The sequence below is a fragment of the Streptomyces sp. NPDC057438 genome (assembly GCF_042802995.1).
Lineage (GTDB): Bacteria > Actinomycetota > Actinomycetes > Streptomycetales > Streptomycetaceae > Streptomyces.
This window is the reverse complement of sequence record NZ_JBHVDD010000049.1, coordinates 1-55,944: the sequence shown is the minus strand read 5'-3', so window position 1 is coordinate 55,944 and position 55,944 is coordinate 1. Positions and strand designations below refer to the sequence as shown.

Here is a 55,944-nt window from a genome sequence, read left to right as displayed (position 1 = left end):
CGCTGGGACCGGGTCCGCGCGGCGGACCACCCGGTGGCGTACGCCCGTGGCGTCGTCGCCAATCTGGCCCGGACCCGGATCCGCAGCGCGGTCCGTGAGCGCCGCCGGATCACGCTGTTCTGGTCGCAGCGCGAGGAGAAGTCCGACAACCCCGATGTGCCCGGTGTGGTCGACGTCCAGTCGGCGCTGCGCAGACTGCCGTTCCGCAAGCGGGCGTGCGTGGTCCTGCGGCACGCTTTCGACCTCTCGGAGAAGGACACGGCGCTGGCCCTCGGTGTCTCGGTCGGTACCGTGAAGAGCCAGACGTCCAAGGGGATGGCCGAGCTGCAGAAGCTGCTCGGCACCGAGGACGCGCCGCGGCGCATGCCCGCCGGCATCACGGGCGGGGGCGTGCGGGGCGCGAGTGTGACCGGTGCGGCCGCGCCGGGCAGTGGAGGAAGGGACCGATGAGGGACGTGCACGAGGACCTGCGCGCCCGGCTGCGTGAGTCGGCCGAGGCGCACGAGCCCGACCGCGCCCGCATCCTGGCCCGGATCGAACGCGGTATGGCGGCCCCCGCGGAGCGCCACAGCCGCAAAGCGACCCGGCCGCCGCTGTGGGGCTGGGTGCGGGTGGTCACCGCCACCGCCGGTGTCGCGAGCGTGCTCGCCGTCGGGGGCTACGCGGTCGCCTCCGCCGTGAAGGGGGAAGAAACGGCGCCCGCCGACCGGGGGACCGTCGTGGTCTCCCCGACCCCGCTCGACTCCCCGGCCGCGACCAGCCGGGCCCCGATCCCCCCGGATCGTCCGAGCCCGAGCGACGGCGGCGGCGGCGAGCAGGAGACGAAGCCCCGCTCGACCCCGTCGCAGAGCCCGTCCGCCAGGAGCACGCCCGCGCCGAAGCTGCCCTCCTCGGGGGACGAGCGGGACGGTCCGCTCTGGTCGGACGGCTCGGTCGACCCGCACAGCAACGACTTCTGGGCGCAGAGCAATCTCACACTGAGGACGAGCGAGCGGCTCACCGAGCTGACCGTGCAGTTGCGCATCGCCCGGACCGGTGGAGTCACCTCGGCGGGTGCCTGGCGCTCGCTGCCGGAGCAGGACTTCGACCTGACGGTCGCCACGGACGACGGCTTCCTGGTCTACACCTGGGTGCTCAAGGACGGCCGGACGGTCCCCGCGGGCGAGTTCGTCTTCGCCGGGCAGTACAACCACGAGCGCGGCGGCCGGGACGCGGGCGGCGACCGCTACGCGATGACCGCGAAGGCGGGCGGCGACGACCTCGCGGTGGCCGGCGACTTCGAGGCCCATGACGGCAAGGGCTCCTCGGACAAGGACGAGAACGAGAACGAGTCGTAGGAAAGGTCCGCGGCGGCGGCAACCTTCTCCTCACCGGTGGCGACCAGGAGGCACAGGAGTCACCACCAGCGAGGGAACGGGTACATGACCACACCCGCACGACGGCACGTGCGGCACCGCCGCCGGACCGCCGGACGCCGGGCCGTGCCCGGGCGCGCGGTGCGGGCGCCGCGGATCGGTTCGCCCCCGGAGCACAACCCCACGTCCGTGTACGGCGTCTTTGTCAGTGCGTGGCAGTCGAACACCAGACGGTCGAACGCCAGACGGACGCACCCCCGTGAGGGCGGGCTCACCGGTCCCGGCGTCGCGGCCGGCCGCGTGGACCTGTCGGCCCGAGCCCCCCTCGGCCGGCAGCGGTGCCGACCCGAGCCCCCCTCGGGGTCGGCGCGCACAGCGCCCCCCGCCGGTGACGACCGGCGGGGGGCGCCTTCGCGCGCGCGGCGGGCCGGTTCAGTTCATCGGCGCGCCCATGACCCTCGAACCCGTGGTCAGGAACGTGGTGGCGGGCAGCGAACCGTCCGCCCGCCGCGCGCCGTACGCGGTGGCCGCCGTCGTCGACCGGAACGCGGGCGCGCTCACGCCACTGTCCCAGTCGTTCCCGGTGGACACCGTGGACGGGCCCCGTGCGGCCCTGCCCGTCCCGTTGCCGGCCGCCAGGTTGCCGGTCAGCCGGGCCCGTCCCGTCCCGAAGGAGAACCCGCGCTCCTTGTTGGCGTAGGACGTGTTGCGTTTCAGCAGGACCGCGCCCGTGCCGGTGCTCCCGGAGAACCCGTGGAGCGTGTTCTCCCAGGCCGCGTTGGCGACCACCACGTGCGCGGCGGACGCCCCTCCCCCGCCCAGCTCGAACCCGTTGCCCCCACCCTCGAAGGCGGGGTCGTGCCGGCGGTTGCGGCCGTTGCCGAAGGCCCACGAGTGCTCGACGGTCACGGGCGAGGAGAACTGCCACAGGTCGAGCCCGTCGTCCGCGTTGTCGTACAGGCGTGCCCCGGTGATCCTGTTGCCGGTGCCGGAGCCGAACTTCACGGCGATGCCGTCGGCGTTCCGGCCGTGGTCGGCGGCGTCGTGGTTGCCGTGGCTGTCCAGGTTCCGTACGAGGTTGTCCGTGGTGCCGTCGCCGCGCAGGGTGAAGCCGGAGTCGCCGTTGTCCGCGGTGACGAGGTTGTCGAAGATCCCGCCGGCCGACGACGTGGCGACGAAGCCCTGGGCCGGGGAGTTCTGGAAGGTGAGGCCAAAGACCGTCCAGTGGTCGCCGCGGATCTCGGCGAGCGAGGAGCCGGCGGCCAGCCCGGACCCGTCGATCCGGACCTTCTCGCCCTCGTACGCCGTGAGCGTGATCCGGGCCGAGGGGGTGCCGTCCGCCGTGGACGACAGCGTCCGCGCCGGCCGGTAGGTGCCACCGCGCACCCGGATCGTCGTACCGGCGACGGCCTCGGCGACGGCGGACTCCAGCGACGCGGTGTCGGCGACGGTGACCACGGCGGTCGCGGCCCGGGCGCCGTCGTGCGCGAGGCCGAGGTACACACCGCCCGCCCCCGCGGCGACGGACACGGCGGCGGCGACCGACAGGGTCCGCGCTCCTCGATGGCGTCCGTGACTGTGACGCACGGTGGTCCTTCCGCAGGCGACGCGTCTCGGCGGAGACGGGGAACGAAGCGGACCGGAGGGGCCGCTCCGGCCCGCTTCAGATCATTGGTCGCCGCTCGGCGGGAAAGGGTTGCCGCGCGCCCGCGAAATCACTCGACAGTTTCGCGGCGAGGACGGGGACGACGGCGAGGAGGCGGTACGACCGCCCGCGCGCCGCGTCCCCGGTCGCCTTCGGTCGCCCGTCAGTTCATCGTCGCGCCGATCGTCGTGCTGCCCGTGGTCAGGAAGGTGGTCGCGGGCAGGGTGCCGCTCGACGAGCGGGCGTTGAACGTCGTCGAGGCGCTGGTCGAGCGGAAGGCCGGGGTCGAGACGCCGGAGTCCCAGTTGTTGCCGGACGACACGACCGACGAGCCCTTGTTGACCGGGCCGCCGCCGTTGCTCACCGCCAGGTTCCTGCCGAGCCGGGCCGCGCCGGTGGCGAAGTAGTAGCCCCACTTGGCGTTGGCGTAGGCGGTGGTGCGGTTGATGACGATGGCGCCCTTGTTGCTGTTCTCGGTGAAGCCGTTGCCCGCGTTGTCCCAGGCCGCCGAGTTGTTGATGACATGCGCCACGGTCTCACCGTCGCCGCCCAGCTTGTAGCCGTTGCCGTCGCCCGCGAACGCGGAGTCGCCCCAGCGGTTCCTGCCGTTGCCCATCGCCCAGGTGTGCTCGACGGTGACGGGCGAGGAGAAGGACCAGAAGTCCAGGCCGTCGTCCGCGTTGTTGTAGAGGCGGGCCCCGGTGATGAGGTTGCCGCCGCCGGAGCCGAACTTCACGGCGATGCCGTCGGCGTTCTCCCCGTGGTTGGCCCGGTCGTAGTGGCCGTAGGAGTCGATGTTGCGGACGGTGTTGTTGGTGGTGCCGTCGCCGGTGAGCGTGAAGCCGGAGTCGCCGCCGTTGATCGTCTTGATGTTGTCCCAGACGGTGGAGGCGCAGGACTGGCAGACGACCGCGCTGTCCGGGGAGTTCTGGAAGGTGATCCCGGAGACGGTCCAGTAGTCGGCGGTGAGCTTGAAGATCCAGCCGCCGGCGGGGAGGTTCGAGCCGTCGATCCTCACGGTCTCGGAACCGTACGGCTGGAGGTGTATCCGGCCGGCGGAGCTGCCGTTGGCCGTCGACTGGAGGGTCGCCGTCGGGTAGTACGTGCCGCCGCGCACCTGGATGACGGTGCCGGGGGTGGCGTTCTTGATGGCGTCGGACAGGGCAGTCGTCGTGTTGACGACCACGGTGGCGGCGTGCGCCTGGGTGGGGAGAACGGCCAGGCCGGCACCGAGGGCCAGGGCCGTGCCCAGGGCGAGCGGGATACGACGAGACATGGAGAGCGGTTCCTTTCTCGTGCGGGTGGGGTGGTTCACAGGACGGCGTCGAGCCAGTCGAAGGCGTCGTCCTGCACGGGCGCGGTGAAGACATGACCGAGGTCCGGCCAGGTCTTCAGCCGCAGCCGCTCCTCGGCGTGGCGGGAACGCCAGACGGCGCGCAGCTTGTCGTGGGCCACGCGGACGCCGTCGGCGGGGAACAGCGGATCGAGGCCGCCGTTCAGGAAGGCCATCGGCTTGGGGGCGCCGATGCTCGCCACGTCGGGGAAGTCGAGGTACCGGGCGAGCCCGGGGTGGAGCATGTAGGAGGAGGACTGGCCGCGCAGGATGTTGTTGCCGGGGACCATGACCTCCTTGAGCCCGGTCATCCAGCAGACGCTCACCGCGGCCGCGATGTCGTCGCTGAGCGCGGCGGTCTGCCAGGCCCGGAAGGCGCCCATCGAGAAGCCGAGGACCGCTACCCGGCGCCGGTCCACCCGGTCGAGGCCGGCCAGGAAGCCCGCCGCGCGCACGTCCTCCCTGGCCATGAGCCCGGCGAGGGACGAGCCCAGGTGGTAGAGGTTGCTGGCGAGGGCCTGCTGGTCCTCGTAGGCGACCGGGCCCCGGTCGCCCCAGCCGAGCGCGTCCACGGCGAGGACGACATAGCCGCGCCGGGCCAGTTCGTCACCGACGAACCGGCCGCTGAAGTATCGGTCGGCCCAGGCCTGCGCGGAGGACAGCCGACTCTCGTCGAACCAGGGTCTGACCAGCTTCTCCTTCCCGATGTCGAACCTGGCCCCGTGGTCGTGCAGCAGGAGGACGGCGGGAAAGGGGCCGGTGCCGTGCGGGGTGAGCAGGGCGCCCCGGACCCGGCCGTACCGGGTGAGGGAGAAGGTGACCGACTCACGGGTGAAGCCGTCGCCCTCGGCCCGCTGTCCGCCGAACTCGGGCGCGTACGGGGTGTCGTCCCGTCCGGCGAACAGGTGCTCCTCGACCTTGGCCCGGGCCACCCGCCGCCAGGTGCGGAAGTCCCGGACCGGTGAGGTGCCCCAGGCGAGCGGGAAGCGCAGCTCGTCCTTGAGCAGGGGGTGGAAGTCGGGGAGGGCACCGGCCGCGGCGCCGCCCGGGGGTTCCGCGCCGGCCGCCGGAGTTCCCGCCCCCGCGCCCACCACGAAGGCCCGGCGCCCCACGGATCGCCGGGTCCCCGGCGGGTCGGGGGCGCCCGCCGGTTCACCGGCCGGCATACGGCCTCCAGTCGCCGAGATAGGTCCGCCGTGTGTGCTCCCCCGCCTCGACCGCGGTCAGCCGGGGCCGGTTCTCCGGTACGGAGACGACCGCGCCCGGACCGGAGTTGGCGTACTCACGGAAGCGCATGGTCTGCCAGGGGTAGGCGTCCCGCATGTTGGTGTAGGGGGCGGTCGCGTCGATCCCCGGGCCGATCCACGTGTCCCGTACGACCAGCGACGGCCAGGCGGTCGTCTCGTACGAGGGCACCCAGGGCCGGGCGAGCTTGTAGGCGGCGTCCTCGGCTCCGGAGGTGATCCGGCCGCGCAGGGCGAGGAAGCCGTAGGGGTTGGCGCGGGCGGTGGCCGGGGCGAAGACCATCCCCTTGGGGGTGAAGGTCACGTCCCGCTGGAGCGTGCGGAAGTGGCAGGTGTCGAAGACGGCCCTGGCCCGCCCGAACACGAAGTCCACGTCCCCCTCGATGTGGCAGTGCCGGTAGTACTGCCGGTCGAAGGCGTCGAGCGCGGTGGTGTCCGCGAAGAGGGTGTCCTGGTGGGCGAGGAACCGGACGTTCTCGAAGTGCGAGCGATCCCCGGTGACGTACGCGGCGACGGCCTGGGTCCCCGTGTAGTCCGGATGGTCCGCGCGCAGCCAGTCGTTGGCGAGCGTCAGGTCCCGTACGGTCAGGCCGGGCGCCGCCGAGGTGAAGGTGGCGGAGCCCGCGGTGCCGTACGTGCCGCCCTCGGGCCTCGGGGTGCCGTTCGCCCGGGCGAAGACGAGGGCGGCGGCGCGGGGATCGCGGGACGCGCCCCGCAGGGTCAACTCCCCTTTTTCCGCTGGGATGTCGACGACCTCCCGGTACGTCCCCGGGTGGACGACGATCGTCCACCCGGGGCCGGTGACGGCGTCGACGGCGGCCTGGACGGACCCGCCGGGCCGCACGTGCAGGACCCGGCGGGGGTCGTGGGCGAGGGCGGGGGTGGTGCCGACGGCCGTCAGGCCGCCGGCGAACCCCGCCAGGCCGGTGAGCAGTGTGCGCCGACGCATGTCAGAACCCCTCCCACGGGGTCCAGTCGCCGAGATACGCCTCGCGGGTCGCCGACCCGGCTTCCTCGCGGGTGAGTTGGGGCCGGTTCTCGGGGACGGTCACGGCGGCGCCCGGTCCGCTGTTGCGGTACTCGGCGAACCGCTGGTCCTGCCACGGGAAGCCGGACGACATGTTCGTGTACGGCGCGACCGCGTCGATCCCGGCATCGAGGCGGGTCCGGCACACGGTGAGCATGGGCCGGGCGGTGGTGTCCGAGCTGGGCACCCAGGGGCGGGCCAGCTTGTAGTGGGCGTCCGGGGCCTCGCTGGTGATCCGGCTGCGGGTCACCAGATAGCCGCGGGGGTTGGCGCCCGCCGTGGAAGGCGCGAACACGAACCCGTAGGGGGCGGAGCCCAGATCGGTCCTGTTCAGCGTGCGGAAGCGGCAGCGTTCGAACACGGCCGTGGCCCGCCCGAAGACGAAGTCCACGTCACCCTCGGCGTAGCAGTCGCGGAAGTACTGCCGGGCGAAGGTGCCGAGGGCCGTCGAGTCGGCGTACAGCGTGTCCTGATGGCCGAGGAAGCGGCAGCGCAGGAACGCCGACCGGTCGCCCTGCACCTTGAGGGCGACGGCCTGCGTGCCGGTGATCCCGGGGTGGTCGGCGCGCAGCCAGTCGTTGGCGAAGGTGATGTCCCGCGCGGTGAACCCGTCGGCCTGCACCAGGGTCGTGGCGGACCCGGTGGTGCCGTAGGTGCCGCCGCCCGGCTTCGGCGTGCCGGCCGCGTTGTCGTACACGACCACCACGTCCCGGGCGTTCCCGGAGGCCCCGATCCAGGTCATTCCGGTCCGGGCGACACCGACGGCGACGGTCTCGCGGTACACGCCGGGTGCGACGACCAGGGTGTACCCGGCGCCGCTCGCGGCGGTGACGGCGTCCTGGACGGTGGTGAAGTCGCCGGCGCCGGCGGCGTCCACGTACAGGGTCCGCTCGTCGAGGCGGCCGGCCGGCGATCCGTACGGCCCGAAGACGCGGCCGCGGTGGGCGGGGGCCGCCTGGGCCCGGGGCGCCACGGCGAGCGCGAGTACGGCCCCGGCCCCGGCCGTCACGAACGACCGTCTGCTCGGCACCGGGTGGCGCCCGGCCATCAGCAGACCTTCCCGGCACCCGCGCCGTTGCCGACGATGCCCGGCACGGCACGCGGGGAGTCGACCCTGGTCCGCAGGGTGGGGGTCCACCCGGCGCCGGACTGCAGGAACTCCTCGGGGATCTCGGCGTTGTGGACGGCGATCAGGTCCGTCCGCTTCCCGTTGACGTAGTTGTTCTCGGCGGTGAGCGGGGCCTCCTTCCACTTCTTCAGCACCTTGCCGACACTGGCGCCGGCCGGCAGCGAGATGGCGTTGTCGGTGGCGTAGAGCTGCGAGGAGATGCCGATGCCGAAGAGGTAGTAGTCGGACTTCTGCGCCTCGTCGACCACGTAGTGGTTGTTGTAGACGTCGACCTGGCCGAACCGCACGCGCGGGGAGCGCTGGAGGATCCCGTCGAAGCGGTTGTGGTGCAGGGTGACCTTGAGCTTGCCGGAGTCGGTGGTGGCGGTGCTGTCGCTGTTGCCGATCAGCATGTTCTTGTCGTGGTTCTGGAAGCGGTTCCAGGAGACGGTCACGTGGTTGGCGCCGCGCACGATGTCGGTCAGCCCGTCGTGCTGCTGGAACACCTTGCCGAAGTACACCGGCCGCTCGCTGTCCGGGTAGCGCCCGTCCGTGAACGTGTTGTGGTCGAGCCACACGTGGTCGGTGCCGTAGACGACCACGGCGTCGTACTCGGAGTTCCAGTTGCCGGTGTTGTTGTCGTCGGTCGGGTCCCACTTGGGGAAGCAGTCGAGCGGCGCCTCGATGGTGAGGTTGCGCATGATGACGTTGGAGACGCCCTTGATCTGGATGCTGCCGCCGAGGATGCCGGAGTTCCTGCCGACACCGACGATGGTGGTGTTGCTCGGGATGTTGGCCTTGATCTCGGAGTCCTGCCGGGCGGCGGAGGCGACCCGCGCGTCCTCCTGGGGGCCCTTGGCGACCTCGTCGTTGCCGTACACGGCCGGGTCGTAGTCCTTGAGGTACTGCTGGAGGTCGTAGCCGCCGGTGACGAAGGCATCGCATCCCTCGGAGACGGCGTCGATCATGCCCTTGACCTTGATGATCTTCGGCGCGTCACCGCCGTCCCGGAGCGCGGCCTTGAACTCGGCCCAGGTGGTGACGGTGTAGACGTGCTCGGCGGTCGCCGCCGAGCCGCCGGTGGTGCCGCCTTCCGCCGAGCCCCAGCCGTCGCCCGCGCCGAGCACCTGCCGGCCGAGGTCGCGCCCCTGGGACTGGGCGACGCCGGTGCCCGTGACGCCGAGTACGAGCGCGGTGCAGCCGACGAGGGAGGTAATGGCATGGGCATGCCAGATACGGGGACGCATGGATGCGGTTCCTTTCACAGCGGAGCACAGGGGATGAGGGAGGGTCTTCTTCGACGGCGCGTGGGGGGGTTACGCCTCGGGCCAGGTGATCCAGGACCCGGGGATCTCCTCGGCCAGGCGGCGCACGTCGAGCCGTGAGAGAACCCGGCGGCGCAGCAGCTCGGAGGCGACCAGCCGGGCCACGGCGATGGCCCCCGGCGGGTTGAAGTGCGTGTTGTCCTGCTCGGTCGCGGTCCAGTTGAAGTACTTCTTGGTCTCCTCGACGCCGAGCTTCTGCCACAGCGCGAGGGACAGCGCCTGGATGTCGAGGAGCGGGACACCCTCCTGCGCGGCGAGCGCGATCGCCGCCGCGGGGTAGTCGCCGTGGGTGGACACGGCCTTGCCCGCCGCGTCGAACTTCCGGCGCTCGACGGAGGTCGCGAGCACCGGCCTGGCGCCCCGGGCCCGCGCGCCGTCGACGTACCGGAGCAGATGCTCCTGGTAGGTCGTCCACGGCTCGGTGTAGCGGGTGGGGTCGGCGATCTTGGAGTCGTTGTGCCCGAACTGGACGAGGAGGAGGTCCCCGGGCCCGATGGCACCGAGGATGACGTCCAGCCGCCCCTCGTCGAGGAAACTCTTGGAACTGCGGCCGTTCACCGCGTGGTTGGAGACCTTCAGCCCCTGCCGGAGGAAGAACGGCAGCGCCATGCCCCACCCCGTCTCGGGGGCGGCGTCGGCGTACTTCTGCGCGGCGGTGGAGTCACCGGCGATGTAGAGGGTGCGTTCGCGGCGGGGCCCGCGGGACGGGACCGCGGCGGACGCGGGCCCCGTGGCGGCGACGGTGAGCGGGACGGCGGCGAGCGCCGCGGTGGTGACCTGTCTACGGGTGAGGGACACGTGCGGGTGCCTTTCCAGTAGGCCCGCGCCCCGTTCTGGGGCGCGGGGAACTGCGCGACCGGCCGGGAGGGGGCCGGTGGGCCGGTGACCGGCCCACCGGCGGAGGGTCAGCCCTTCTGCTCAGCCCTTCTGCTCAGCCCTTCTGCTCGTTCCATTCGGCCTGTGCCGTGTTCAGCTGGTCGGCCAGCGTGTCCAGGAACTCCTTCGCGCTGGTCTGCCCGTCCATCACCTTCTGGAAGGCGGGCTCGTTGTCGGCCTTGGAGATCGTGTTCCAGTCCGGCAGGTAGTACGGCAGCTGCACGATCGTCGTCGACCCGTCGGTCAGCGCGGCGGCGGCCAGCTTCGTCGGCTCCGCCTCGGCGATCCACGTGTCCTTCGCGGCGTCGTCGTTCGACGGCACCTGACCGGCCGACTTGTTGAACTTGGAGTTCTGCTCGTGCGAGGTCGCGAACTCGATGAACTTCCAGGCCGCGTCCTTGTTCTTGGAGCTCTTGAACATGCCGAGCCCGTCGACCGGGTTGGACACCTGGACCCGCTTGCCGCCGGGGCCGGTCGGCTGCGGGATGCCCCGGAACTTGTCGACGCCGAACGCCTTCACATGGTCCTGGTACGAGCCCAGGTTGTGGTTCAGCATGCCGATCGTGCCGGAGTCGAACTGCGCGACCATCTTGGTGAAGTCGTTGTTGAGGTCGGCCGCGGGCGTGACCTTCTTGTAGAGGCCGACGTACTTCTCCAGGGCCTCGACGTTCTTCGGGTCGTTGACGGTGGTCTTCTCACCGCTCGCGTCCCAGAACGAGGTGATCCCGGACTGCCCGTACATCGCGTCCAGCGCCTGCGCGATGGAGCCGGCGCCGCCGCGGATGGTGTAGCCGAACTTGTTCTTGTCCTTGTCCGTGAGCTTCTCGGCGGCCTTGTAGAACGTGTCCCAGTCGGCCGGCTCCGGCAGGCTCGCGGCCTTGAACAGGTCGGTGCGGTAGTAGAGGACACCGTTGTTGGCGGAGGTCGGGATCGAGTAGAGGGCGTCGCCGCCGCCGGCGGACTTCAGCGACTCGACCATCGACTCGTTGAGCTTGCCGCTCAGGGAGGACTTGGAGAGCCGGCCGTCGAGCGGCTCCAGCGCGCCCTGCGCGGCGAAGCCGGCGGCCATGGCCGCGCCGACACCGCCGACGTCGGGCAGGCCGCCGCCCTGGATGGCCGTGTCCACCTTGGACTGGTACTCCGTGGAGGCGATCCCGACGTACTCGACGTCGATGTCGGGGTTGGCCTTCTCGAAGTCGGCGATGACCTCCTTCCAGATGTCGGTGCGGACACCGCCGTTGTTGTCCCAGAAGACGATCTCGCCCTTGCCGCTGCCCTCGGAGCCCTTGTCCCCACCCGTGCCGCTGCCGTCGTCCCCGCAGGCGGTGGCGGTCAGGGCGAGGACGGATCCCAGGGCGACGGCCACGGCGGCACGCCTGCTTCTGCGAATGCTGATCTTCATTGAACGGCTCTCTTCTTCTGGATACGAGGGTGATGAAGTTGTGGGGGGGTCTGTGCTGTCTCCGGGGCGGACTCAGTGGCCGGCACGACCGCGATGCGGCGCCCAGCCGTCCTTCCCCGCGAGGTACTGGGTGACCGTGTGGGTCGAGGCGTCGGCGCGGTCGAGCTGCGGCCGGTCGGCGGTGACACCGGATCCCGGCCCGTACGTCCGGTACTCCGTGAACCGCGCGTCCTTCCAGGAGAAGCCGCTCATGTCCGTCCACGGCGACGACTTGATCGCGGCGGGCAGCTCGGTCTCCCGGAACAGCACCTGGGCGACGGCGTCCGGCTCGCCGCCCGGATGCCAGGGCCGGCCGAGGTGGTACGTCCCGGCGGGCGCGTCGCTGACGACCTTCGACCGGGTGATCAGGAACCCGTACGGGTTGTCCTTCCAGGTCGAGGCGGCCGTGATGTAGCCGTTGTTGCTGTCCGAGCCGCGGCTGAGCGCCTTGATGAGGGAACGCTCGATGACGGTCGTGGCCCGGCCGTAGATGAAGTCGACGTCACCCTCGATGTACGAGTCGCGGACGTAGACCCGGCTGACGACGTCGAGCTTGGGGCTGTCGGTCATCAAGGTGTCCTGGTTGCCCAGGAAGGCCGTGTTCTCGAAGACGATCCGGTCGCCGGTGGTCTTCATCGCGAGCGCCTGCTCGCCCTTCAGCTCGTGCGCGGCCTCGTCGAAGTCGTTGCTGAAGGTGAGGTTGCGGGCGGTCACGTCACTGGCGGCGATCCGCACGGTGGCGCTGCCGGTGGAACCGCCGTACTCGGCGGGCGTGTCGTGGACGATGACGGTGTCCGAGCGGTCCTGTCCAGTTCCCTGAAGCACCACGTTCGGCTTGTTCGCGGGGACGAGGACCTTCTCGCGGTAGGTGCCGGGCGCGATGCGGATCGTGACCGTGCCGTCGTTGCCGGCGGGCACGGCGTCCACGGCGGCCTGCACGGTCACGTGGTCGCCGGGGACGTTCAGCACGGTGTTCGTGCCGAGCGTCTTCTGCGGGCCGGAGAAGCGTGTGACCAGCGCGGGGACGGCGGCGGCCGGGTCCAGCCGGTAGCGGTAGAAGTCCTTCGGCCGGAAGGCGTCGCCCCAGGCGTCCTTCCGTCCGCCGGCGTTCTTCAGGATCGACCCGCGCTGCACCAACTCGGCGGTGGCGTCCGCTTGGTAGGGGTGCTGGACCCCGTCGTAGTAGCTGTTCTCGATGACCATCCTCGTCCGGCCGCGCGCCCAGTTCCCGTACGTCCACACGGGATCGCCGTCGGCCACCTGCGCCGAGAGGTAGTTGTTGTAGAGGTGGGCGTAGGCGCAGTTGTCGGCGGAGGGGTTGCGCTGTTTGGTGCCGGTGAACCAGTTGTGGTCGATGGTGATCTCGGTCAGGACATTGCTGGTCCAGCCGATGCCCAGGGCCTTGTTGTGGTTCCTGAACTGGTTGTGGGAGACGGTGACGTACCGGCTGTCCTTGCGGATGTCGAGCAGCCCGTCGCCCATGTGCTCGAAGCGGTTGTGGTCGATCCAGACGTGGTCGACGGAGTCCATCTGGATCGCGTCGAAGTCGGTGGTCTTGCCGTCCCAGTCGCCCTCGACGTAGGAGTCCCGGATCGTCAGGTTGCGGATGATGACGTTGCTGGTGCCGGGGTTCAGGTGCAGTTCGCCGTGGACGATCTCACCGGTGTCACCGACGCCGATGATCGTCTTGTCCGAGGTCACGTCGATGTCCGAGCCGAAGGGCGCCACGTCGATGGTCCCGGCCACCCGGATGACGTAGGGCTCCTCGGCGGACGCGTATCGCGCCAGCGCGGCCTGGTCGGTGACGGTCACGACCTTGCCGCCCGCGCCGCCGGTGGTGCCGCCGTCGAGGGAGGCGAAGCCGTGCGGCCGGTCGCTCCAGCGGGGCGCCGCCGTGGTGGAGGCGGTCCCGGCCGGCGGTGCGGCCTCGGCCGGGGTGAGCGCGCCGACCACGAACGAGGCGATCAGGGCGGTGACGGCGGCCACGGCTCGGCCGCGGTGCGGTAAGCGCTTGCTACGGAGGTGCGTCATTGCGGCTCCCAACAGGCGTACGAAAGACGGGGTCAGGCGGTGGTGGCGCGCGCGGCGGTGATCCGGAACCGGGTGAACGTGGCCGCTCCGGCGTGTCCCCCGCCGGTGGGCGCGACCGCGAAGAGGCCGAGCAGCGCGCCGACCCATCGCCAGGGGGTGGCGGCGAAGACCTGTCCCGAGGACTCCCACCCCTCCCCCACGTCGTAGGAGAAGCGGCAGCGTGCCCCGGCGGCGGTCTCGATCCGCAGCCGGGCCCGTCCCCCGGGCGCCGGGCGCGGCCGGCCGGCGTCCCGCTCCCTCTCGGCGACGGTCTCGGCGAACCGGTGGACCAGACGCACGCTCCCGTCGGACTCCCGCTGGAGTCCGATCCAGCGGAACGCATCCCCGAGCACCGCGAGCCCGGCCCGCGCCCCCGGTTCCTCGCTGTCGAGCCTCAGCTCCACCTCGATGGAGACCGGGATCCCCGGCAGCCGCTGTGTGAGCACATTCGCCAGTCTCCGCAGGTCGTGCGCGTGCACGGAGCGCACGCACGTGAGCCGCAGCCCGTCCCCGGAGTGCTGGGTGGCCCAGCCGTCCTGGGGGTTCGCGGTCCACTGCCACTGGCGTCCGAAGCGGCCGCCGGGGAAGTCGTCGTCGGTCGCGGGCGCGGCCGGCGGCTGGGCCGGCAGCGCCGGCTTGCGGTGGACGGCGACCGGGGCGCCGTCGTCGCCGAGCACCGGCCAGCCGTCCGCACCGTCCCAGCGCATGGGCTGGAGGTGGACGACCCTGCCGTACGCGCCCCGCTGCTGGAAGTGCAGGAACCAGTCCTCGCCGGCCGGCGTGCGCACCCAGCCGCCCTGGTGCGGCCCGTTGACCTCGGTGTCCTTCTGCTCCAGCGCGATGTGCTCCTCGTACGGGCCGAAGAACCCGCGGGAGCGGAAGACGCCCTGCCAGCCGGTCTCCACGCCCCCGGCGGGAGCGAAGATCCAGTACCAGCCGTCGTGGCGGTAGAGCTTGGGGCCCTCCAGGGTGAACCAGCCGGGGAGCCGGTCCGCGTCGACGACGACCGTGCCCTCGTCGAGCAGCCCGGTGCCGTCGGGCCGCATGCGGTGCCCCGTGAGCCGGTTCTTGACCCCCGAGCGGGACTTGGCCCAGGCGTGCACGAGGTACGCCTCGCCGGTCTCCTCGTCCCACAGCGGGCAGGGGTCGATCAGTCCCTTGCCCTCCTTGACCAGGTGGGGGCGGGTCCAGGGGCCCCTGATCCCGGGGGCGTTGACCTGGAAGACGCCCTGGTCCGGGTCGCCCCAGAAGATCCAGAACCGGTCGCCGAAGTGCCGCAGCGAGGGCGCCCACACCCCGCAGTCGTGACGTGGCGCCCTGAACTCGGAGGCCGGCTCCAGGAGTTCGAGCGCATGGCCGACGAGCGTCCAGTTGACGAGGTCCCGGGAGTGGAGCAGGGGAAGCCCCGGGGCCCGGCCGAAGCTGGAGGCCGTCAGGTAGAAGTCGTCGCCCACGCACAGGACGTCGGGGTCGGACCAGTCGGCGTCGAGGACGGGGTTGCGGTAGGTGCCGTCTCCCCGGTCGGCGGAGAAGGCGGGCACGGTGACGGCACCGGTGGCCGTGGCCGTGGCTGTGGCCGTGGCGCCCGCGGTGACGGTCGCGGTGGTCGTGTCGCTCACGCGTTCACCGCCTTCCGGGCGAGGGCCGCGGCCTGGTCCCGGTCCAGGGCGCCGTCGGCGACGACGGTGACGATCCGGCGTACGGCGGTCTCACCGGGCCCGATCGGCAGACGCTCGGTGTGGGCGAGGGAGGACCCGACTCCCGGGTACTCCTCGGCGCGGACGAACCACGGATCGCGGCGCGTGGTCTCGGTGGCGCCCGTGAACACGAGCGTCCAGTTGCCGCCGGAAAGCGCCAGCCAGTCGGCGCGGCGCCCGTGGACCGCCGGCTCGCCCTCCGCGTCGGCGGTGAAGACGCGGGGCGCGGCGGCCTCCTTGCGGGCCCGCCAGAAGAACCCGCCGTACGCGGCGCCGGGGCGGCCGTTGGTGGCGGGGCTGCCGATGGACACCGGGGCGTCGGTGATGTTGGTGAGGGAGAAGGTGAAGTCCAGCGCCCAGGCCGAGTCGGTGAGTTCGGTGGCCGCGACCGTACGGCGCTCGCGCAGCAGCTCCCGGGAGGAGGCCACCCAGCGCAGTTCCTCGACGAAGCCGTCGGGGTCCCGCAGCTGGAAGGAGGTGTGGCGCTGGGAGCCGTGGTTGGCGAGTTCGGTCGGGCCCCGGTCGCGGACGTAGGTGCGTCCGCCCCAGAAGTTGTGCCCCTCGACGTCGGGAACGGCGACACCGACGCCGAGGTGGTGGAGGTGGTCGGCGGGACTCAGTTCGGTGACCGCCGTACCGGACAGGGTGGTGACGGGGTGCAGATAGGGGCGGGGCGCGTGCCGCTCCGGAAGTTCGGGCCGGGTGAGGTAGCGGCCCACCGGACGGCCCGCCACCCGCAGGACGAGGGATGCGTCGGTCGTCATGTGCTCACCTCTTTCGCCGGTGGTGCGGAAAGCGCCCAGGGGGCGCCGAGTTCGGAGTAGAGAGCGAGGTTGTCGGCGGCCGCCGCGACCAGGCCGTCGATTCCGTCGACGACCCGCCGGTCCTCGTCGGGCAGCCGGTGCCAGGCAGCGGCCGGGAGGACGACCGGGTCCGGGGCGAGCCGGATCGCCTCGACGACCCTCATGAACGCGCCGGTCACCGCCGGCGGGACCAGCAGCTCGGTGCCGTCGACGAGGTGGTCGACGAGGTTCTCCAGCAGGTCCGTGCGGCCGTACTCGATCTCCTCCGGGCCGTGCCCGGCCCGCTGGACCAGGACGCGGTCCTGCTTGTACCAGAAGGTGATGCGGCCGCTGGTGCCGTGGACGACGTTGTACGGCTCGTCCGGGTCCTCGGCGCACAGCGTGGCGGCGACGGTGACCCGGCCGCCGTCGGCGGTGGTGACCCGGACGCAGGAGGTGTCGTCGGACTCGATGTCGTTGGCGCGCAGCAGTTCGGTCTCGATGGCGGTGACGTCCTCGGCACGGTCGGCACCGGCGAGCGCGAGCCCGGTGGCGACGGCGTGCGCGAGGGGATTGGTGAGCGCCCCGTCGATCACGTCCACGCCGTTCATGCGCCGCTTGCCGGCCCAGGGCGCGCGGCGGTAGTACGCCTCGGGACGCGCCCAGACGCCCGCTCCACCGATGCCGACGACCTCGCCGATCAGGCCCTCCGCGACCATCCGCCGGATCGCGGGGAGCGCGTGCGAACCCAGCGACTGGAAGCCGATCTGGCAGACCGTGCCGGCGTCGGCGACCCCGTCCGCCATCCGGCGGAACTCGGCGTACGACGGGGCGGGCGGCTTCTCCAGCAGGACGTGCACGCCCCGGCGGGCCGCCGTCAGCGCCAGGTCGGTGTGGGTCGGGATCGGGGTGCAGATCACCGCGATCGCGGCGCCCGTGGAGTCGAGGAGCGCCCCGAAGTCGGCGGACTGCTCGGGCGTGCCGAGGCCGTCCGGGATCTCGTCCGCGCCCAGCGGGGTCAGCTCGCAGATGCCGGCGAGCCGGACGATCCCCTTGTCCGCGAGGCGCCGGATGTTCTCCAGGTGCCAGCGGCCGTGGCCGCGCGCTCCCGCGAGGACGAGCGGAAGCGGGCTCTCGTACGTCGTGGTGTTCATCGGATCCTCCCTGCGCCCGCGCCGCGGGCCACCTCTCGGTCGGCCCTCCCGGCGCTGTCGATCTTCTGGTGCAGGGTAGGCGTCCAGCCCACGTCGGCCGTGAGATCCCGCTCGCTGCCGGAGTTGTAGGCGTTGTGGATGGCCAGGAGATCCACCGGATAGCCGTTGAACAGGGTGCCCGTCTGGTGCAGGGCGGTGCCGTTCCAGCTCTTGACCAGATCGGCGGCCTCGACGTGGCCGGGGGTGGTGAAGGCGTTGTTCTCCGCGTACACGGCGGACTCGGTGGAGACGCCCAGGGAGTAGCGGTAGTCGTGGGCGTCGGCCGGGACGACGTAGCGGTTGTTGTAGAGGTGCACCTGTCCGAAGCGGACGCGCGGCGCGCGCTGCACGACGTTCTCGAACTGGTTGTGGTGCAGCGTCACCCGGAGCTTGCCCCGGTCGCCGGTGGCCGTGTCGCCGTTGCCGATGAGGATGCCCTTGTCGTGGTCGGCGAAGCGGCTCCACGAGACGGTGACCAGGTCGGAGGCGTTGGTGATGTCGAGCAGGCCGTCGTGCCGGAGGTAGTTGCGGCCGAAGTAGGTGGGCTCGTCCTCGTCGGGGTGCCCCTGGTCGGAGATCGTGACGTGGTCGATCCAGACATGGCTGGAGCCGCGCACCCAGATGTTGTCGTACGCCGTCTTCCAGTCGCCGAGGCCGCCGGTGTTGGGCTGCCAGAGGGGGAAGCAGTCGTAGGCGTCGCGGAGTTCGAGGTTGCGGACGATCACGTTGTCCGCGTCCCTGAGCTGGAGGCTCGCGCCCTTCAGGACGGCGCCCTTCAGGCCGACGATGGTGGTGTTGGAGCCGACGGCCAGCTCGATCCGCTCGGCCTGCCGGGCCGCCGACGCCCGGCGGGCCTCCTCCTGGGCACCGGCGGGCTTGGCGGAGCCCCAGGTGCGCGGGTCGTAGGCGGCCAGGTACTTCTTCAGGTCGTACCCGTCGGTCGCGTAGTCGGCGCAGTCGAGCCGGTCCCCGTCGTCGTCGGTGTTGGCGTCGACGGTCCCCGCGATCCGGATGATCTTCGGGGTGGCGCTGCCGCCGTCCAGGGCGCGGACCAGCTCGCTCCGGGTCCGGACGGTGAGGACATGGGCGTCGTCTGCGGTGGAACCCCCCGTGGTGCCACCGTCGGCGGCCGCCCAGCCGTCGTCCGTCGCGAGCGTGTCCCGGCTGATGTCCCGCCCGGCGCCCTGGGCCTCGGCCCCGGCCGGGAGGGTGAGCAGAACACCCAACAGTCCGAACCCGACGCCCAGTTGGACTCTTCTCATCCCTTCACCGCCCCCGCGCTGAAGCCCGTGATCAGCCACTTCTGGATGAAGGCGAAGACGATGACCACCGGGACCGCGGCGATGATGCCGCCGGCCGCCAGCGCGCCCAGGTCGACACTGTCCGCGCTGAGCAGGGTGTTGAGGCCGACCGGGATCGTCTGCTTCTCCTGGTTGCTGAGGAACATCAGGGCGAACAGGAAGTGGTTCCAGGAGTGCACGAAGGCGAAGGAGCCGACGGCGATCAGACCGGGCCGCAGCAACGGCAGCACGACCACCCGGAACGCGGTGAACCGGTTGCAGCCGTCCACCCAGGCCGCTTCCTCCAGCGTGTACGGCACGTTCTTGATGAAGTTGCTGATCAGGATGATCGACAGCGGCAGCTGGAAGACCGTCTCGGCGAGGATGACACTGCCGAGCGAGTTGATCATCCGCAGCTCGGCGAAGATCTGGAACAGCGGGACGAGGAGCAGCGCGCCCGGGACGAACTGGGAGCACAGCAGCGCCAGCATGAACCCGCGCTTGATCCTGAAGTCGAAGCGGGCGAGGGCATAGCCGCCGGCCAGGGCGACGAGCGTGGTCATCAGCAGGGTGACGACACCGACGAGCACGCTGTTCTGGAAGTAGACCCCGAAGCTGCGCTCGTTCCACACCTTCTCGAAGTGCTCGAAGGTCATCGGCCACGGCACGAGCGAGGTCGAGCCGGGCTTGCGCAGCGCGAACAGCAGGATCCAGTAGAAGGGGACGAGGGTGAAGACGAGATAGATCGACAGGGGCAGGTAGATCTGCCAGCGCGGGACCTCGTCCCAGGCGCGGCGGGCCTTGTGCGGGCGCTGCGGGGGCTCCTCGGCCGCGGGCGCGGGCCGCACCGGGGCGACCTTCTCGACGTCCTTGGTGATCACTTGGACTCGCCTCCGAACTTGCTGAGCCGCAGATAGACCATCGAGCAGAAGAGCAGGATCACGAACGCGACCGTGGTCAGGGCGGACGCGTAGCCGAAGTTGTGGGCGTCGACCGAGGTGTTGGCGATGTAGAGGGGGAGCGTCGTGGTCTCCCCCGCCGGTCCGCCGCCGGTCAGGGTGTAGAGGAGGTCGACGTTGTTGAACTCCCACACCGCGCGCAGCAGCGTGGAGAGGATGATCGCGTCCTTCAGGTGCGGCAGCGTGATGTGCAGGAACTGCCGGATGCGGCTGGCGCCGTCGACCTCGGCGGCCTCGTACAGGTCCTTCGAGACGGACTGGAGGTCGGCGAGGATGAGGATCGCGAAGAAGGGGACACCGCGCCACAGGTCGGCGACGACCGCCGCCGAGAAGACGGTGGAGGTGTCGGAGAGCCAGCTGGTGCCGTACTCGCCGATGCCCATGTCCGCGAGGTAACGGGTGATGCCCGTCTGGGAGTTGTAGAGGAGCACCCAGATCGCGGACGTCAGCACGCCGGAGACGGCCCAGGGCGAGAAGACCAACGCCCGGCCGACGGCCCGGCCGACGAACGTCTGATTGACGATGAGGGCGAGCGCCAGACCGAACAGCAGCTGCAGCGAGACCTCGACGACCACCCACTTGGCGCTGAAGACGAGGGTGTCCCAGAAAAGGGGGTCCTCGGTGAAGGCGTGGACGAAGTTGTCGAAGCCGGCGAAGCCGTTCCGCCAGGGTTTCGTGGGGTTGTAGTGCTGCAGGCTGTAGTAGAAGACGCTGATGACCGGGTAGGCGATGAAGCCCAGCATGAGCAGGGCGGCCGGGGCGATCAGCAGGTAGGGCAGCCTGCGCGGGGTCGCGGAGGCACGGCGCGCACGGCTCCGCCGGGGTGGCGCGGGCGGTTTCGCCACGGCTGCGGCTTGGGCCATGACTGGGGCTCCGTTTCTGGGTACGTCGTGGTGCGTGGTCGTGCGTCGTGGTACGTGGTGCGTGGTGCCGCCTGGCGCAGGAAGCGCTTTCTCGACGGGCAGGGGACGGTCGGGGGCGCGGTACGGGGTGCCACGTGTGGTGCGTTCGCGGGTGCGGTTGCGTGGGGGCTTGTCGCGCAGTTCCCCGCGCCCCTTGAAGGGCCGGGGGTTCTCAGCTGGCGTACGGGTCCGGGACCTTGCCCGGCCTGGCCAGGAACTCGAAGTCGCAGCCGGTGTCGGCCTGGGTGATCTGGTCGTTGTAGAGGGCGCCGTAGCCGCGTTCGTAGCGGGTGGGGGGTGGGGTCCAGTCCTCCCGGCGGCGCTCCAGCTCCTCGTCGTCCACATCGAGTCGCAGGGACCGGGCCTGGACGTCGAGGGTGATGGTGTCGCCGGTGCGCACCAGGGCGAGGGGCCCGCCGACGTACGACTCCGGTGCCACGTGCAGCACGCAGGCGCCGTAACTGGTGCCGCTCATCCGGGCGTCGGAGATCCGCACCATGTCCCGTACGCCCTGCTTCAGCAGGTGGTCGGGGATGGGCAGCATCCCGTACTCGGGCATGCCCGGCCCGCCCTTGGGGCCGGAGTTGCGCAGCACCAGCACGCTGTCGGCGGTGATGCCGAGCGACGGGTCGTTGATCGTGCGCTGCATCGTCCGGTAGTCGTCGAAGACGACCGCCGGTCCGGTGTGCCTGAGCAGGTGCGGTTCGGCGGAGATGTGCTTGATGACCGCGCCGTCCGGACAGAGGTTGCCCCGCAGGACGGCGACCCCTCCCTCGGCGGCGACCGGGTTCTCCCGGGTCCGGATGACGTCGTCGTCGTGCACGAGCGCGCCGCCCAGCTGTTCGCGCATCGTGTCGTACGAGACCGTCGGCCGGTCCAGGTGCAGCAGGTCGGTGATCCGGGACAGGAACCCGGGGAGGCCGCCCGCGAAGTGGAAGTCCTCCATCAGGTACTTCTGGCCGCCGGGCCGTACGTTGGCGAGCACCGGCACGGTACGGGCGACACGGTCGAAGTCGTCGAGGGTGAGCTTGACGCCCGCGCGGCCGGCCATGGCGATGAGGTGGATGACGGCGTTGGTGGAGCCGCCGAGTCCGAGGACGGTGGTGACGGCGTCCTCGAACGCGTCCGCGGTGAGGATGTCGTTCAGCTTCCGGTCCCGGTGGACGAGTTCGACGATCCTGAGGCCGGCGGCGGCCGCCATGCGGTCGTGGCCCGAGTCGACGGCCGGGATGCTGGACGCGCCCGGGACCGTGACGCCGAGCGCCTCGGCGGCGGCGGTGAGCGTGGAGGCGGTGCCCATCGTCATGCAGTGGCCCGGCGAGCGCGCGAGACCGGACTCCAGTTCGGTCATCTCGCAGTCGCCGATGAGCCCGGCGCGCTTGTCGTCCCAGTACTTCCACATGTCGGTGCCGGAGCCCAGGACCTCGTTGCGCCAGTGGCCCGGCAGCATCGGCCCGGCGGGCACGAAGACGGCCGGCAGGTCGACGCTGGCCGCGCCCATGAGCAGGGCGGGCGTCGACTTGTCGCAGCCGCCCATCAGGACGGCCCCGTCGACCGGGTAGGAGCGCAGCAGCTCCTCCGTCTCCATCGCGAGCATGTTGCGGTAGAGCATGGGGGTCGGCTTCTGGAAGGTCTCCGACAGGGTCGAGACCGGGAACTCCAGCGGGAAGCCGCCCGCCTGCCACACCCCCCGCTTGACCGCCTGGGCACGATCCCGGAGGTGCACATGACAGGGGTTGATGTCGGACCAGGTGTTGAGGATCGCGATGACCGGCTTGCCGAGGTGCTCCTCGGGGAGGTAGCCGAGCTGACGGGTGCGGGCGCGGTGGCTGAAGGAGCGCAGCCCGTCCGTGCCGTACCACTGGTGGCTGCGGAGCTCCTCCGGCCTCTTCCTGGCGTGCGCGTCGTTCATATCGACCACCCGGCGGCGATGGCGGCGACCTCGGCGCGTTCGTCCTCGGGCAACTGTCTGCTGGGCGCCCGGACGTCGCGGCGGCAGAGGCCGAGGGAGGCGAGGGCCTCCTTGACGACGGTGACGTTGTTGGCGGAGCCGTTGGCGGCGCGCAGCTCCTCGAAGCGGCGGATCTGCTCCCAGATCTTCATGGCACCGGGGAAGTCACCGGCCCGGAGCGCCTCGATCATGTTCAGCGAGACGGCCGGGGCGACGTTCACCAGGCCCGACGTGAAGCCGGTGGCGCCGGCCGAGAAGTAGGAGGGCGCGTACGGCTCGGCGAGCCCGGCCACCCAGACGAAGCGTTCGAGGCCGGCGTCGCGGGCGAAGGCGGCGAACCTGGCGGCGTCCGGGACGGCGTACTTGACCCCGACCACGTTGGGGCAGGTGTCGGCGAGCCGGGCGAGCCGTTCGCCGGTGAGCTGCGCGTTGCGGATGTAGGGCACGACGCCCAGCTCGGGCACGGCCCGCGCGATCGCCCGGTGGTAGTCGACCCAGCCGTCCTGCGACACGTACGGGTGCACCGGCTGGTGGACCATCACCATCTGCGCCCCGAGCTCGCGGGCGTGCTCGGCGGAGGCGACGGCGGTGGGCACGTCGTGTCCGACACCGACCAGGATCACGGCCCGGTCGCCGGCCTCGTCCATCGTCAGCTCGGTGACCAGCCGGCGCTCCTCGGGGGTCAGGGCGTAGAACTCGCCGGTGTTTCCGTTCGGGGTGAGGGTGGTGATCCCTCCGTCGAGCAGCCGGCGCAACAGGGCCCGGTGGGCACCCTGGTCGACGGTGCCGTCCTCGGCGAACGGAGTCACCGGGATCGCCACCACGTCGGCCAGGGCCGCCCGTTGGGTCTCGAACGTCACGCTGCTCATGGATGACCTTCCTCTGCGAGGAGCTGGAGGACTGCGGAGGCCGGACGGGTCCGCCGCGCCGGGCGGGTTCGCCGTGCCTCGTGGACTTGGCGGCTTACCGGGCCTGCCGGGCCCGCAGGGACGGGTGGGCCTGCTCGTCCTCCCGCGCCCCGGGGAAGGCCCGTTCGACGAACGAGGCGATGTGGGCGTGCAGGGCGTCGGCCGCGCCGTCGGCGTCGCCGTCCAGGGCGAGCCGCAGGATCTCGCGGTGCTCTGCGGCCTCCCGTTCCCAGGAGGGGTCTGCGGCCCAGGCGACGGCCGACACCAGGGCGGCCTGGTCGCGCACCTCGTCGAGCATCCGCCCGAGCAGCGGGTTGCCGCACGGCACGTACAGGGCGCGATGGAACTCCCGGTTGGCCAGCGACCGTTCGGCGGTGTCCGTGGCCGCGTCTGCCCTGGTCAGCGCGTCGCTCGCCGCTTCCCACGGGGCGCCGCGCCGCACCGAGCGCCGCAGGGCCTCCGGCTCCAGGAGCAGCCGTACGTCGTAGACCTCGCGCGCCATGTCCGCGTCCACCATGCGCACCGTGACGCCCTTGTACTGGTTCATCACGACGAGCCCGGTCCCGGCGAGCGTCTTGAGCGCCTCGCGCACGGGCGTCTTGGACACCCCGAACTGCGCGGCCAGCTCGGTCTCGACCAGGGCCTGGCCGGGCGTCAACTGCCCGGTGAGGATGCGGTGCTTGATCCCCTCCAGCACGAACTGCGTGCGGGACGGGATCGGCGTGGGCACAGAGGTCATGCGCGCCTCTCGGTTCTCACGTGTGAGATCTCAGGTATGGGATCTCACATATCGCGTCTCATATATGACGTACGAAGTACGACGCGTTGAAGGTAGGGAGGGGCGTGATGTTTCGTCAATGCTTCTGACAGAAGAAGATGTGCCCGCCGTCACATGATCTTGAAATCACACGATCCTGGTGTCGCCCTCGCGCGCGCTCTCGGTCGGCCCGCCGAAGACCACGGCCGCCCGGCCGGTCGCCCCCTCCGGGGTCAGCGTGGGGCCCACATGGGTGATCAGCAGCCGGCTCGCGCTCTTCGCGTACGTCCCAGCCTCCTCCGGCGTGAGATGCACCCGGGGTTCACCTTCGCGATGGGTGTCGACGTCCGCCTCGCACAGGAACAGGTCCGCGCCGCCGGCGAGCCGGCTCAGCGCCTCACACGGGCCGCTGTCCCCCGAGTACGCGAAGATGCGCCCCTGGCACTCGGCGCGCAGTCCGTACGCCTCCACGTCGTGGAAGACGGCACGGGCGGTGAGCGTGAGATTCCAGTGCCGCGCGGTGTGGCCGTCGTACAGGGTCCGGAAGTCGAAGACGCTGTTCAGGAAGGCTGTGTCGGGCCGCCCCAAGAATCCCGCGAGGCGCTGCGCGCAGCCGTCGGGCGCGTACACGGGCAGCGGGGCGGGCAGGGTGAGGCCGCCGAACGCGAAGCCGTACAGCGCCGCCGCCAGGTCCGCCGTGTGGTCCGCGTGCAGATGGGAGATCCAGATCGCCGTGAGCCGGGTGGGATCCGTGTGCCGCTGCAACTCGGCGAACGTCCCGAACCCCGCGTCCACCCATATCTCGGCGCCCCCGCCCCGCAGCAGATACCCGGAGGCGGGCCGGCCCGGCCGGGGATACGGGGAGGCGGTGCCGAGGACGGTGAGACTCAGGGGCATGTCGGGGAGCGTACGGAGCGGCAGAGGGGGCGCGCGGCGTTTCACTGGTTCTGTCCTGGATGCGCCGGTGAGGGGCGGCCGGGCGCGGGCCCGCCCACTCCGCAGCAATCACACCGCCCCGGGGCGGCGCCCGCCGTGGCCGCGGCCGCGTCCGTGGCAGAGAGGCTGCCGGACGGCGCTCGCCGTCACGACGTGGACGCTGCCCCCGCCGAACCTCCGCCCCGCCACTGCGGCCGTCCCGCCCGCGAAGCCACCTGCCCCGGCCGCCGACACCACTCCGCCACAGCCGTCCACCCACGCCTCGCTCAACGGCGCCCCGCCGCACGGTCCGCCCCCACCCTCCGCAAGGAAACCGACACGGCGGACGCCGAGCCGCAGCCGCGTCCAGTGGGCTTCGCGAGGGGCCGGCTGCTCTCCACCGCCGGTGCCCCGGTTCCGCCCCGCCGCGCGGCCTACGGCTTCCAGAGCGGGTCGCGTCCGCTCAGGCCGATCGCCCGGTCCAGGAGCGGGGCCTCGTCCGGTACGGGCTGCACGGGGCCGAAGATCTCGCCGCGCGACGGATCGTCGGCCGAGGCGGCGAGGAAGGCGTGCGTCGCGCCGAGGGCCGCGGGATCGGGCTCGTACGCCTGACCGGTCGCCCGCGCCAGGTCCCAGCCGTGTACGACCAGTTCGTCGGCCGCCACCGCTCCGGCGATCTCCCCCGGCAGGGACACCCCGCCCGCCCGGGTCTCCCCCGCCCACGCGGCCGGGTCCCGCCAGGCCTCGGCGAATTCGTCGAGCACCTGCGGCAGCTTCTCGCGCCAGCCCGGCCCGATGTCGGGCAGCGCCGCCTGCGGGTCGGTGTCCGTCGTGGGACCGAGATCCTTCCGGCCCGCGTCACGGAAGGCGACGGCCAGTCCGAGCAGGTGCCCGAGGAGGTGGCGCACGGCGTACTCCGGGCACGGGGTGCGGTCCGACAGCTGATCGTCGCGGACGCCTCGGGCGAGACGGGCGACCACGCGGGCCTGCGAGGTGAGGTCGAGGGGGGCCGGTGCCTGGTCGTTCATGCGGAACTCCTGGGTACGTCTCGAAGGTGCGTCGGCGTGGTGCGGCCGTTGACGGTGTCGTCGGGTCTTCTGTCGGTAGACCCCCGGCGCCCCGAGAACTCATCGCTCGGCCCGCGTCCGTCCCTCCCGGCGACGTTTTCTAGGTCATCCGCCCGATCCGCGGGGCGGGGCCTCAGCACCACGATCAACGGACATGACCACCTCACCCGGCCCCGGACCCGGTCCCGAACTCACGCCCGAGACCACCACGCCCGCTCCCCCACCCCGCCCGGCATGGCGGGCCGCCCGCGTTCTCGGGGACCGCGACGCGGGGCCGTACCTCGCGGGCGTGGTGGTCTCGGGCCTGGGCTCGTCCGCGATGTGGCTGGTGGCGGGCGTCTGGGCCAAGGACCTCACCGGCTCGAACGCGCTGGCGGCGCTGTGCACGCTCGCCCTGTGGGCCCCGCTGCTCGTCGGCCCGCTCCTCGGCACCCTCGCGGACCGCCCCCGCCGCCGCGCCGTCCTGATCACCGCCAACCTGGTGCCGGCCGCCCCTCTCCTCACCCTCTTCACCGTGGACACCCCGGACGACCTGTGGCTCCTCTACGCGGTGCTCCTCGTCCACGGCGCGGCAGGCGTCGTCGCCGACGCGGCCGAGTCGGCCCTCATCGCCCGCGCCGTCGGCCCGTCGCTCCTCGGCGACTTCAACGGCCTGCGCATGACGGCCCACGAGAGCATGAAGCTGGTGGCCCCCCTGGCGGGAGCCGGTCTGTACGCGGCGTACGGCGGGGCCACGGTGGCGCTGCTGGACGCGGTCACGTTCGTCGCGGCGGCGGTGCTCTACGGGCTGGTGCGGGAGCGCGGGACACGCCCCGCCCCTTGCGAGGAGCCCACCCGGGGCCTGTACGCCCGCACGGCCGAAGGCGCCCGCCACCTCCTGGCCGACCCCCGCCTGCGCCCCCTGGTCCTGGCCGGCGGCACGACGATGCTGCTCTCCGGGGTGAACGGCGCCCTGATCCACGCGGTGGTGGAGTCCCTGGGCCGCTCCCCCGCCCACGCCGGCCTCCTCTTCCTCGCCCAGGGCGCCGGCTCGGTCGCTGTCGGCCTGGCCACGGGCCCCCTCCTGCGGCGCCTCGGCGACGTCCCCTTCGCGGCCTACGGCATCGCCCTGACGGGGGCGGCGGTGGCGGCCCGCACCGTCCCCGACGACATCACCGCCCTGGCTTCGAGCGCGGCGATCGGCATCGGACTCCCCTGTGTCCTGACCGCCACGCTCACCGCTGTCCAGCGCGAGACCCCGCCCGACCGGCTGGGCCGCACCACGGCGACCGCCCACACCCTCCTCTTCGCCCCGACCGCGGTGGGCATGGCGATCGGCGCGGGCCTGGTCGGCGTGGCCGGTCTCCCGGTGCTGCTGCCGGCCGTGGGCGCGCTCCTGCTCGTGACGGCGGCCCGGCTGCTGTGCCGGCGCTGAGCGGTGGGGGACCCTGGTGGCATGGGCAACGTCATCTGCGACATCACGGTCTCGGCCGACGGCTACTCGGCCGGGCTCGGCCAGAGCGAGGAACGTCCCTTCGGCGACGACGGCGGTGACGGTTCGGGCGGCGGACTGCACGCCTGGATGTTCGACACCCCCGAGGAGAACCGGGCCGAGCTCGACCGGCTGAGCACCGCCGGCGCGTTCGTCATGGGGCGCAACATGTTCGGCCCGGTGCGCGGCGCGTGGGACCGGCCGTGGAACGGCTGGTGGGGCGACGACCCGCCCTTCCACGCACCGGTGTTCGTGCTCTCCCACCATGCGCGCGAGCCCCTGCCGATGGACGGCGGCACCACCTACCACTTCGTCACGGACGGCATCGCCCCGGCCCTGGCGCGGGCCCGCGCGGCTGCCGGCGACGGGGACGTCACCGTCCTCGGCGGCGCGACCACCGTCAACCAGTACCTCGCCGCCGGCCTGATCGACGAGCTGCGCCTGCACATCGCGCCCCTCACCCTCGGCGCCGGCACCCGCCTCTTCGAGGGCGTCCCCCCGCTGCGGCTGGAACAGGTGGCCTCGCGCGCGGCGAGCCTGGTCACCCATGTGACCTACCGCGTGCTGCCGCGCTGAACCCGTCGCCGCCCCATGGACCGCGCCCTCGGGCCGGTGGGCCGGGGGGCGGCCACGGCAGCGGCTCACCCCACCGCCGTCAACGCCTCCCGCACCGCCGCCAGGTCCTGGTCCGAGGCGAGCCCCGCGTGGTAGAGCCGGAGTTCCGTGGCCCCCAGCTCCACCGCCCGCCCCGCGTCCTCCGCCAGGGTGACCGGGCTGCCGCCCATGCCCGACACGATCGGGAAGTTGGCGGCCAGCACGGCCCCGTCCGCCCCGGCCTCCGTGAACGCCGGCAGCAGCCCGGGCCCGCCCCCGCACGGCACGACGACACCGTCGGCCACGCCGAGGATGTGCCGGGGGTCCACCCCGGGGTTGGCCCCGCAGTGGTACGTCACCGGGTCCGCGTGCAGCAGTACCTGGAACCCCGCGGGCGCGGCGGCCCGTACGGCCCCGACGGTCTCCTCCTGGAGCGAGCGGGCGATCGCGTCCCGCCACACCCGGGTGGCCGCCGCCCGGTCGGTCCCGAGGAGCTTCTCCACGGCCGGCCAGCCCTCGTCGACGCTCTCGCCGCGCCACAGCGGTTCCAGCGCCGTGCGGACGGCGGCCGCCAGTTCCTCGGGGTCCTGTCCGGCACCGGCGTACCCGTCGCGGCAGGTGCGGCAGAAGCACAGCGACATCAGGTACTGCCCGGCGTCACCGAGCCCGACCCCGCCCGTCTTGTCGTGGGCGTGCAGGTGGGCGACGCCGTACCAACCGAGCGACTCCAGCTCGGTGCCGCGCGCACCGGGCCGGACCGCCGCCTCCACGGCCAGATCCACCAGGTACTCCCGGGTGTCCGGCTGTGCGACGCAGGGGGCCCACGGATACCGGTCACCGTAGGCGTTGACCACGGAGGTCGAGGGATGCTCGGCGCCCAGCCTGGAGTTGTGCGCCAGGACCACCCAGGTGTGCACTTCGAGTCCGGCGTGCGCGAGCGCCGTCGCCGCCTCGCCGAACGCGTCGCCGAACGCCCAGTCCCCCGCCGTGTACGGCCGCAGCGTACGGCCCTCCCATCGCGCGCCCGGCGGATACAGCACGGCCGCGTGCTCGGCGGTGACGATGCGCTGCCGGGGGTGGCGGGGGGTGAGCGCGCGGGTGGAGTGGTAGGCGGAGGCGAGCGTCGCCTGCCGTACCCCCAGTGCCGCGACGCGCTCGGCGGCGGCCGGATCCCCGATGACGTCCCACGGGTAGACGAACGTCGACGCCTTCACTTGCCCTCCAGGCACTCTTCCAGCAGCGCGTGGCCGCGCTCGATCAACTCACTCAGCCGCTTGACGTGTTCACCGGCCGGCTCGTGCAGCGGCGGCCGTACCTCTCCCACGTCCAGCCCCCGTAGCCGTACCCCTGCCTTGACCAGTGACACCGCATAGCCGCGTCCCAGGGAGCGGAGTGCGACGAAGGGCCGGTAGAACCCGTCGAGCAGCCGCTGCACGGTCGCGTCGTCCCCCGCGCCGAGCGCCCGGTGGAAGGCCAGGGCGATCTCCGGGACGAAGCAGAAGACGGCCGACGAGTACAGGGAGACCCCGACGGCCCGGTACGCGGGCTGGGTCAGCTCGGCGGTCGGCAGGCCGTTGAAGTAGAGGAAGTCGTCCGGGCCGGAGACCTCGCCACGCACCGCGCTGACGATCCGCGTCATCAGGTCCAGGTCGCCGAGGCCGTCCTTGAGGCCGACGATCCCTTCCGTGCGCGCCAGTGCGACCACCGTCTCCGGGGTGAACACGGCGTTGTCGCGCTGGTAGACGACGACGGGGAGAGAGGTCGCCGCGGCGAGTTCCCGGTAGTGGCGCAGCAGCCCCTCCTGGGCGGCCACGACGAGGTACGGCGGGAGGGCGAGCAGGCCGTCGGCCCCGGCCTCCTCGGCGAGGCGCGCGTAGCGCACGGCGAGGGCGGTGCCGTAGCCCGCGCCGGCCACCACCGGCACCCGGCCCGCCGTTTCCGCGACGGCGGCCCGTACGCACTCCTGGAACTCCTCGGGCGTGAGCGCGTGGAACTCGCCGGTGCCGCAGCAGACGAAGACGGCGGCGGCACCGGCCTCGACGCCCCGGCGGACGTGCGTGCGAAGAACGCCGGTGTCGATCGCCCCGTCCGGGCCGTACGCCGTGACGGGGAAGAACAGCGGTCCGCTGGGGACCCTGAGCCGGGCGGCGAGCGGGGCTGACGTCACGGGCTGTCCCAAGTCCACGGGCTCTCCCAGGTCCATGTCACTGATCAGTGTTTACATTTCTGAACAACCTCACGCTAGGGCGCCCGCTCCGGGCCGGTCAAGCCGGACAACCCGCGCCACACCAGCGATTTCACGCCTCGGCGCCCCCCTTGACGCACAGGACGCGCACTCCCTAGCGTGTCCATGAATGTGAATGTCGGACGCCCATGTGCACGGCTGGCGATGCAAGGAGATCCAGGATGCCCGCTCCCCGCACCGTTCTGCTCACCGGCGCCGCCGGCGGGCTCGGCACCCTGATGCGGGACCTGCTCCCGGCCCACGGCTACGAGCTTCGCCTCCTGGACCTGCTGCCCGTCGAGGGCGCGCCGGACGCGATCACGGCCGACCTCGCCGACAAGAAAGCCCTGCGCGAGGCCGTGCGGGGCGTCGACGCGATCATCCACCTCGCGGGCATCTCCCTGGAAGCCTCCTTCGAGAAGATCCTCGCGGCGAACATCGAGGGGACCCACAACCTGTACGAGGCCGCCCGTGCGGAGGGCGTGCCCCGTATCGTCTTCGCGTCCTCCAACCACGCCGTGGGCTTCACCCCCCGTCCGGTGGGCCAGGATCCGCTGATCCCGGTCGACACCCCGCACCGCCCCGACACCTTCTACGGCCTGTCCAAGTCCTTCGGCGAGGACCTGGCACAGCTCTACTGGGACAAGTACGGCCTGGAGACGGTCTCCGTGCGCATCGGCTCCTGCTTCCCCGAGCCCACCAGCGTCCGGATGCTCTCGCTCTGGATGAGCCCGGCCGACGGCGCCCGCCTCTTCCACGCGGCCCTGACCGCCGAGCACGTCGGCCACACCGTCGTCTACGGCTCCTCCGCCAACACCCGTCTGTGGTGGGACCTGTCCACCGCCCGCGCCCTCGGCTACGAGCCGCAGGACGACTCCGAGCCGTACGCCGAGAAGCTGATCGCCGAGCAGGGCGCACTGGACCCCGAGAACGTGGCCCACGCCAACCTCGGCGGCCACTTCGTGAGCGACCCGCCGATCTGGCCGTACTGACCGGCCGTACCGGCACGGAAGGCTCGTGCGCCGTACGGGAAACGAGGGCCGTACGCCGTGCGGAGGGAGCGGGCGGGCACCGAACGGGCCCGCCCGCTCCGGCATATCGGCCGCGTTCCCGCGGCTCGGGGCGGCGGACCGCGCGACCGGGGCCACGCTCGGCCCAGGGGGCTCGGACGGACCGGCGGGCGCGCCGGCCGGCGACCGAAATTCGCTGGGACGGCGTCGCCGGCGCCCCTACCATCCGGGACATGCCACGCCCCAGCGGATTCACCTACACCGAGCACTCCGACCACACCGTGACGATCGACCACCACGGCCGCGCGGCCACGACGCTGCGGGGCCCCCGAGCTGCCCGGTTCCTCGCCGAGGTCGCGGCGGGCGACCCGCAGCTGGTCATGGCCCGCTGGACCGGGAACTACCGCCGGGGCAACGAACGCACGGCCCGGGAGCACCCCCGCAACCGCCGCTGACCCGAACGGCCGCCCCGCGCGCCCGGGTAAGGGAACGGTAAAGCGGCCTGAATCGTTCACCCCGCATGACCGCTATGACCCCCGGCTCGAACATCCCGCTGCCCGTCACCCGCGTCGCGGTGGACGTCTCCGCCCCCGTGCGGCTCGACGTGTCGGGCCTGCTGCTCACCGTCGACGGCAAGGTGCGCTCGGACGACGACTTCATCTTCTACAACCAGCCGACCGGGCCGGGCGTGACCTACCGCTCCGGCGGCGGCACCGCACCCGACTCGATCACGGTGGACACCTCCGCCGTGCCCCCGGGCATCGAGAAGATCGTCGTCACGGCCAGCCCGGACGCGGCGGGCCAGACCTTCCAGGGCGTCGAACCGACGGCGACGATCCGCGACGCGGCGAACGGCTCCGTGATCTCCACGTTCACCCCGCCCCAGCTGGGCACGGAGACCGCCCTGGTGATCGTCGAGATCTATCTGCGCAACGGCGCGTGGAAGGCCCGCGCGGTCGGTCAGGGATACGCGAACGGTCTCGCGGGCATCGCGACGGACTTCGGTGTCACGGTGGAGGAGCCCGCCGCGGCCGCCCAGCCGGCCCCCGCGCAGCCCGCTCCCCCCATGCAGCCCCCGGCAGCCCCGCCCGCCCCCGCCATGGACCCGCGGGTCGTGGCTCCCCCGGTGCCGCCGGCCCCGCCCGCCGCGCCCCCGGCGCCCGCCCCGGGCGCCGGAAAGATCAACCTGGACAAGGGCCGTGTCAGCCTCCAGAAGAACCAGACGGTCTCCCTCGTCAAGGGCGGCCGACCGCTGCTCTCCCAGGTCAAGATGGGTCTCGGCTGGGAGCCGGCGTACCGGGGCAAGGACATCGACCTCGACGCGTCGGTCATCGCGTACGGCCCGCAGCGCAACCACATCGACAGCTGCTACTTCGGCAAACTGTCGATCGTGAACGGCGCGATCAAGCACTCCGGGGACAACCTCACCGGCGAGGGCGGCGGGGACGACGAGGTGATCGTGGTCGACCTCGGACGGCTGCCCCAGGAGGTCACCGGACTGGTCTTCACGGTCAACTCGTTCTCCGGCCAGAAGTTCACCGAGGTCGCCAAGGCCTACTGCCGGCTGCTCGACGCCGCGACCGGCGAGGAGCTGGTCCGCTTCGACCTCACCAGCGCCGAGGCCCAGACCGGCGTGATGATGGCCAAGCTGATCAAGCAGTTCAGCGGCGAGTGGGAGATGACCGCGATGGGCGACTTCGTGAAGTCCCGCACGGTCAGGGGGATGGTGAAGCCGGCGGCGCAGGCCCTCTGAGGCGCACGCCCGCGACACCGGGTGCCCCGCGCACGCGGGGCACCCGGCCGGCCGGCGAGCGGTGGGACCGAGCCCCCGCTCCCTACTGGATCACTCCGCTGTAGGCGTTCAGCGCGGGCTGGCCGCCGAGGTGGGCGTAGAGCACGGTCGACTCCGGGCCGATCTCGCCGCGCTCGATCAGGTCGATCATCCCGGCCATCGACTTGCCCTCGTACACGGGGTCGGTGACCATGCCCTCGGTGCGGGCGGCGAGCTGCATGGCGACGAGGGTGGCGTCGTCCGGAACCCCGTAGGTCCCGGCGTGGTAGCGCTCGTCCAGCTCGACGTCGGCCACGGTCAGCTCCCGCTCCACGCCGATGAGTTTCCCGGTGTTCCGGGCGATGCGGGCGACCTGCTCCCGGGTGGAGGTCGGCTTGGCCGAGGCGTCGATGCCGATCACCCGGCGCGGCCTGCCGCCCGCCTCCTCCAGCGCCGCGAAGCCGGCCACCATGCCGGCCTGGGTCGAGCCGGTCACCGAGCACACGATCACCGTGTCGAAGAAGACGCCCAGCTCCCGCTCCTGATCGGCGACCTCGTACGCCCAGCCGGCGAAGCCGAGGCCGCCCAGGGGGTGGTCGGAGGCGCCGGCCGGGATGGCGTACGGCTTGCCGCCGCCCTCCTCGACCTCCCTGAGCGCCAGCTCCCAGCTCTCCTTGAAACCGATCCCGAAGCCGGCCCGGACGAGCCGTACGTCGGCGCCGGCCAGCCGGCTGATCAGGATGTTGCCGACCTTGTCGTACACCGGGTCCGGCCAGTCGACCCAGCTCTCCTGCACGAGCACGCACCTGAGCCCGGCGCGGGCGGCGACGGCGGCCACCTGGCGGGTGTGGTTGGACTGCACGCCGCCGATGGAGACGAGGGTGTCGCAGCCCTGGGCCAGCGCGTCGGCGACGAGGTACTCCAGCTTGCGGGTCTTGTTGCCGCCGTACGCGATGCCGGAGTTGCAGTCCTCGCGCTTGGCCCAGACGGAGGCCCCGCCGAGGTGCGCGGTCAGCCTCTCCAGGGGGTGGACCGGCGAGGGCCCGAAGAGAAGGGGGTAGCGCTCGAAGGAAGACAGGGACACGGGTTCTCCCGGGTGGGGTGGGGCGGAGCGGGACGGGCGAGGCGGAACCGGCGGGGCGGGGGCTCGGGGGACGGGGACGCGAGAGGGCGGGGGCGGTCGGGTCAGTGGTCCGCTCGGCGCACGGGCGCGTCGCCCGGTTCGTGGGCGGGCTGGTGGACGGTCTCGTGAGCGGACTCGGCCGACCCGGCGGGCTCGGCGGACTCACGGGACGGCCGTGGCGTGGAGGCGTCGGCCGCCTCTTCCGGGGACGCACGGCCCGTATCCCCGGTGGACGCGACGGCCACATCCGCGGTGGACGCGACGGACACACCGCCCGCCTCCTCGTCCGGGCCGTCCGGGCCGTCCGGGCCGTCGGCGAGTGCGGCCAGGCCGCGCCAGATCTCCGCCGTGACGCGGACCGCCCCGTCCGTGTCGCCGGCCGCGCAGGCCGCGATCAGCTGCTCGTGCAGTCCGGCCGAGCGGCAGTTGCCGCCCTCGCCGAAGCGCCGTCGCTCCAGCCGGCGGATGAGCGGGGTGTAGCGGGCGACGGTGGCGGCGGCCGCGCGGTTGCCGCTCACCCGGACGAGCACGTCGTGCAGTTCGTCGTCGGCGACCAGGGCCGCGTCGACGTCACCCGTGCGAACGGCCGCCGCGAACCGCTCGTTGGCCGAGCGCATCATCTCGACGTCCGCGGCGAACAGCCGGGGCACGGCGGTCCGGGCGACCAGCTCATGCATGGCCCCGACCACGGCGGCGGCGTCCCGCACGTCGGAGGCCACGACGGCCGTGACCCGGGTGTAGCTCTGCGGCTTGCTCTCCAGGAGTCCCTCGTCCACCAGCCGGGAGAACGCCTCGCGCACGGGCGCCCGGGACAGTCCCAGCAGCTCCGCGAACTCGGCGTCCCGTACCACCGCGCCCGGCTCGATCTCCCCGGCCACGATGGCGTCCCGGATGGCTTGGTAGGCGCGGTCCCTCAGCAGGGTGCGCGCGACCGGTCGTATGGCCTCCATGAACTGAAATGTTAGATGCCAGTGCGTCTGCCGAACAAGAGTGTGGCCCGTGTCCCCCTGGGGACACGGGCCACACTCATCCCCCGTTCTCGTGGACCGCCGGTCCGCGGACCGGCGTCACCCGGCCGCCCACGGCCACTCGGCCTTCCGCACCCCCTCCAGCAGCGGCACCATGCGGAAGGCCGCGTCGGAGAGGCCGCCGAAGGTGTGGCGGTTCGCCGTGCCGGAGGGGCCGTGGCCAGCCCGGTACCCGGCGAGGTTCCAGGTGTAGACCGGCACCTCGGCCGGGACCTGCCGGGTCGGGTCGCCGTAGTGGCTGTGGCCGGCCTGCTCGTCGGTGACGATCAGCACCCGGTCGTGCCGGCGGTAGTGGCGGCGGACGGCCTCGGTGGTGTCGGTGCCGCCCAGGTCGCCGAACCGGCCGATGATCTTCAGCACCGACTCGCCCGCGTCGCACCGCACCACCCTGCTCGTGCTCCCGAACTCGACCAGATCCGCGTCCGCCGCCCGCAGCGCGAGCGCCGTGCCGAAGACCGCGGCCGCGTCGGCGTAGGTGAGCGACGAGCGGTCGGTCAGCCGGGAGCAGAACATCGAGCCCGAGCGGTCGACCAGGACCAGGGTCCGGCCGGGCAGCGCGGGCACGTTGGCCAGCGAGTGGCCGAGCGCCTGCTCCAGCGGGTACGCCCAGCGCAGCGAGGGCGCGTGGCGGTACGCCGAGAGGTAGCGGAACGGGAACTGGCGCGACCGCGCGACCTCCGCCGGGTCACTGATCCGCGCCGCGACCTGGGCCGCGACCTCGTCGGAGACGCCCGCCCGGTCGAAGTTCCGCAGGTTCCTGGTCAGCGCCATGGCGCCCATGGACGGAATGACGGCTTCCCAGGCCGCCCTGTCCAGCGGCCCCTGCAGCCAGCCCGCCAGCGCCTCCCAGGTCATGCCCGCGTCCGCGAGGCGCCGGGCGCCCCCCGAGCCGGTCACGACCCGGCGCCGCTTCGCGGGCCGCAGTTCCATGAGGTCGCGGTGCGCGGCGAGCATCGGCAGCGAGCGGGGCACGACGGCCGAGTCCGGGTTGTGGCGCCGGTCGAGGGCGTACTGGAACAGGTCCCCCTGCCACGGCTTGTCCGGGTCCGGCGCCGCGTGCACCAGGTTCAGGATGTCGCCGAAGCGGTAGCCCTTGGACGCGGTGTCGTACTTCAGCAGCGTCTTGGGGCTGTAGAGCCGTCGCACGGCGTCGGCGACGCCCCGCTTCACGGGCTTGGGGAGGTTGCGGCCGTACCGCGAGGTCCAGTAGGCGAGCAGTTCACCGGGCTCGTCGGGGCGCCGGAGCACCGAGGCGACGACCTCGCGGTTGGTGGGCCCGTCGGTGACGCCCGCGTCGAGCCGCGCCTTCACGTACTCGGCGGCGCCCACGAGGGAGGCCGTACGGAGGTTGCCCTCGCCGCGCAGCCAGCCGAGCAGGCCGGCCGTCCACGTGGGGTCGGTGACGGCGAGCCGGCGCACCAGCGCGGCGAACCGCTCGTCCCGGTCCTCGCCGCTCTCGTAGAAGGTCTTCTGCGCCACGAAGTTGGCGATCGAGAGCAGGAACAGCTCGGAGCGCTCGTCCCGCTCACGGCCCCGGCCGCCCTCGTACGTACGGAGCACACGCCCCGTGGAGGTGACACGGGAGGCGGGCCGGGCCGCACCGGCCTTCGTGTTGAATCGCGCCATGGTGAACTCCCCCCGAATTCCTCGCCACATCACATTCCGTACGAGGAATCCCTGTTCCTGATTTCTGAATTCTGGTTCGGGGGAGGCACGGCGGATGGAGGGTGTCCGAGATCGAAGTCGGCGGCGGCGCTTATGACAGGCGCGTCTTCCGTTCCGCCACACCGACCCGTGGTCGATGACGGGATTCGAACCCGCACGAGGATTTCTCCTCACCAGTTCCCGAAGTATCCGCTGCCTGCGCACCGGGCACCCACCATCTGCCGCGCCTCCCGAGATCGAAACGCACCGGGAGGTGCGTGAAACTTTGGGTGTCCAGAGATCGAAGCCGGCGGAACCGACGTAGGTGCTCTAACCCCTGAGCTACACCGGCGTGTTGGTACCGGTGGCGGGACTCGAACCCGCGGCCGCCCCATTATGAGTGGAAGTAGGTCCTGCCTTCGCACCTGGACGCGCATCACTCTAGGAGGCGTACCACGGGACGGGCCAATGAATTTACTGCCGCCTCTGCCGCTTCCACGGTCCGGTGATCGCGAGCAGAATGCCCGGCGTCTGGATGTTGGCGTACAGGGTCTTTCCGTCGGGCGAGAAGGTGACGCCGGCGAACTCGCTGTATTCCGGCTCGTCCGCGGTGCCGATGTTGAGATCGTTGCGGGCGATCGGGTAGGTGCGGCCGCTGTCGGTGGCGCCGAAGAGATGGGAGATCCCCTCGCCGTCCTCGGCGAGGACGATGCCGCCGTACGGGGAGACGGTGATGTTGTCCGGGCCGTCGAGGGCGCCGTCGACGGACGGGTCCGGGTTGACGCCGAGCAGGACCTTCAGGGTCAGGGTGCGGCGCTTGGGGTCGTAGAACCAGACCTGGCCGTCGTGCCGCACGGGGCTCTCGTCGCGGGCGTACGAGGAGACGACGTACGCGCCGCCGTCGCCCCACCACATGCCCTCCAGCTTGCGGGCGCGGGTGATCTCGGTGGCGGTGAACTGCTTGCGGACGGCGACGGTCCGGGCGTCCCGGTCGGGGACGTCGATCCAGTCGACCCCGTACACCGTGCCGGTCTTCGTGGCACGGGACAGGTCGTCGACGAACCGGCCACCGGAGTCGTAGCAGCGGGGGGCCTGGAGGACGCCCGCGTCGTCGGCGAGGGTACGGAACCTGCCGGGGCCGTGGGTGAAGCCCTTGGGCGGGGTCCAGCGGAAGAAGAGACCGTTGGGGGACGCCGCGTCCTCGGTGAGGTAGGCGTGGCCGCGCCTGGGGTCGATGACGACGGCCTCGTGGTCGTAGCGGCCGAAGAACTTCAGCGGCTTCGGGGCGCGGTTGGCGCGGCGGTCGCAGGGGTCGACCTCGAAGACGTAGCCGTGGTCCTTGGTCATGCCGTTGACGCCGGCCCGGTCGGAGTTCTCCTCACAGGTGAGCCAGGTGCCCCACGGGGTGCTGCCGCCCGCGCAGTTGGTGGACGTGCCCGCGATGCCGACCCATTCGGCGACCCGGCCGTCGGGCCGTACCTCCACCACGGTGCAGCCGCCGGCCGCCGCCGGGTCGTACACCAGTCCCTCGGTGAGGGGCACCGGGAACTCCCAGTTGGCCCGGGGGCCCTTCAGCTCGTGGTTGTTGACGAGGAGAGTGGTGCCGCGGGGGCCGGGGAAGGCGGCGGTGCCGTCCTGCTTGGCGGGGGTGAACTCGCCGGACTCCAGCGTCGTCCTGCCGCTGTACGTGAGGATGCGGTAGCTGAATCCGGCGGGCAGGGCCAGGATGCCCTCGGGGTCGGGCACGAGGGGGCCGTAGCCGACCCGTTCCGCCGCGCGCTCGGTGCCGGTGCCGGTCTGCGGGTGCGGTTCCCGTTCGAGGTCCGGATCCGTCGAGGCGAGCGCGTTCGGCGCGGTGGCCAGTGCGCCCACGCTGCCGGACAGCACGACACCGGCTCCGGTGACCGCGGATCGTCCGGCGAAGTCCCTGCGGGTGAGCGGCATGCTGTCTTCTCCTGTGTGGCGGTGGAGGACCGTGGGGGCGGACCCGAGGTGTCGCGCCACGGTCGCGCTCCCGCCTGAACACCGCTTGAACGCGGGGAGAAGGCCGCCCCCCGTCTTCGGTGAACCACCGAGGGGCCGCGCCCGTTCGCCTTCGCCCGCGCCTCAGGTCTCGGCGACGTCCGGGCACGTCGGCGAGTGCGGCTCCGGTGGGGTCTGGTCGCGCTGTTCCCCGCGCCCCTGAAAGCGGGGGCTGCGCCTCGCGCTTCTCAGGCCCGTCGCCCCGTCGCCCCGTCGCTCCTCAGGCCCGCAGGACCGGTGGCTTTTCAGGCCCGCCGGGCCGCGCTTTTCAGGCCGGCAGGGGCCTGGTGCTTTAGACGTCGTCTCATTTGGAGTACTGGGTAGTCTGCACCGTGTGGTGATGGTCGAACGCTTGGTGCCGGACGATTTGTGGGAGCTGTTCGAGCGGGTGGTCCCACCTGCCCCAACGCGGCCGCAGGGCGGCGGTCGGCGCCGGTACGGGGATCGCGAGGTACTGGCCGCGATCATCTTCGTGGCCACGACAGGCTGCACCTGGCGACAACTGCCGCCCGTCTTCGGCCCCTCGGGGCCGACCGCACACCGGCGCTTCACCGAGTGGACCGCCGCCCGGGTCTGGGCGAAGCTGCACCGCCTCATCCTCGACGAGCTGGGCTCGCGCGGAGACCTGGACTGGTCGCGCTGCGCCATCGACTCCGTGAACATGCGGGCCCTGAAAGGGGGGACCTGACAGGTCCGCATCCTGTCGACCGGGGCAAGAAGGGCTCGAAGGTCCACTTGATCACCGAGCGGACCGGTTTACCCCTCTCCATCGGGATCTCCGGCGCGAACCTGCACGACAGCCAGGCGCTCGAGCCGCTCGTGCGCGGCATCCCGCCGATCCGATCGCGCCGCGGCCCACGCAGACGACGGCCCGCCAAGCTGCACGCGGACAAGGGCTACGACTACGACCACCTGCGCCGATGGCTACGCAAGCGCGGCATCCGGCACCGCATCGCACGCAAGGGCATCGAGTCCTCCACCCGGCTGGGCCGGCACCGCTGGACGATCGAGCGCACGATGTCCTGGCTGGCAGGCTGCCGCCGCTTGCACCGCCGCTACGAACGCAAGGCCGAGCACTTCCTGGCCTTCACCGCCATCGCCTGCAGCCTCATCTGCTACCGCAGACTCACCAAATGAGACGATGTCTTAGGCCCGCAGGGGCCTGATGCCTCTGGGCCCGCAAGGGGCCTGACGCTTTTAGGGGCGCGGGGAACTGCGCGAGAAGCCCCACCGGGCCCGCAGCCGCCCACGCACCCGCACCCCCGAGCGCCTGGGCGCCCCCGAGCCACCGGGCGCCCCCGAAACTACTGCGCGGCACTCCCCGTCCCCTTCTGCGACCGCGCCTTGAACGCCGCCTTGCGAGCCTCCTTCGCCACCCGCTTGTCGGGGTGGATCCGCCCCATCGCCTCCAGGACATCGGGCGTCGCGGGATGATCCACCCGCCACGCCGCCGCGAAGAACGACCCGTGCTGCGCGGCCAGCCCCTCCACCAGCGCCCGCAGCTCCGCGGAGTTCCCCTCGGCCGCCAGCTGTGCGGCGACCGTGTCGATGGTCAGCCAGAAGACCATCGCCTCGGACGGCACGGGCACGTCGGCGGCACCGTTCTCCGTCAGCCACACCCGGGCGAGCCCGCCCAGCTCGGGGTCGTCCAGCACCTCCCGGAGGGCCGGCTCGGCCACGGCACCCACGAGGGACAGCGCCTGCTGGCAGCGCAGCCGCCGCAGCGGGGCGCCCGCGTCGGTGCCCCGCGCGGCGGCCAGCAGCTCACGTGCGGCGGCCGACGGCTCCCGGCGGGCGAGCCACTGCTCGGTCTCGGCCTGGGCGGCCGCCGGCGGGAACCCGGCGGTGCCGTCCAGCAGCGCGTCCGCGCCCTTGTCGACGAGGTCCCCGACCGCGGGTGCCGGCACGCCCGCCTCCAGGAGCCGGGCCCGCATCCCGAACAGCCCGAGCGGGGTGAGCCGGACCATGCCGTACCGCGTGACATCGGTGTCGTCGACGGCGGGCGCGGCACCCGGCCCCTCGGCGGCGGCCTCCTCCGCGTCCGTCATCAGCGCCTCGTCGACCGGCTGGTACTCCACCAGTCCGATCGGCTCCAGCACCCGGAACTGGTCGTCGAGCCGCATCATCGCGTCCGAGACCTGTTCCAGCACGTCGTTGGTGGGCTCCCCCATGTCGTCGGGGACGATCATCGAGGCGGCGAGGGCGGGCAGCGGCACCGGTCCGTCGGGGCCGTCCTCGCTGACGGTGAGGAGGTACAGGTTGCCGAGCACCCCGTCGAGGAACTCCGCCTCGGTCTCGGGGTCCCAGTCCAGTCCCGAGAAGTCGATCTCGCCGCCGGAGTCCATCGCGTCGACGAGGCCGTCGAGGTCGGGCACGGCCGCGTCGGCGAGGACGGTCTCCAGGGCCGTGAGCCAGATGCCGAGTACGTCCTGCGGTCCGCCGGAGGTGAGGAGCGCGAGTTCCTCGCCCACGGTGACCGTCCGCTCCTCCCCTGCGCCCGGCCCGTCGGCCGCCTCGGGCCCGCCGGGGTTCACGATCTCGACGAGTCCGGTGTCCACGGCCACCCGCCAGGCCTCACTGGCCGACGCGGCCGCGTGGTCGCCGTCCTCGCCCTCGACGCCCGCGCCGGTGAGCCCGAGCGCCTCGGCGGCGGCGGGCAGCTGCTCGTCGACGAGTTCGCCGCCGGTGCCCACCCGCGTGCCGGGCCCGGCCCAGCGGGCGAGCCGCGCGGCGCGCGAGAGCAACGGTGTGGCGAGCGCCTCTCGCGCCAGCTCGGCTGCGGGGAGAAGCCGCACCGGCGGCAGTGGCGAGCTGTCTGACATCGGCGGGGATCTCCTCGGAACGGGTGCTGACGAACGACTGCCGAGCGACGGGTACGCCCCCGCGAGGGGGCTTCCGTGCGCGCCACGCGTACGCCTACGGCTGTGCGAACGCCTACCGGTACGGGCACGGGTACGCAGCCGCTCAGCCTAGACGGATTTGGCCCCATGCCGCCCGGTTCATGTACCTGCCAGGAGTTGGACATGGCCGAAACCTTGACAACTGGGCTGACCAGGCAGGAGATTGACGCGCGTAGAAACTCACGGGTAGCTCTGGGACGATTCCGGGGCCTCCCGCAGGCACGACTGTCGGAGTTCATCGGGTCCGCCGGCTTCTACGCGCGTCGCACCGCCCCACCGGTCGCAGGCCACCCCGTCCACTCTCGTCCCGGCGCCACGTACGTCCCCGGAGGGATCCCCTTGCCGAGCAAGAGAACCGCGCGCATCGGCGCGCTGACCGTCGCCACCATCTGCTCCACCGTGTCCGCCGTGGTCCTGACCTCGCCCGCCGAGGCGGACTCCATCCGCATCCACGACATCCAGGGCACCACCCGGACGTCCCCGCTCGTCGGCCAGCAGGTCGCCGGGGTGCAGGGCATCGTCACGGGCGTGCGCACGTACGGCTCGCGCGGCTTCTGGATCCAGGACCCCGAGGCGGACGCGAACCCCGCCACGAGCGAGGGTGTCTTCGTCTTCACCAGCTCCCGGCCGACGGTGTCGGTGGGTGACGCGGTGACGGTCGCGGGCACGGTCGGCGAGTTCATACCGGGCGGCACTTCGTCCGGAAACCAGTCTGTGACGCAGATCTCCCGCCCGACGATCACGGTCGTCTCCACGGGCAACGCCGTTCCGGCCGCGACCGTCATCGACACCAAGTCCGTACCGAAGAAGTACGCCCCGGCCGGCGACCCCGCGGCCGCCGGCTCGGTCAACGGCCTCAAGCTCGCCCCCGCCACCTACGCCCTGGACCACTACGAGTCCCTGGAGGGCATGAACGTCCAGGTCGCCGACACCCGCGTGGTCGGCGCCACCGACCCGTTCACCGAGCTGTGGGTCACGGTGAAGCCCCGGGAGAACGACAACCGCCGCGGCGGCGCACTGTACGACTCCTACACCTCGCAGAACACCGGCCGGCTGCAGGTCCAGTCGCTGGGCGCGGTCGCCGACTTCCCGAAGGCGAACGTCGGCGACGTGCTGAAGGGCACCACGGCCGGCCCGCTGGACTACAACCAGTTCGGCGGCTACACCCTCGTCGCCAACCGGATCGGCACCCTGAAGCAGGGCGGCCTGGAGCGCGAGACGACCGAGAAGCAGGCGCGCGGCGAGCTCGCGGTGGCGACGTACAACGTCGAGAACCTGGACCCCTCGGACGCCTCCTTCGCGGACCACGCGGCCGCGATCGTGGACCACCTGCAGTCGCCCGACATCGTGGCCCTGGAGGAGATCCAGGACAACAACGGCGCCACCAACGACGGTACGGTCGCCGCCGACAAGACCGTGAAGAAGCTGATCGACGCGATCAAGGCGGCCGGCGGTCCGGCGTACGACTGGCGGTCCATCGACCCGGTGAACCTCGCGGACGGCGGTGAGCCCGGCGGCAACATCCGTCAGGTCTTCCTGTTCAACCCCGCGCGGGTCTCCTTCACCGACCGCGCGGGCGGCGACGCCACGACCGCCGTCGGCGTGACGAAGGCGAACGGCACGGCTCGGCTGACGGTGTCCCCGGGCCGGATCGACCCGGCGAACGCCGCCTGGACGAACAGCCGCAAGCCGCTCGTCGGCGAGTTCTCCTTCCGCGGCAAGTCCGTCTTCGTGGTCGCGAACCACTTCGCGTCCAAGGGCGGCGACCAGGCGCTGCACTCGGAGTTCCAGCCGCCGAAGCGCAGCTCGGAGACCCAGCGCCACCTGCAGGCGAAGGCCGTGAACACCTTCGTCAAGCAGGTTCTGGCGAAGGACAAGAAGGCGTCCGTCATCGCCCTCGGCGACATCAACGACTTCGAGTTCTCCGACACCGCGAAGCTGCTGGAGGACGGCGGCGTCCTGTGGTCGGCGATCAAGTCGCTGCCGAAGCGGGAGCGTTACTCGTACGTCTTCCAGGGCAACGCCCAGGTGCTCGACCAGATCCTGGTCAGCCGTTCGGTGCGGCGCGCCGCCGGGTTCACGTACGACAGCGTGCACATCAACGCGGAGTTCAACGACCAGATCAGCGACCACGACCCGCAGGTGGTGCGGTTCGAGCCGTAGGCCGTGCACCGCGGTCATGACCCGGTCGTGATCGTCCGTGTCGCTCAGGGCTGGCTGAACACGCCGTTCAGCCAGCCCTGCCACGCGTTCTCGTCCGCCCCGGCGTCGGCTCCCGGCGCGAAGTCGTGGACGCTCATACCCACCCGGTGGCCCCAGTGGTTGCGGCCGAAGAAGCGCAGGAGAGCGTCGTCGGTGCGCAGACCGATGAAGTAAGGGTCCCGGTAGTCGACCACGGCGTCGACGGGCTGCCCGTCGGGGCCCTTGACCTGCACGCGGGCCCCTTCGGGGGTGTCGTCCGCGAGGCCGAGCGCCCGTCCGACGGTGGTGAGCGCGTCGGGGGCCCCGGCCGTCGCGGGTCCGTCGAAGGTGGCGAACGCGGTGAGCGTACGGCCCCGGAAGCTCGTCAGGTACTGGCGCAGGGTGTGCAGGTAGAAGGCGGTGTGCTTGGCGGCGCCGTCGTACTGGTTGTCCCAGTCGTCGACGAAGATGCCGCTGTGCACGTACCGCACCCAGGCCCGTCGGCCGTCGTCGCGCGGTTCGATCGTGTAGTCCAGCTGGTTGAGGGTCTGTTCGGAGATGCCCTCGACGTCCGCGACACGGTTGGTGTACCGGTGCGGCGGCTCCCAGGCGATGACGTCGGAGCCGAACGGCCCCTTGCCGCCGACGCGCGGCTCGGGTGCCTCCATCGGCCACAGCCACCCGCCGGTCCCGGCGGTGACGGCCTCCCACACCTCCTCGGGGGTGGCGTCGACCTCGAACTCCCGGGCGATCTCGAATTCCTTGGACATGACGTGCTCCTCAACGGGTCTCACTGACCGAGCTGTTCGGTCCGGTCGGGCAGCGAATTCTGGGTGGGCAGTTCGGACAGGCCGGCCTGTGCGGGCGGGCCGGCGGACTGCGGCTTGACCGTCGGGTGGACGGCGACGACGATCCGGTGCGCCCGGCCCGCCTCGGCGTCGGGGGCGTCGTACTTGCGCAGGAGCGCGCTCACCCCGGCCGTCAGCTCCTGGACGAACGCGGCCCGGTCGGCGGCCGAGGCGAAGGTGACCTCACCGTCCAGCGCGTAGGTCGCGAGCCCCTTGCGGGCTCTGGCCGCGCCCGTGACGAGCGACCCGACGTCCCGGACCAGCCGGGCGCCGAGGGCCAGCAGCCAGCGCGCGGAGAGCTGGTCCCGGAAACGGTCCGGGTCGGGCTGCACGGCGGCGAGCGCGAGCGGCGAGATCACGTACGACGCGGCGGTCGCCCGCATCAGCCGCTCGGTGACATTGCCCTTGCGCCGCTCCCCCGCGAGCTCGACCAGGCCGTGCCGCTCCAGGGCCTTGAGGTGGTAGTTCACCTTCTGGCGCGGCAGCCCGACCTTCCCGGCCAGCATGGCGGCCGAGGCGGGCCCGGCCGCCAGCTCGGCCAGCAGCCGGGCACGTATCGGATCCAGCGAGACGGCCGCTGCCTCGGGGTCCTCGATCACGGTGACGTCCAACATGGCTCCACCCTCCCACCGAAAACTTTTTTTGTCCAGACGATCGAAGTGTTCGGACGAAGCGTTCGGGCGAAGGGGTCGGACGAAACGGTCGGGCGAAATGGTCGGGCGAGGTGTTCGGAGACAGGTGGCGCCCGGTCAGTCCGGAAGGAGACCGAGGGCGTACTCGTAGCGCGTGACCGTGCTGCTCCTCAGTCCGGGCCACGTCTGCACACGCTGCCAGAGCGCCGACGGCGAGCCGACTCCGTCGCCCGGGGACGCCAGGGCGTCGACGTGGTGCCGCGCGGTCTCCCACTCGGCGTAGTTGAGGACGCGGGTGCCGTCGGTGGCGAGATGGAAGTGGGCGGAGATACCGCCGGGGTGTGCGTGCGGCTCGGCCGCCAGTGCCTCCTCGACGGCGTCCACCCAGGCCCGCTGCCGCGCCGGGTCCGGCCCCTCGAACTCGATGTCGACGATCACGACGCACCCCGGCACCCGGGCGGCGCGGTCGTCGCCGCCCGTGAGACTGCGGTAGCGCCGGTAGCGTCCGAGCCCCACCCGCTCGATCCCGGGCACGGCGGTGTCGATGGCGTCGTTGCGCTCCTGCCGGCGCGTCCGCGCGAAGGCCTCGTACGCCTGCTCGTCGGCCCACTGGGAGTAGTGCAGCAGGCCGGAGCCGTCCTCCGCCGTGTAGACGAAGTAGCCCAGCAGCCCGTCGGTGGGCCAAGGGCGGCGCTGCCAGGTGTCGGCGACGGCCTCGACGGTCAGCCGCTGCCGCTCGGGCGTCCCCACCCGCCAGGTACTGAAGAAGGGCGCCCCGACGCCGGGGCGGTCGAGGACGGGGTGGAGGTCCGTACGTCGGGTCATGCCGCTCTCCCCTGATCGGTACTCGGTGTGTGTCCACCGACCACCTTTCAACCTCAACCAAGATTCAGGTCAACTCCGCGATTCGGGACGCGCTTTCGGGAGACCCGCCCGGTCATGGACGAGAAGCGGCACGATGCCGAGCGGGTGGGGAAGGAACCGGATTCCGGGGCGACGGCCGGGACGGGGACCAGGGCGGAGACCGCGGCGGAGACCGGGGCAGGGGCGCGGGAGCGGACGGAGCGGCGGGGGGAGGAGCGGGCGGAGGAGCGAGCGGGCGTGGACGGGCCCACCGGGCTGCCGAAACGGTCGTGGTGGGCGGTGGTGCGGCGCACGGTCAAGGAGTTCCAGGACGACGAACTCTCCGACCGGGCGGCCGCGTTGACGTACTACGGCGTCCTGTCGCTGTTCCCCGCCATTCTGGTGCTGGTGTCGATGCTCGGTGTCGTCGGACAGCGCGCGACCGACAAGATCCTGAACAACATCGGCGACCTGGCGCCCGGCCCCGCGCGGGACATCCTGCGGGACGCGGTCGTCCAGCTGAGCGACAGCGGCGGTACGGGCGGATTGCTGGCGATCGTCGGCCTGCTGGCGGCGGTGTGGTCGGCGTCGGGGTACGTGGCCGCCTTCATCCGTACGTCCAACGCGGTGTACGACCTCCCGGAGGGCCGCCCGGCCTGGAAGGTGACGCCGCTGCGGATCGCCCTGACGCTGGTGCTCATGGTGATGCTGGCGGCGAGCGCGCTGATCGTGGTGTTCACCGGCCCGCTGGCCGAGCGCGCGGGCACGACGATCGGGCTCGGCGACGCGGCGATCGCGGTGTGGAACATCGCGAAGTGGCCGGTGCTGCTGGTGCTGGTGACACTGATGATCGCGCTGCTGTACTGGGCAGCCCCGAACGTCCGCGGCCGGGGTTTCCGTTGGGTCAGCCCCGGCGGCATCGTCGCCACGCTGATCTGGCTCGTCGCCTCCGCCGGTTTCGCCGCCTACGCCGCCAACTTCGGCTCCTACAACAAGACGTACGGCACCCTCGCCGGCGCCGTCGTCTTCCTCATCTGGCTCTGGCTCACCAACCTGGCCATCCTGCTGGGCCTCGAATTCGACGCGGAACTCTCGCGCGAGCGGGCCATCGTCGAGGGCCGCTCCGCCACCGACGAGCCCTACGTCGAACCCCGGGACACCCGCAAGTGGCCGTCCCGGCTGCGGGCCCTGCGAGAGGCCCGCGCCAGGACGACCGCGACCGCACCCGGCCGGGACCCGTTGGCGAAGGGCTGAGCCCGGGGCGGACAGACGGACCCGCGGCCGGGGAGGCGGACCGGCTGCGGGTGGGTGCGGGGGGGCGGGGGCGGGAGCGGCGGGGCGGGGGTGCGTGGATATCGGGGCGCGCGGATGCCGGGGGCAGTGGTCCCAGGGGTGCGGTGGTCGGCCGGCGGCCGTCGCTCGGCGTCGCATCGCACGGTGCAGTGGTCCCGGCGTAGTGGTCCCGGCGTAGTGGTCCCGGCGTAGTGGTCCCGGCCTCTCCCGTGCCCGGCGCGGCAGCAGTCCGGCGGGACGGAAGCCGGGCGAACCGACGAAAGAGGCACCCCCGCCGCCCTCCGGGTCTCCCGCTGCTCGCCACGATGAGGAGGAGCCGCGCGGAGGCGCGCCCTTGCCGGAGACCGTGTCGATGGAACTCCCGTCGCAAGGTCGCGGCGGCCGGCCGCCGCTCGGCAGGGTGACGCCATGGGCCGGTCGTACGACCCGACTCCCATCCCCTCTGGAGGCTGGACAGGCGCCTCGCAGGCGAATGAACCCGCCCGCCGCCACCCGCGAAGAGAACGGGCCGACACTCCCCCTGTCCCTTCCCAGCCCCTTGGAGTGGCCGAGTGGCTGGCGTGCGCCGACCGACCCGGCGCGACCACAGCAGCCGGCCCTCGCCGGGACGACTCGAAGGCGGGGCGAGCAGGGCGAGCGGGAGGGGCGAAGGGGACGGGCGAAACCGCGCCGCTCCTGACGCTCCTGACGCTCCTGACGCTTCTGACGCTTCTGACGCTTCTGACGCTTCTGAACGAACGTCTAACGGTGGTGGCGCCAGACCAGCACTCCCACCGTGACCACGGCGACACCGGCCCCGGCCACGATCACCATCTGCCGGGGCACCCGCTCCCACGCCGAGTGCGCCTTCGCCCGCACATCGGCCTGGGCCGCGTGCACCCTGGCCTTCACATCCGCCTTGGCGGCCAGTTCCTCGACCGTGTCACCGAGCTGCGCCCGGGTCTGCTCTATCTGCCGCCGGAGTTCGTCGGGACCCTTGGCACCCACCGCACCGTCGGTCCTGCTCGATGCCTGTGTCATCGCCGGGCCCTCCCCTTGATCTCGTCCACGTCCGCCTTGACGCTGTCCAGCGCCTGCTCCGGCCTGGGCGGGGTGGCCCGGCGGAGCTGCGCACGCCCGAGCGCGGCCAGCACGCCCGCGATCACGAACAGCACACCCATGACGATGAGCGCGGCGGCCCACACGTCCAGCACGAGGGAGAGTGCCCCGACCCCGGCGGCGGCGAGGGTCATGAACCCCACGTAGGCGACCGCGCCGGCCGCGCCGAGCAGCCCGCCGCCGCGCCCCGCGCGCCGCCCCTTCTCGGCCAGCTCCTCCTTGGCGAGGGCGACCTCCTGTCGTACGAGCAGGGAGAGCTGTTCGGTGGCCTGCCCGACCAGCTCTCCCACGGAGTGGTGGTCGTGTTCCCCCGGCCCCGGACGCGCGGAGCGCGTGGAGCGCTCGAATCGCGTGGGCCTGGTCTCGGTGGTCCCGGTCACGGTGTCGCCTCCTCACACATCGGGACGCCCCGAGTACCCGCCCCGCCCCCCGCTACCCCTGCGACATCCTCTTGTCCTCGTAGCAAATCTCCCGCACACCTCGTAGAAGATTTAAGTGGAGCTTCACTATGAGCTCCCCGAGACTACCCGCATGACCCACACCCACGGCCACGCCCGCACCCACTCTCATCACCCGAGGCCCATTCCCCCCACGCACTCCGCCCCCTTCGGTCGCGCCGTCTGCGCGATGATCACGCCCTTCACGGCATCCGGCGCACTCGACCTGGACGGCGCCCAGCGGCTGGCCGACCGGCTGGTGGCCGAGGGGTGCGACGGGCTGGTGCTCTCCGGGACGACGGGCGAGTCGCCGACGACGACGGACGCGGAGAAGGCCGAGTTGATCCGGGCCGTGCGCGGGGCGGTCGGCGACCGGGCCGTGATCGTGGCCGGGGTGGGCACCGCCGACACCCGGCACACCGTGGAACTGGCTCTGGCGGCCGAGAAGGCGGGCGCGGACGGTCTGCTGGCAGTCACGCCGTACTACAGCACGCCCCCGCAGGACGCGGTCGAGGCCCACTTCCTCGACCTCGCCGACGCCTCGGGACTGCCCCTCGCCCTGTACGACATCCCCGGCCGGACCGGCACGCGCATCGCCCCGGAGACCATGATCCGGCTGGCGGACCACCCGAGGATCGTGGCGGTGAAGGACTGCGCGTACGACCTCCTGGGCACCCAGAAGGTGCTGGCGGAGACCGAGTTGGCGTACTACACGGGCTGCGACGAGTACGTTCTCGCGCTGTACGCGATCGGCGGGTCGGGTTACGTGAGCACGGTCGCGAACGCGGTCCCCCGCCAGGTCCGGGCGGTGATCGACGCCTTCGACGCGGGCGACACCGCCGGGGCGGCCCGGCTCCAGCGGCGCGCCGTCCCGCTCATCGAGCTGATGATGGCCTCGGGCCTGCCGGGCACGGTCACGGCGAAGGCGCTCCTGGGACGGCTCGGCCTGCCCGCCGGCCCGGTCCGCGCACCGCTGCGGCCCGCCGGTCAGGAGGTGACCGACGGGCTGCTGGCGGCGTACGAACGGCTGGTGGCCGTCTGAGGACGGGTCCTCAGCGGGTGGCGAAGACCGGGTTCCAGCGACCGGGAGCCCCGTCGTTGCCCTTGAGGGCGCCGCTGAGCGCGATCGTCCTGTCGCTGCCGATGGTGACGAGCACGAGAGCGCTGTGGAACTCGTTGTCGCCGGCCTTGATGTCCCAGGCGATGAGCCGCTTGTTGTCGACCCAGGCGAGCAGTTGCTGTCCGCGGATCTTGTGGAGCCGCTTGCCGGTGTAGGGATCGATGATCTCGGAGGCGGTCGTCCTGACACCGCCGGCGAAACCACCGGCCGCGAGCTTGCCGTCCGGGGAGAGCCGCGCCTGCACCGACCAGGTCAGGTACTTCTCGTTGGCCGGCTTGGCCACCTTGTTGCCCTGGAGGTCGTAGTACTGGTCGTGCGGCTCCACGGCCAGCCCTGAGCGGACCAGCTTGCCGTCGCCGCTGAAGGAGAAGTCCTGACGGGAGTTGACGATCGGCATGTCCTCGTCCTTCTCCGGTGGGGTCTCGCTCCACCTGGTCCGGCCGGAGTCGACATCGACGAGGTAGAAGCCGGTCCGGTACGACTCGGAGAATTGGGGCAGGAAGTCGTTCTTCTTGCCGTCGCCGTCGACGTCGTTGGACGCCCTGGTCAGCACATCGGGGTTCTTGCTGTAGGTGGTGGCGACCAGCCTGCCGCCGTCGGACGAGAACTCGACGCTCGCGACGCCCCGGTCGACGGGGATCCAGCGCTCGACCTCGCCGGTGAGCAGGTCGAGGAGACCGATCCGCCGGGCGGGCAGGTCCTTCTCCAGGACGGCGGCGGTCCGCATGCCGGGGGCCACCGCGACCTGGGACCAGCGGGTGTCCTTGACGTACTTGCCGGTCTCCTGGTCGAGGATCCGGTAGGTGCTTGCCCGGACCGCGGTGTTTTTCGAGGTCTTGACGGTGTCGAGGGTGTAGTAGGCGGCCAGCGCCACGTCTCCCGCCGCGATCAGATCGCGCGGCGGCGACTGGTCGGGGTGGGCGATGATGTCGCTCCGGTTCATCTCGGTGGCGAGCCGCACCTCGTCCCTGCCGGAGTCCAGCAGGGGGACGGCCACCGCGACGGCGACCACGGCGGCGGTGGCCGCGGCGACGGTCGCGATCGACCGGTTCCGGCGGCGGCGTCGGGCGGTCAGGACCCGATCGGCGAAGCCGGGCCCCAGGGGCGGCTGTTCGGCGGCCTGCTCCCGCAGGGATTCGCGCACCAGTTCATCGACGTTCACGGACGCACCTCCACGGGTGAGAAGTCACGGGACGGGGTCTGCTCGGCGACGGCGGTCCCGGGCATGCCCAGCTCGGGCGCGAGTTCGCGCAGCCGGGCGAGCGAGCGGTGGGTCGTGGACCGGACGGTCCCGACGGAGCATCCGAGGATCCGGGCCACCTCCGCCTCGGGCAGGTCCTCGAAGTAGCGGAGCACGAGGACGGTGCGCTGCCGGGCGGTGAGCCGGGCCAGCGCCCCGCGCATCACGAGCCGCAGCTCCACCCCGGCCGCCCCGTCGGCGGCGCCGCTCTCGGGCGGCTCGGCGACGGTCAGCTCCCGGCGCCGCCACTTCAGCCGCCATCGGCTGACCTGCTGCCGGTAGAGGATCCGCCGTACGTACGCCTCCGGCTCGTCGATGCGCTGCCAGCGCCCGGCGGCCTTGATCAGCGCGTTCTGCAGCAGGTCCTCGCCCGCGTGCCGGTCCCCGCCGCTCAGCAGCACGGCCGTCTTCAGCAGAGCCGACGACCGCCCTGCCACGAATTCCCGGAAACTCTCCTGCCCTGCGGCATCCATCGTCACCTTCTCTTCCCCGGCGGGCCCCGTGTCCCGCCCCTGTGCCCCTAGTGACGCGCGGACCCGCGCCCGGCTATGCCACCCCGGGGAAGAAAGTCGTGCGGGCACCGGAGAACGGCGCGGGCCCGTACGCGCGTCTGCGCGTACGGGCCCGGATTCCCGACGACGGCCGGGTCAGCCCCAGCGGTACCCGTCACCGAACAGCAGGGTGTGCTCCAGCACGTCCTCCATCGGGTCGTCGACCTGACCGATGTTGACGAGCCCGATGCGGGGGCCGTTGTGCGAGGCGGTGTTGGTCTCGTCCGCGTGCGCGGCCCCGGCGGGAAGCCAGCACAGCGTCGCCCCGGCCAGCACCCCCGTGACCACGCGCGCCACACCCCTCGCCCGGTCGTTCCTCATCCCTCGGCCCCTCATCTCGTCGGCCCCTCATTTCGTCGGCTCGGCAGCTGATCGGACTCCGTGTCCGCCCGTTCATCTGCCGGAACAGCCCGAAGGTCACGCCGAGTAACCCGTACGTGGGGCTATGGGGGTCAGTTGTGGCTGTGCAGGATCTCGTTCAGGCCGCCCCAGACCGCGTTGTTCGGGCGGGCCTCGACCGTGCCGGTGACCGAGTTGCGGCGGAAGAGGATGTTCGAGGCGCCGGAGAGATCGCGGGCCTTGACGACCTGTCCGTCGGGCATGGTGACGCGGGTGCCGGCGGTGACGTAGAGGCCGGCCTCGACGACGCACTCGTCGCCCAGCGCGATGCCGACGCCCGCCTCGGCGCCGATCAGGCAGCGCTCGCCGATGGAGATGATGACGTTGCCGCCGCCGGAGAGCGTGCCCATGGTGGAGGCGCCGCCGCCGATGTCCGAGCCGTCGCCGACGACGACACCGGCGGAGATCCGGCCCTCGACCATGGACGTGCCGAGGGTGCCCGCGTTGAAGTTGACGAAGCCCTCGTGCATGACCGTGGTGCCTTCGGCGAGGTGCGCGCCGAGACGGACGCGGTCGGCGTCGGCGATCCGGACGCCCTTGGGGGCCACGTAGTCCGTCATGCGCGGGAACTTGTCGACGGACGTGACCTGGAGGTGCAGACCCTCGGCGCGGGCGTTGAGCCGCACCTTCTCCAGTTCGTCGACGGCGACCGGGCCCAGCGAGGTCCAGGCGACGTTGGCGAGGAGGCCGAAGACGCCGTCCAGGCTCTGGCCATGGGGCTTGACCAGCCGGTGGGAGAGCAGGTGGAGGCGCAGGTAGGCGTCGTGCGTGTCGAGCGGCTTCTCGTCGAGCGAGGAGATGACCGTGCGGACCGCGACGATCTCGACGCCCCGGCGCGCGTCCTGGCCGAGCGCGGCGGTCGCGCCGCCGCCCAGCAGCTCCGCGGCCCGCTCGGCGGTCAGCCGCTCGGTGCCGGAGGGGCCCGGCTCGGCGGCCAGCTCGGGCGCGGGGAACCAGGTGTCGAGAACGGTGCCGTCGGCGGCGATCGTGGCGAGGCCGGCGGCCACGGCGCCGGTGGTGCGGGGAGCAGTCGTGTCGGTCATGAGGGCAACCTAACCGCCCGGAGGCGGTGCGGGCCAACCCACGGCACGGGCGTCTCAGGGGCCGGGCACGTTACGGACATACGGTGCCGGCCCACCCACGTGGAGCGGGCCGCATGCCCCCGCGTCACGAGGTGCCTGGACGCGAGGGAGGGCCGACCGTTTCTCGCCCGGCTCGTCCACGAAGGCTCTGGTGACGCGCGGATCGCGGAACATGTCCGGCGGTGACGCCGTCGGCCGTCCGCCTCCGAGCCCCGGGGGCGCGTACCGGTGGATGTCAGTCGCGTGGCGGTCGTGGAACCGGGGAAACAGCTCCGGTCGTTCCAGCGGCCGGACGACGGCCTCGGCGTCACCCTCGGTCGGCCGCGCCGGCCCCGGCGTCACCCTCGGACGGCCGCGCTGCTCCCGGCGTCACCCTCGGACGGCGTCCTCACCCACCGCGTGGTCGGCCCACCGCCATGGTCCGCCCACCGGTTCCCGTCCGGCCGTCACGGGCCCCTGAGCCCCACCGTGGCCCACCGCGCGCCTGCCCCCTGCCCGCCCCCTCAGGGAATCACCCGCGCCAGCACCTCCCGTGCGTACTCCTCGTCATAGGGCGCCCCCGTCAGCAGGACCTGCAGACAGATGCCGTCGACCAGCGCGACCAGCGCCCGCGCGGTCACCGGATCGGTGCGGCGGGCGAGGCAGTCGGCGAAGGCGCGGCCCCACTCGTCGGCGACGGGACGCAGTGCGGGCCGGCGCAGCGCGGCGAGGTACAGCTCGTACTCCACCTCCAGGCCCGTCCGGTCGCCGGTGAACCATTCGCCGCCCAGCGCGGCCAGTTCGGCGGCGAGGTCGGTACCGGGGTCCCGCAGGGCCTCGCGCGCCGCGACGCTCCTGGCGAAGCGCTCGTTGGCCTGGCGCAGCGCGGCGACCATCAGGTCGTCGAGGGTCTTGAAGTGGTACGTCGTCGAGCCGAGCGGGACGTCCGCCTCTGCGGCCACGCTCCGGTGGCTCAGCCCGGCGATACCCCTGTCCGCGACGACACGGACCGCGGCATCGATGATCCGCTGTCCCCGCTCGGGGTCGTAGCGCCGGGCCATCAGTGGGCGCCTCCCAGGTTCAGTACCACCACTCCCGCGACGATCAGCACGATCCCGGCGACCTTGGCGAAGCTCAGATGCTCCCCGAAGAGCACCAGCCCGAGCGCGGCGACGGCCGCGGTGCCGACGCCGGACCAGATCGCGTAGGCCGTGCCGATCGACATCGACTTCAGCGCCTGGGCGAGCAGGACGAAGGAGACGAGGTACCCCACACCGGTCACGAGCGACGGCCACAACTTGCTGAAGCCCTCGCTGTACTTCATGGCGGTGGTGGCGGCCACCTCGGCGGCTATGGCGCCGGCGAGCAACAGATATCCCATGTGTACGAGCGTACACATCATATGTACGGTTGTACACATGGGGTGTACAGGCGCGCTTATGGGCGGAATTGGCCGCCCTCGACCCTCAAGAGGCCCCCGTTTCGGGGCCGTTCCGTTATGGAAGCGCTCACCGAAAGGGCTCCCCGCGCGTCACTTGGTGAACTACTGTTTCAACGGTCAATCTCCCGAATGTGTGACGACCGCCAGGGTTTGCACACACCGGTGACACGTACCACCCTCCCTGATCCGCATGACGAATTTGCGTCCGCCTGTGGCGACGCCGAGGGAACCGCGCATGCCGCCGACTAAGCCCGGACCCGATCCGGACCAGACCCCGCCCAGCCTTCCGATGCTCAGATCCGCGAAGGTGTGGGAGACCGGGGTCGCCCCGAACGACACCCGCATACCGGGCACCCGCCGCCTCTGGCTGGCCGGTGCCCTCGCTCTCGCCGTGGTCTCCTCCTGCGTGACGGCGATCACCCTGCAGGGCTCGGGGCCTGACGACTCGTCGGAGAAGAACGGCCGCACCACCGCCGCCGACGACCGCGTCCCCACCGTGTCCCTCCCGCCCACGTCGCCCGCCGCGACCTCGGCACCGGACGGCAAGAGCGGTCTGTCGGAGCCGCAGGGCGCCGACGGCGACGCCGAGAAGGACGCCGCCGGGAAGAACAAGGGCGAGAGCAAGGACAAGGGCAAGGACGACGAGGAACCCGACGCGTCGGAGAGCCAGCAGGGCGGCGCGAAGTCGCCGGAGCCCACCAAGAAGCCGAGTGCCACCACCCGGTTCAAGTCCATACAGTCCGCCTCCTTCCGGGACCGGTACTGGCACCTGCGCGACGGCACGATCCAGTTGGATCAGGTGAGCAGCACCAGCGACCGCTGGACCCGGCAGGACTCCTCCTTCACGGTCGTCTCCGGCCTCGCGAAGTCCTCCTGCTACTCCTTCCGTCTGAAGGACGGCCGCTACGCGCGGCACCAGAACTTCGTGCTGCGCGCCTCCCGCAACGACGGCTCCCAGCTGTTCAAGCAGGACGCCACCTTCTGCCCCCGCAACGAGCAGACGGACGTGGTCGGGCTGGAGTCGGTGAACTACCCCAACCACTTCATCCGCTTCCGCTACAACCAGCTCCGTCTGGAGCGCTACGAGCACAACCAGCAGTACTGGATGGAGACCGGCTTCCGGCTGGTCAAGGGACTGGCCTGAACGGCCGTTCCCGCACGTGGACAGGGGTGTGGCC

50 protein-coding genes (1 of these 50 only partly in view) are annotated in these 55,944 nt (G+C 72.0%); 12 read left to right on the top strand and 38 right to left on the bottom strand.

Translation table 11 applies throughout. The features are described 5' to 3' along the window. Together ACFU5F_RS24985 and ACFU5F_RS24980 are read left to right on the top strand one after the other, a co-directional pair. On the top strand, positions 1-450 hold the 3' portion of the coding sequence (locus tag ACFU5F_RS24985; protein WP_383891252.1) for a SigE family RNA polymerase sigma factor. Its footprint begins 153 nt before the window's first position; only the last 450 of its 603 coding nucleotides appear in the window; its start codon lies off the left edge, out of view; the stop codon is at positions 448-450. After that, positions 447-1,337 carry a hypothetical protein gene (locus tag ACFU5F_RS24980; protein ID WP_383891250.1) on the top strand — a complete coding sequence of 297 codons (891 nt, stop codon included), beginning with the start codon at positions 447-449 and terminating at the stop codon, positions 1,335-1,337. The genes ACFU5F_RS24985 and ACFU5F_RS24980 overlap by 4 nt, the downstream gene beginning before the upstream one ends. 450 nt (positions 1,338-1,787) lie before the next feature. On the opposite strand, the gene ACFU5F_RS24975 is transcribed toward ACFU5F_RS24980, so the two are convergent. The 20 genes from ACFU5F_RS24975 to ACFU5F_RS24880 form a co-directional block, all read right to left on the bottom strand. After that, entirely contained in the window at positions 1,788-2,942 is a 1,155-nt protein-coding gene (locus ACFU5F_RS24975; protein WP_383891247.1) for a right-handed parallel beta-helix repeat-containing protein, read from the bottom strand. A 221-nt stretch (positions 2,943-3,163) separates the two neighbouring features. After that, a complete protein-coding gene (locus ACFU5F_RS24970; protein WP_383891244.1) occupies positions 3,164-4,276 on the bottom strand; it encodes a pectate lyase in 1,113 nt (370 codons plus the stop codon). A gap of 35 nt (positions 4,277-4,311) precedes the next feature. Further along, positions 4,312-5,499: a dienelactone hydrolase family protein gene (locus tag ACFU5F_RS24965; RefSeq protein WP_383891242.1), complete on the bottom strand. Its 1,188-nt coding sequence runs from the start codon at positions 5,497-5,499 to the stop codon at positions 4,312-4,314. After that, positions 5,486-6,526 (bottom strand): pectinesterase family protein, encoded by a 1,041-nt coding sequence (locus ACFU5F_RS24960; RefSeq protein WP_383891239.1) that lies wholly within the window; start codon positions 6,524-6,526, stop codon positions 5,486-5,488. The genes ACFU5F_RS24965 and ACFU5F_RS24960 overlap by 14 nt, the downstream gene beginning before the upstream one ends. Before the next feature lies 1 nt (position 6,527). After that, positions 6,528-7,652, bottom strand: a complete 1,125-nt coding sequence (locus tag ACFU5F_RS24955; protein ID WP_383891236.1) for a pectinesterase family protein — start codon at positions 7,650-7,652, stop codon at positions 6,528-6,530. Next, on the bottom strand, positions 7,652-8,959 hold the full coding sequence (locus ACFU5F_RS24950) for a polysaccharide lyase family 1 protein (RefSeq protein WP_383891233.1): 1,308 nt from the start codon (positions 8,957-8,959) through the stop codon (positions 7,652-7,654). The genes ACFU5F_RS24955 and ACFU5F_RS24950 overlap by 1 nt, the downstream gene beginning before the upstream one ends. A gap of 69 nt (positions 8,960-9,028) precedes the next feature. After that, the gene (locus ACFU5F_RS24945) at positions 9,029-9,835 is read right to left on the bottom strand and encodes a rhamnogalacturonan acetylesterase (RefSeq protein WP_383891230.1); all 807 of its coding nucleotides are present in this window, start codon (positions 9,833-9,835) and stop codon (positions 9,029-9,031) included. A gap of 133 nt (positions 9,836-9,968) precedes the next feature. Next, positions 9,969-11,315: an ABC transporter substrate-binding protein gene (locus tag ACFU5F_RS24940; RefSeq protein ID WP_383891228.1), complete on the bottom strand. Its 1,347-nt coding sequence runs from the start codon at positions 11,313-11,315 to the stop codon at positions 9,969-9,971. A gap of 72 nt (positions 11,316-11,387) precedes the next feature. After that, the gene (locus tag ACFU5F_RS24935; RefSeq protein WP_383891225.1) at positions 11,388-13,385 is read right to left on the bottom strand and encodes a pectinesterase family protein; all 1,998 of its coding nucleotides are present in this window, start codon (positions 13,383-13,385) and stop codon (positions 11,388-11,390) included. Between the two features lie 32 nt (positions 13,386-13,417). Next, complete coding sequence (locus ACFU5F_RS24930) at positions 13,418-14,965, bottom strand: family 43 glycosylhydrolase (RefSeq protein ID WP_383891281.1); 1,548 nt, start codon at positions 14,963-14,965, stop codon at positions 13,418-13,420. Between the two features lie 74 nt (positions 14,966-15,039). Further along, positions 15,040-15,885 carry a PmoA family protein gene (locus ACFU5F_RS24925; protein WP_383891222.1) on the bottom strand — a complete coding sequence of 282 codons (846 nt, stop codon included), beginning with the start codon at positions 15,883-15,885 and terminating at the stop codon, positions 15,040-15,042. Beyond that, complete coding sequence (locus tag ACFU5F_RS24920) at positions 15,882-17,057, bottom strand: Gfo/Idh/MocA family protein (RefSeq protein WP_383891219.1); 1,176 nt, start codon at positions 17,055-17,057, stop codon at positions 15,882-15,884. The genes ACFU5F_RS24925 and ACFU5F_RS24920 overlap by 4 nt, the downstream gene beginning before the upstream one ends. Further along, positions 17,054-18,358: a polysaccharide lyase family 1 protein gene (locus ACFU5F_RS24915; RefSeq protein WP_383891216.1), complete on the bottom strand. Its 1,305-nt coding sequence runs from the start codon at positions 18,356-18,358 to the stop codon at positions 17,054-17,056. Before ACFU5F_RS24915 ends, ACFU5F_RS24920 begins: the two co-directional genes overlap by 4 nt. Further along, positions 18,355-19,257 (bottom strand): carbohydrate ABC transporter permease, encoded by a 903-nt coding sequence (locus ACFU5F_RS24910; RefSeq protein WP_383891214.1) that lies wholly within the window; start codon positions 19,255-19,257, stop codon positions 18,355-18,357. The genes ACFU5F_RS24915 and ACFU5F_RS24910 overlap by 4 nt, the downstream gene beginning before the upstream one ends. Next, positions 19,254-20,198: a carbohydrate ABC transporter permease gene (locus ACFU5F_RS24905; protein WP_383891211.1), complete on the bottom strand. Its 945-nt coding sequence runs from the start codon at positions 20,196-20,198 to the stop codon at positions 19,254-19,256. The genes ACFU5F_RS24910 and ACFU5F_RS24905 overlap by 4 nt, the downstream gene beginning before the upstream one ends. A 211-nt stretch (positions 20,199-20,409) precedes the next feature. Then, positions 20,410-22,149 (bottom strand): L-arabinonate dehydratase, encoded by a 1,740-nt coding sequence (gene araD, locus ACFU5F_RS24900; RefSeq protein WP_383891208.1) that lies wholly within the window; start codon positions 22,147-22,149, stop codon positions 20,410-20,412. Further along, the gene (locus ACFU5F_RS24895) at positions 22,146-23,057 is read right to left on the bottom strand and encodes a dihydrodipicolinate synthase family protein (RefSeq protein WP_383891206.1); all 912 of its coding nucleotides are present in this window, start codon (positions 23,055-23,057) and stop codon (positions 22,146-22,148) included. The genes araD and ACFU5F_RS24895 overlap by 4 nt, the downstream gene beginning before the upstream one ends. 94 nt (positions 23,058-23,151) lie before the next feature. Further along, positions 23,152-23,835 carry a GntR family transcriptional regulator gene (locus ACFU5F_RS24890; RefSeq protein WP_383891204.1) on the bottom strand — a complete coding sequence of 228 codons (684 nt, stop codon included), beginning with the start codon at positions 23,833-23,835 and terminating at the stop codon, positions 23,152-23,154. A 165-nt stretch (positions 23,836-24,000) separates the two neighbouring features. After that, positions 24,001-24,750, bottom strand: a complete 750-nt coding sequence (locus ACFU5F_RS24885) for an MBL fold metallo-hydrolase (protein WP_383891201.1) — start codon at positions 24,748-24,750, stop codon at positions 24,001-24,003. A 452-nt stretch (positions 24,751-25,202) separates the two neighbouring features. Beyond that, complete coding sequence (locus ACFU5F_RS24880; protein WP_383891198.1) at positions 25,203-25,796, bottom strand: TIGR03086 family metal-binding protein; 594 nt, start codon at positions 25,794-25,796, stop codon at positions 25,203-25,205. A gap of 193 nt (positions 25,797-25,989) precedes the next feature. Between ACFU5F_RS24880 and ACFU5F_RS24875 the strand changes: the two genes are divergently transcribed. Further along, complete coding sequence (locus tag ACFU5F_RS24875) at positions 25,990-27,249, top strand: MFS transporter (protein WP_383891196.1); 1,260 nt, start codon at positions 25,990-25,992, stop codon at positions 27,247-27,249. A gap of 21 nt (positions 27,250-27,270) precedes the next feature. Then, positions 27,271-27,882 carry a dihydrofolate reductase family protein gene (locus ACFU5F_RS24870; RefSeq protein WP_383891193.1) on the top strand — a complete coding sequence of 204 codons (612 nt, stop codon included), beginning with the start codon at positions 27,271-27,273 and terminating at the stop codon, positions 27,880-27,882. A 65-nt stretch (positions 27,883-27,947) separates the two neighbouring features. Here the strand turns inward: ACFU5F_RS24870 and ACFU5F_RS24865 are convergent, their stop codons facing one another. After that, a complete protein-coding gene (locus ACFU5F_RS24865; RefSeq protein ID WP_383891191.1) occupies positions 27,948-29,114 on the bottom strand; it encodes a hypothetical protein in 1,167 nt (388 codons plus the stop codon). After that, entirely contained in the window at positions 29,111-30,103 is a 993-nt protein-coding gene (locus tag ACFU5F_RS24860; protein WP_383891188.1) for a 5-dehydro-4-deoxyglucarate dehydratase, read from the bottom strand. The genes ACFU5F_RS24865 and ACFU5F_RS24860 overlap by 4 nt, the downstream gene beginning before the upstream one ends. A 203-nt stretch (positions 30,104-30,306) precedes the next feature. Between ACFU5F_RS24860 and ACFU5F_RS24855 the strand changes: the two genes are divergently transcribed. From ACFU5F_RS24855 to ACFU5F_RS24845, 3 genes are all read left to right on the top strand, one after another. Continuing rightward, positions 30,307-31,116, top strand: a complete 810-nt coding sequence (locus tag ACFU5F_RS24855; protein ID WP_383891185.1) for an NAD-dependent epimerase/dehydratase family protein — start codon at positions 30,307-30,309, stop codon at positions 31,114-31,116. Between the two features lie 251 nt (positions 31,117-31,367). Continuing rightward, a complete protein-coding gene (locus tag ACFU5F_RS24850; RefSeq protein ID WP_383891182.1) occupies positions 31,368-31,589 on the top strand; it encodes a hypothetical protein in 222 nt (73 codons plus the stop codon). 74 nt (positions 31,590-31,663) lie between these two features. Then, positions 31,664-32,887, top strand: coding sequence for a TerD family protein (locus ACFU5F_RS24845; RefSeq protein ID WP_383891278.1), 1,224 nt, complete (start codon positions 31,664-31,666; stop codon positions 32,885-32,887). 82 nt (positions 32,888-32,969) lie between these two features. Here the strand turns inward: ACFU5F_RS24845 and ACFU5F_RS24840 are convergent, their stop codons facing one another. The 4 genes from ACFU5F_RS24840 to ACFU5F_RS24825 all read right to left on the bottom strand — a co-directional run bounded on the left by ACFU5F_RS24840 (position 32,970) and on the right by ACFU5F_RS24825 (position 38,644). After that, positions 32,970-33,989, bottom strand: coding sequence for a 1-aminocyclopropane-1-carboxylate deaminase (locus tag ACFU5F_RS24840; protein ID WP_383891179.1), 1,020 nt, complete (start codon positions 33,987-33,989; stop codon positions 32,970-32,972). Positions 33,990-34,090: 101 nt separating this feature from the next. After that, positions 34,091-34,978, bottom strand: a complete 888-nt coding sequence (locus ACFU5F_RS24835; protein ID WP_383891176.1) for an FCD domain-containing protein — start codon at positions 34,976-34,978, stop codon at positions 34,091-34,093. A gap of 117 nt (positions 34,979-35,095) precedes the next feature. Next, on the bottom strand, positions 35,096-36,682 hold the full coding sequence (locus ACFU5F_RS24830) for a TROVE domain-containing protein (RefSeq protein ID WP_383891173.1): 1,587 nt from the start codon (positions 36,680-36,682) through the stop codon (positions 35,096-35,098). Between the two features lie 492 nt (positions 36,683-37,174). Then, on the bottom strand, positions 37,175-38,644 hold the full coding sequence (locus ACFU5F_RS24825) for an alkaline phosphatase PhoX (RefSeq protein ID WP_383891171.1): 1,470 nt from the start codon (positions 38,642-38,644) through the stop codon (positions 37,175-37,177). A 418-nt stretch (positions 38,645-39,062) separates the two neighbouring features. Between ACFU5F_RS24825 and ACFU5F_RS24820 the strand changes: the two genes are divergently transcribed. Continuing rightward, positions 39,063-39,859 (top strand): IS5 family transposase gene (locus ACFU5F_RS24820; RefSeq protein ID WP_383891168.1). Its coding sequence is split into 2 segments (ribosomal slippage): positions 39,063-39,398 and positions 39,401-39,859, totalling 795 coding nucleotides; the frame shifts between segments, so codons are not numbered across the junction. 167 nt (positions 39,860-40,026) lie between these two features. On the opposite strand, the gene ACFU5F_RS24815 is transcribed toward ACFU5F_RS24820, so the two are convergent. Beyond that, a complete protein-coding gene (locus ACFU5F_RS24815) occupies positions 40,027-41,544 on the bottom strand; it encodes a hypothetical protein (RefSeq protein WP_383891165.1) in 1,518 nt (505 codons plus the stop codon). Between the two features lie 417 nt (positions 41,545-41,961). On the opposite strand from ACFU5F_RS24815, the gene ACFU5F_RS24810 reads away from it, so the two are divergent. Then, positions 41,962-43,785 carry an endonuclease/exonuclease/phosphatase family protein gene (locus ACFU5F_RS24810; RefSeq protein WP_383891162.1) on the top strand — a complete coding sequence of 608 codons (1,824 nt, stop codon included), beginning with the start codon at positions 41,962-41,964 and terminating at the stop codon, positions 43,783-43,785. 44 nt (positions 43,786-43,829) lie between these two features. On the opposite strand, the gene ACFU5F_RS24805 is transcribed toward ACFU5F_RS24810, so the two are convergent. The 3 genes from ACFU5F_RS24805 to ACFU5F_RS24795 all read right to left on the bottom strand — a co-directional run bounded on the left by ACFU5F_RS24805 (position 43,830) and on the right by ACFU5F_RS24795 (position 46,108). Beyond that, a complete protein-coding gene (locus tag ACFU5F_RS24805; protein WP_383891159.1) occupies positions 43,830-44,573 on the bottom strand; it encodes an SRPBCC domain-containing protein in 744 nt (247 codons plus the stop codon). Between the two features lie 20 nt (positions 44,574-44,593). Continuing rightward, complete coding sequence (locus tag ACFU5F_RS24800) at positions 44,594-45,265, bottom strand: ArsR/SmtB family transcription factor (protein WP_383891156.1); 672 nt, start codon at positions 45,263-45,265, stop codon at positions 44,594-44,596. 135 nt (positions 45,266-45,400) lie between these two features. Next, positions 45,401-46,108: an antibiotic biosynthesis monooxygenase gene (locus ACFU5F_RS24795; protein ID WP_383891153.1), complete on the bottom strand. Its 708-nt coding sequence runs from the start codon at positions 46,106-46,108 to the stop codon at positions 45,401-45,403. Positions 46,109-46,222: 114 nt separating this feature from the next. Between ACFU5F_RS24795 and ACFU5F_RS24790 the strand changes: the two genes are divergently transcribed. Next, a complete protein-coding gene (locus ACFU5F_RS24790; RefSeq protein WP_383891151.1) occupies positions 46,223-47,380 on the top strand; it encodes a YihY/virulence factor BrkB family protein in 1,158 nt (385 codons plus the stop codon). A 780-nt stretch (positions 47,381-48,160) separates the two neighbouring features. Here ACFU5F_RS24790 and ACFU5F_RS24785 read toward each other — a convergent pair. Then, on the bottom strand, positions 48,161-48,439 hold the full coding sequence (locus ACFU5F_RS24785) for a DUF3618 domain-containing protein (protein WP_383891148.1): 279 nt from the start codon (positions 48,437-48,439) through the stop codon (positions 48,161-48,163). Then, entirely contained in the window at positions 48,436-48,897 is a 462-nt protein-coding gene (locus ACFU5F_RS24780) for a phage holin family protein (RefSeq protein ID WP_383891145.1), read from the bottom strand. Before ACFU5F_RS24780 ends, ACFU5F_RS24785 begins: the two co-directional genes overlap by 4 nt. A gap of 151 nt (positions 48,898-49,048) precedes the next feature. Between ACFU5F_RS24780 and dapA the strand changes: the two genes are divergently transcribed. Continuing rightward, positions 49,049-49,996 (top strand): 4-hydroxy-tetrahydrodipicolinate synthase, encoded by a 948-nt coding sequence (gene dapA, locus ACFU5F_RS24775; protein WP_383891143.1) that lies wholly within the window; start codon positions 49,049-49,051, stop codon positions 49,994-49,996. Between the two features lie 10 nt (positions 49,997-50,006). Here dapA and ACFU5F_RS24770 read toward each other — a convergent pair whose 3' ends face one another. The 6 genes from ACFU5F_RS24770 to ACFU5F_RS24745 all read right to left on the bottom strand — a co-directional run bounded on the left by ACFU5F_RS24770 (position 50,007) and on the right by ACFU5F_RS24745 (position 54,706). Next, on the bottom strand, positions 50,007-51,236 hold the full coding sequence (locus ACFU5F_RS24770; protein WP_383891140.1) for a WD40 repeat domain-containing protein: 1,230 nt from the start codon (positions 51,234-51,236) through the stop codon (positions 50,007-50,009). Further along, positions 51,233-51,787: a SigE family RNA polymerase sigma factor gene (locus ACFU5F_RS24765; RefSeq protein ID WP_383891138.1), complete on the bottom strand. Its 555-nt coding sequence runs from the start codon at positions 51,785-51,787 to the stop codon at positions 51,233-51,235. Before ACFU5F_RS24765 ends, ACFU5F_RS24770 begins: the two co-directional genes overlap by 4 nt. 174 nt (positions 51,788-51,961) lie before the next feature. Beyond that, positions 51,962-52,186 carry a hypothetical protein gene (locus tag ACFU5F_RS24760; RefSeq protein WP_383891135.1) on the bottom strand — a complete coding sequence of 75 codons (225 nt, stop codon included), beginning with the start codon at positions 52,184-52,186 and terminating at the stop codon, positions 51,962-51,964. A 131-nt stretch (positions 52,187-52,317) separates the two neighbouring features. Then, entirely contained in the window at positions 52,318-53,307 is a 990-nt protein-coding gene (gene dapD / locus ACFU5F_RS24755; protein WP_383891132.1) for a 2,3,4,5-tetrahydropyridine-2,6-dicarboxylate N-succinyltransferase, read from the bottom strand. Between the two features lie 542 nt (positions 53,308-53,849). Further along, positions 53,850-54,386, bottom strand: coding sequence for a TetR/AcrR family transcriptional regulator (locus ACFU5F_RS24750; protein ID WP_383891129.1), 537 nt, complete (start codon positions 54,384-54,386; stop codon positions 53,850-53,852). Continuing rightward, entirely contained in the window at positions 54,386-54,706 is a 321-nt protein-coding gene (locus tag ACFU5F_RS24745) for a DMT family transporter (RefSeq protein ID WP_383891126.1), read from the bottom strand. The genes ACFU5F_RS24750 and ACFU5F_RS24745 overlap by 1 nt, the downstream gene beginning before the upstream one ends. Before the next feature lie 295 nt (positions 54,707-55,001). On the opposite strand from ACFU5F_RS24745, the gene ACFU5F_RS24740 reads away from it, so the two are divergent. Beyond that, positions 55,002-55,910, top strand: a complete 909-nt coding sequence (locus tag ACFU5F_RS24740) for an AbfB domain-containing protein (RefSeq protein WP_383891123.1) — start codon at positions 55,002-55,004, stop codon at positions 55,908-55,910. Positions 55,911-55,944 lie beyond the last annotated feature (34 nt).

What these genes read in the sequence shown, in the direction of transcription:
- dapA (WP_383891143.1), top strand. Translation starts at nt 49,049, where the DNA reads ATGACCCACACCCACGGCCACGCCCGCACCCACTCTCATCACCCGAGG.
- ACFU5F_RS24750 (WP_383891129.1), bottom strand. Translation starts at nt 54,386, where the DNA reads ATGGCCCGGCGCTACGACCCCGAGCGGGGACAGCGGATCATCGATGCC.
- ACFU5F_RS24885 (WP_383891201.1), bottom strand. Translation starts at nt 24,750, where the DNA reads ATGCCCCTGAGTCTCACCGTCCTCGGCACCGCCTCCCCGTATCCCCGG.
- dapD (WP_383891132.1), bottom strand. Translation starts at nt 53,307, where the DNA reads ATGACCGACACGACTGCTCCCCGCACCACCGGCGCCGTGGCCGCCGGC.
- ACFU5F_RS24805 (WP_383891159.1), bottom strand. Translation starts at nt 44,573, where the DNA reads ATGTCCAAGGAATTCGAGATCGCCCGGGAGTTCGAGGTCGACGCCACC.
- araD (WP_383891208.1), bottom strand. Translation starts at nt 22,149, where the DNA reads ATGAACGACGCGCACGCCAGGAAGAGGCCGGAGGAGCTCCGCAGCCAC.
- ACFU5F_RS24835 (WP_383891176.1), bottom strand. Translation starts at nt 34,978, where the DNA reads ATGGAGGCCATACGACCGGTCGCGCGCACCCTGCTGAGGGACCGCGCC.
- ACFU5F_RS24740 (WP_383891123.1), top strand. Translation starts at nt 55,002, where the DNA reads ATGCCGCCGACTAAGCCCGGACCCGATCCGGACCAGACCCCGCCCAGC.
- ACFU5F_RS24895 (WP_383891206.1), bottom strand. Translation starts at nt 23,057, where the DNA reads ATGAGCAGCGTGACGTTCGAGACCCAACGGGCGGCCCTGGCCGACGTG.
- ACFU5F_RS24935 (WP_383891225.1), bottom strand. Translation starts at nt 13,385, where the DNA reads ATGACGCACCTCCGTAGCAAGCGCTTACCGCACCGCGGCCGAGCCGTG.
- ACFU5F_RS24765 (WP_383891138.1), bottom strand. Translation starts at nt 51,787, where the DNA reads ATGGATGCCGCAGGGCAGGAGAGTTTCCGGGAATTCGTGGCAGGGCGG.
- ACFU5F_RS24890 (WP_383891204.1), bottom strand. Translation starts at nt 23,835, where the DNA reads ATGACCTCTGTGCCCACGCCGATCCCGTCCCGCACGCAGTTCGTGCTG.
- ACFU5F_RS24915 (WP_383891216.1), bottom strand. Translation starts at nt 18,358, where the DNA reads ATGAGAAGAGTCCAACTGGGCGTCGGGTTCGGACTGTTGGGTGTTCTG.
- ACFU5F_RS24925 (WP_383891222.1), bottom strand. Translation starts at nt 15,885, where the DNA reads ATGACGACCGACGCATCCCTCGTCCTGCGGGTGGCGGGCCGTCCGGTG.
- ACFU5F_RS24960 (WP_383891239.1), bottom strand. Translation starts at nt 6,526, where the DNA reads ATGCGTCGGCGCACACTGCTCACCGGCCTGGCGGGGTTCGCCGGCGGC.
- ACFU5F_RS24745 (WP_383891126.1), bottom strand. Translation starts at nt 54,706, where the DNA reads ATGGGATATCTGTTGCTCGCCGGCGCCATAGCCGCCGAGGTGGCCGCC.
- ACFU5F_RS24795 (WP_383891153.1), bottom strand. Translation starts at nt 46,108, where the DNA reads ATGACCCGACGTACGGACCTCCACCCCGTCCTCGACCGCCCCGGCGTC.
- ACFU5F_RS24815 (WP_383891165.1), bottom strand. Translation starts at nt 41,544, where the DNA reads ATGTCAGACAGCTCGCCACTGCCGCCGGTGCGGCTTCTCCCCGCAGCC.
- ACFU5F_RS24825 (WP_383891171.1), bottom strand. Translation starts at nt 38,644, where the DNA reads ATGCCGCTCACCCGCAGGGACTTCGCCGGACGATCCGCGGTCACCGGA.
- ACFU5F_RS24875 (WP_383891196.1), top strand. Translation starts at nt 25,990, where the DNA reads ATGACCACCTCACCCGGCCCCGGACCCGGTCCCGAACTCACGCCCGAG.
- ACFU5F_RS24760 (WP_383891135.1), bottom strand. Translation starts at nt 52,186, where the DNA reads ATGAGGAACGACCGGGCGAGGGGTGTGGCGCGCGTGGTCACGGGGGTG.
- ACFU5F_RS24850 (WP_383891182.1), top strand. Translation starts at nt 31,368, where the DNA reads ATGCCACGCCCCAGCGGATTCACCTACACCGAGCACTCCGACCACACC.
- ACFU5F_RS24920 (WP_383891219.1), bottom strand. Translation starts at nt 17,057, where the DNA reads ATGAACACCACGACGTACGAGAGCCCGCTTCCGCTCGTCCTCGCGGGA.
- ACFU5F_RS24980 (WP_383891250.1), top strand. Translation starts at nt 447, where the DNA reads ATGAGGGACGTGCACGAGGACCTGCGCGCCCGGCTGCGTGAGTCGGCC.
- ACFU5F_RS24870 (WP_383891193.1), top strand. Translation starts at nt 27,271, where the DNA reads ATGGGCAACGTCATCTGCGACATCACGGTCTCGGCCGACGGCTACTCG.
- ACFU5F_RS24955 (WP_383891236.1), bottom strand. Translation starts at nt 7,652, where the DNA reads ATGGCCGGGCGCCACCCGGTGCCGAGCAGACGGTCGTTCGTGACGGCC.
- ACFU5F_RS24800 (WP_383891156.1), bottom strand. Translation starts at nt 45,265, where the DNA reads ATGTTGGACGTCACCGTGATCGAGGACCCCGAGGCAGCGGCCGTCTCG.
- ACFU5F_RS24830 (WP_383891173.1), bottom strand. Translation starts at nt 36,682, where the DNA reads ATGGCGCGATTCAACACGAAGGCCGGTGCGGCCCGGCCCGCCTCCCGT.
- ACFU5F_RS24845 (WP_383891278.1), top strand. Translation starts at nt 31,664, where the DNA reads ATGACCCCCGGCTCGAACATCCCGCTGCCCGTCACCCGCGTCGCGGTG.
- ACFU5F_RS24970 (WP_383891244.1), bottom strand. Translation starts at nt 4,276, where the DNA reads ATGTCTCGTCGTATCCCGCTCGCCCTGGGCACGGCCCTGGCCCTCGGT.
- ACFU5F_RS24860 (WP_383891188.1), bottom strand. Translation starts at nt 30,103, where the DNA reads ATGGACCTGGGAGAGCCCGTGGACTTGGGACAGCCCGTGACGTCAGCC.
- ACFU5F_RS24905 (WP_383891211.1), bottom strand. Translation starts at nt 20,198, where the DNA reads ATGGCCCAAGCCGCAGCCGTGGCGAAACCGCCCGCGCCACCCCGGCGG.
- ACFU5F_RS24880 (WP_383891198.1), bottom strand. Translation starts at nt 25,796, where the DNA reads ATGAACGACCAGGCACCGGCCCCCCTCGACCTCACCTCGCAGGCCCGC.
- ACFU5F_RS24855 (WP_383891185.1), top strand. Translation starts at nt 30,307, where the DNA reads ATGCCCGCTCCCCGCACCGTTCTGCTCACCGGCGCCGCCGGCGGGCTC.
- ACFU5F_RS24950 (WP_383891233.1), bottom strand. Translation starts at nt 8,959, where the DNA reads ATGCGTCCCCGTATCTGGCATGCCCATGCCATTACCTCCCTCGTCGGC.
- ACFU5F_RS24785 (WP_383891148.1), bottom strand. Translation starts at nt 48,439, where the DNA reads ATGACACAGGCATCGAGCAGGACCGACGGTGCGGTGGGTGCCAAGGGT.
- ACFU5F_RS24790 (WP_383891151.1), top strand. Translation starts at nt 46,223, where the DNA reads ATGGACGAGAAGCGGCACGATGCCGAGCGGGTGGGGAAGGAACCGGAT.
- ACFU5F_RS24940 (WP_383891228.1), bottom strand. Translation starts at nt 11,315, where the DNA reads ATGAAGATCAGCATTCGCAGAAGCAGGCGTGCCGCCGTGGCCGTCGCC.
- ACFU5F_RS24965 (WP_383891242.1), bottom strand. Translation starts at nt 5,499, where the DNA reads ATGCCGGCCGGTGAACCGGCGGGCGCCCCCGACCCGCCGGGGACCCGG.